Source organism: Actinokineospora sp. NPDC051303 (assembly GCF_055586285.1).
The window spans coordinates 1-54,063 of record NZ_JBVJIN010000018.1 but is presented as its reverse complement, the minus strand read 5'-3'; the positions used below and the strand labels follow the sequence as shown (position 1 = coordinate 54,063).

At 70.7% G+C, this 54,063-nt stretch carries 58 protein-coding genes and 1 tRNA gene (1 of these 59 only partly in view); 40 read left to right on the top strand and 19 right to left on the bottom strand.

The window, feature by feature from the left end; translation table 11 throughout:
* The 3 genes in view from mrf to rpmF are tightly spaced (each overlapping or abutting the next) and all read left to right on the top strand, a layout consistent with a single transcriptional unit that may run on beyond the window.
* Window positions 1-1,065: the 3' portion of a ribosome hibernation factor-recruiting GTPase MRF gene (mrf, locus tag ACZ6SD_RS16120; protein ID WP_465317715.1), read on the top strand. It extends 174 nt beyond the left edge of the window; only the last 1,065 of its 1,239 coding nucleotides appear in the window; its start codon lies beyond the left edge, outside the window; it ends in the stop codon at window positions 1,063-1,065.
* Complete coding sequence (locus tag ACZ6SD_RS16115) at window positions 1,062-1,322, top strand: type B 50S ribosomal protein L31 (protein ID WP_465317714.1); 261 nt, start codon at window positions 1,062-1,064, stop codon at window positions 1,320-1,322. Before mrf ends, ACZ6SD_RS16115 begins: the two co-directional genes overlap by 4 nt.
* Window positions 1,322-1,483 carry a 50S ribosomal protein L32 gene (rpmF, locus tag ACZ6SD_RS16110; RefSeq protein ID WP_091452998.1) on the top strand — a complete coding sequence of 54 codons (162 nt, stop codon included), beginning with the start codon at window positions 1,322-1,324 and terminating at the stop codon, window positions 1,481-1,483. The genes ACZ6SD_RS16115 and rpmF overlap by 1 nt, the downstream gene beginning before the upstream one ends.
* An 18-nt stretch (window positions 1,484-1,501) precedes the next feature.
* Here rpmF and ACZ6SD_RS16105 read toward each other — a convergent pair whose 3' ends face one another.
* Window positions 1,502-2,149: a histidine phosphatase family protein gene (locus ACZ6SD_RS16105; RefSeq protein WP_465317713.1), complete on the bottom strand. Its 648-nt coding sequence runs from the start codon at window positions 2,147-2,149 to the stop codon at window positions 1,502-1,504.
* Between the two features lie 116 nt (window positions 2,150-2,265).
* On the opposite strand from ACZ6SD_RS16105, the gene ACZ6SD_RS16100 reads away from it, so the two are divergent.
* The 7 genes from ACZ6SD_RS16100 to ACZ6SD_RS16070 all read left to right on the top strand — a co-directional run bounded on the left by ACZ6SD_RS16100 (window position 2,266) and on the right by ACZ6SD_RS16070 (window position 9,885).
* Window positions 2,266-3,108: a 3-hydroxyacyl-CoA dehydrogenase family protein gene (locus ACZ6SD_RS16100; protein ID WP_465317712.1), complete on the top strand. Its 843-nt coding sequence runs from the start codon at window positions 2,266-2,268 to the stop codon at window positions 3,106-3,108.
* A complete protein-coding gene (locus tag ACZ6SD_RS16095; protein WP_465317711.1) occupies window positions 3,102-4,244 on the top strand; it encodes a GNAT family N-acetyltransferase in 1,143 nt (380 codons plus the stop codon). The genes ACZ6SD_RS16100 and ACZ6SD_RS16095 overlap by 7 nt, the downstream gene beginning before the upstream one ends.
* 83 nt (window positions 4,245-4,327) lie before the next feature.
* Window positions 4,328-5,032, top strand: coding sequence for a response regulator transcription factor (locus tag ACZ6SD_RS16090; protein ID WP_465317710.1), 705 nt, complete (start codon window positions 4,328-4,330; stop codon window positions 5,030-5,032).
* On the top strand, window positions 5,032-6,438 hold the full coding sequence (locus ACZ6SD_RS16085; RefSeq protein ID WP_465317709.1) for a sensor histidine kinase: 1,407 nt from the start codon (window positions 5,032-5,034) through the stop codon (window positions 6,436-6,438). Before ACZ6SD_RS16090 ends, ACZ6SD_RS16085 begins: the two co-directional genes overlap by 1 nt.
* A gap of 47 nt (window positions 6,439-6,485) precedes the next feature.
* Entirely contained in the window at window positions 6,486-7,316 is an 831-nt protein-coding gene (locus ACZ6SD_RS16080; RefSeq protein WP_465317708.1) for a DeoR/GlpR family DNA-binding transcription regulator, read from the top strand.
* On the top strand, window positions 7,313-8,401 hold the full coding sequence (galT, locus tag ACZ6SD_RS16075; protein ID WP_465317707.1) for a galactose-1-phosphate uridylyltransferase: 1,089 nt from the start codon (window positions 7,313-7,315) through the stop codon (window positions 8,399-8,401). Before ACZ6SD_RS16080 ends, galT begins: the two co-directional genes overlap by 4 nt.
* 68 nt (window positions 8,402-8,469) lie before the next feature.
* A complete protein-coding gene (locus ACZ6SD_RS16070) occupies window positions 8,470-9,885 on the top strand; it encodes a S1C family serine protease (protein WP_465317706.1) in 1,416 nt (471 codons plus the stop codon).
* A gap of 700 nt (window positions 9,886-10,585) precedes the next feature.
* On the opposite strand, the gene ACZ6SD_RS16065 is transcribed toward ACZ6SD_RS16070, so the two are convergent.
* The 5 genes from ACZ6SD_RS16065 to ACZ6SD_RS16045 are packed head-to-tail and all read right to left on the bottom strand — an operon-like array spanning window position 10,586 to window position 14,004.
* The gene (locus ACZ6SD_RS16065) at window positions 10,586-10,999 is read right to left on the bottom strand and encodes a hypothetical protein (RefSeq protein ID WP_465317705.1); all 414 of its coding nucleotides are present in this window, start codon (window positions 10,997-10,999) and stop codon (window positions 10,586-10,588) included.
* A complete protein-coding gene (locus ACZ6SD_RS16060) occupies window positions 10,996-12,069 on the bottom strand; it encodes a molybdopterin-dependent oxidoreductase (protein WP_465317704.1) in 1,074 nt (357 codons plus the stop codon). Before ACZ6SD_RS16060 ends, ACZ6SD_RS16065 begins: the two co-directional genes overlap by 4 nt.
* Window positions 12,066-12,689, bottom strand: coding sequence for a class I SAM-dependent methyltransferase (locus tag ACZ6SD_RS16055; protein WP_465317703.1), 624 nt, complete (start codon window positions 12,687-12,689; stop codon window positions 12,066-12,068). Before ACZ6SD_RS16055 ends, ACZ6SD_RS16060 begins: the two co-directional genes overlap by 4 nt.
* Entirely contained in the window at window positions 12,686-13,354 is a 669-nt protein-coding gene (locus ACZ6SD_RS16050) for a TIGR04282 family arsenosugar biosynthesis glycosyltransferase (RefSeq protein ID WP_465317702.1), read from the bottom strand. Before ACZ6SD_RS16050 ends, ACZ6SD_RS16055 begins: the two co-directional genes overlap by 4 nt.
* Window positions 13,351-14,004 (bottom strand): glycosyltransferase family 2 protein, encoded by a 654-nt coding sequence (locus ACZ6SD_RS16045; RefSeq protein WP_465317701.1) that lies wholly within the window; start codon window positions 14,002-14,004, stop codon window positions 13,351-13,353. The genes ACZ6SD_RS16050 and ACZ6SD_RS16045 overlap by 4 nt, the downstream gene beginning before the upstream one ends.
* Window positions 14,005-14,164: 160 nt before the next feature.
* Here ACZ6SD_RS16045 and ACZ6SD_RS16040 point away from each other — a divergent pair, with 160 nt between their 5' ends.
* The 4 genes from ACZ6SD_RS16040 to ACZ6SD_RS16025 all read left to right on the top strand — a co-directional run bounded on the left by ACZ6SD_RS16040 (window position 14,165) and on the right by ACZ6SD_RS16025 (window position 17,655).
* Window positions 14,165-14,476, top strand: coding sequence for a hypothetical protein (locus ACZ6SD_RS16040; protein WP_465317700.1), 312 nt, complete (start codon window positions 14,165-14,167; stop codon window positions 14,474-14,476).
* Between the two features lie 70 nt (window positions 14,477-14,546).
* Window positions 14,547-15,902: a hypothetical protein gene (locus ACZ6SD_RS16035; protein WP_465317699.1), complete on the top strand. Its 1,356-nt coding sequence runs from the start codon at window positions 14,547-14,549 to the stop codon at window positions 15,900-15,902.
* Window positions 15,903-15,913: 11 nt separating this feature from the next.
* Complete coding sequence (locus tag ACZ6SD_RS16030; RefSeq protein WP_465317698.1) at window positions 15,914-16,615, top strand: response regulator transcription factor; 702 nt, start codon at window positions 15,914-15,916, stop codon at window positions 16,613-16,615.
* A complete protein-coding gene (locus tag ACZ6SD_RS16025; RefSeq protein WP_465317697.1) occupies window positions 16,615-17,655 on the top strand; it encodes a sensor histidine kinase in 1,041 nt (346 codons plus the stop codon). Before ACZ6SD_RS16030 ends, ACZ6SD_RS16025 begins: the two co-directional genes overlap by 1 nt.
* A 564-nt stretch (window positions 17,656-18,219) precedes the next feature.
* Here ACZ6SD_RS16025 and ACZ6SD_RS16020 read toward each other — a convergent pair.
* Window positions 18,220-19,284: an NAD-dependent epimerase/dehydratase family protein gene (locus ACZ6SD_RS16020; RefSeq protein WP_465317696.1), complete on the bottom strand. Its 1,065-nt coding sequence runs from the start codon at window positions 19,282-19,284 to the stop codon at window positions 18,220-18,222.
* Window positions 19,285-19,445: 161 nt separating this feature from the next.
* On the opposite strand from ACZ6SD_RS16020, the gene ACZ6SD_RS16015 reads away from it, so the two are divergent.
* The gene (locus ACZ6SD_RS16015; RefSeq protein WP_091453044.1) at window positions 19,446-19,946 is read left to right on the top strand and encodes a MogA/MoaB family molybdenum cofactor biosynthesis protein; all 501 of its coding nucleotides are present in this window, start codon (window positions 19,446-19,448) and stop codon (window positions 19,944-19,946) included.
* An 8-nt stretch (window positions 19,947-19,954) separates the two neighbouring features.
* A complete protein-coding gene (locus ACZ6SD_RS16010) occupies window positions 19,955-20,269 on the top strand; it encodes a hypothetical protein (RefSeq protein ID WP_465317793.1) in 315 nt (104 codons plus the stop codon).
* A 284-nt stretch (window positions 20,270-20,553) separates the two neighbouring features.
* Here the strand turns inward: ACZ6SD_RS16010 and mscL are convergent, their stop codons facing one another.
* The 4 genes from mscL to ACZ6SD_RS15990 form a co-directional block, all read right to left on the bottom strand.
* Window positions 20,554-20,952: a large-conductance mechanosensitive channel protein MscL gene (gene mscL, locus ACZ6SD_RS16005; RefSeq protein ID WP_465317695.1), complete on the bottom strand. Its 399-nt coding sequence runs from the start codon at window positions 20,950-20,952 to the stop codon at window positions 20,554-20,556.
* A 53-nt stretch (window positions 20,953-21,005) separates the two neighbouring features.
* The gene (cpaB, locus tag ACZ6SD_RS16000) at window positions 21,006-21,629 is read right to left on the bottom strand and encodes a Flp pilus assembly protein CpaB (RefSeq protein ID WP_465317694.1); all 624 of its coding nucleotides are present in this window, start codon (window positions 21,627-21,629) and stop codon (window positions 21,006-21,008) included.
* Between the two features lie 108 nt (window positions 21,630-21,737).
* The gene (locus ACZ6SD_RS15995; protein WP_465317693.1) at window positions 21,738-22,091 is read right to left on the bottom strand and encodes an FmdB family zinc ribbon protein; all 354 of its coding nucleotides are present in this window, start codon (window positions 22,089-22,091) and stop codon (window positions 21,738-21,740) included.
* A 114-nt stretch (window positions 22,092-22,205) separates the two neighbouring features.
* Window positions 22,206-22,820: a 5-formyltetrahydrofolate cyclo-ligase gene (locus ACZ6SD_RS15990; RefSeq protein ID WP_465317692.1), complete on the bottom strand. Its 615-nt coding sequence runs from the start codon at window positions 22,818-22,820 to the stop codon at window positions 22,206-22,208.
* A 24-nt stretch (window positions 22,821-22,844) separates the two neighbouring features.
* Here ACZ6SD_RS15990 and ACZ6SD_RS15985 point away from each other — a divergent pair, with 24 nt between their 5' ends.
* The 10 genes from ACZ6SD_RS15985 to vanX all read left to right on the top strand — a co-directional run bounded on the left by ACZ6SD_RS15985 (window position 22,845) and on the right by vanX (window position 31,603).
* Entirely contained in the window at window positions 22,845-23,735 is an 891-nt protein-coding gene (locus ACZ6SD_RS15985) for a UTP--glucose-1-phosphate uridylyltransferase (protein WP_465317691.1), read from the top strand.
* A 19-nt stretch (window positions 23,736-23,754) separates the two neighbouring features.
* Window positions 23,755-24,978, top strand: a complete 1,224-nt coding sequence (gene glp / locus ACZ6SD_RS15980) for a molybdotransferase-like divisome protein Glp (RefSeq protein ID WP_465317690.1) — start codon at window positions 23,755-23,757, stop codon at window positions 24,976-24,978.
* Window positions 24,971-25,624, top strand: coding sequence for a GNAT family N-acetyltransferase (locus tag ACZ6SD_RS15975; RefSeq protein WP_465317689.1), 654 nt, complete (start codon window positions 24,971-24,973; stop codon window positions 25,622-25,624). Before glp ends, ACZ6SD_RS15975 begins: the two co-directional genes overlap by 8 nt.
* Before the next feature lie 176 nt (window positions 25,625-25,800).
* Window positions 25,801-26,568: a divisome protein SepX/GlpR gene (sepX, locus tag ACZ6SD_RS15970; protein WP_465317688.1), complete on the top strand. Its 768-nt coding sequence runs from the start codon at window positions 25,801-25,803 to the stop codon at window positions 26,566-26,568.
* Window positions 26,569-26,628: 60 nt separating this feature from the next.
* Window positions 26,629-26,701: transfer RNA gene (locus ACZ6SD_RS15965), tRNA-Ala, on the top strand.
* 340 nt (window positions 26,702-27,041) lie between these two features.
* The gene (locus ACZ6SD_RS15960; protein ID WP_465317687.1) at window positions 27,042-27,809 is read left to right on the top strand and encodes a hypothetical protein; all 768 of its coding nucleotides are present in this window, start codon (window positions 27,042-27,044) and stop codon (window positions 27,807-27,809) included.
* A 103-nt stretch (window positions 27,810-27,912) separates the two neighbouring features.
* Window positions 27,913-28,701: a hypothetical protein gene (locus ACZ6SD_RS15955; protein WP_465317686.1), complete on the top strand. Its 789-nt coding sequence runs from the start codon at window positions 27,913-27,915 to the stop codon at window positions 28,699-28,701.
* Between the two features lie 229 nt (window positions 28,702-28,930).
* On the top strand, window positions 28,931-29,968 hold the full coding sequence (locus tag ACZ6SD_RS15950; RefSeq protein WP_465317685.1) for a D-isomer specific 2-hydroxyacid dehydrogenase family protein: 1,038 nt from the start codon (window positions 28,931-28,933) through the stop codon (window positions 29,966-29,968).
* Entirely contained in the window at window positions 29,961-30,998 is a 1,038-nt protein-coding gene (gene vanA, locus ACZ6SD_RS15945) for a D-alanine--(R)-lactate ligase (RefSeq protein WP_465317784.1), read from the top strand. The genes ACZ6SD_RS15950 and vanA overlap by 8 nt, the downstream gene beginning before the upstream one ends.
* Window positions 30,995-31,603, top strand: coding sequence for a D-Ala-D-Ala dipeptidase VanX (gene vanX, locus ACZ6SD_RS15940; RefSeq protein ID WP_465317684.1), 609 nt, complete (start codon window positions 30,995-30,997; stop codon window positions 31,601-31,603). Before vanA ends, vanX begins: the two co-directional genes overlap by 4 nt.
* 11 nt (window positions 31,604-31,614) lie before the next feature.
* Here the strand turns inward: vanX and ACZ6SD_RS15935 are convergent, their stop codons facing one another.
* Together ACZ6SD_RS15935 and ACZ6SD_RS15930 are read right to left on the bottom strand one after the other, a co-directional pair.
* A complete protein-coding gene (locus ACZ6SD_RS15935; RefSeq protein WP_465317683.1) occupies window positions 31,615-32,721 on the bottom strand; it encodes a sensor histidine kinase in 1,107 nt (368 codons plus the stop codon).
* Window positions 32,714-33,409 carry a response regulator transcription factor gene (locus tag ACZ6SD_RS15930; protein ID WP_465317682.1) on the bottom strand — a complete coding sequence of 232 codons (696 nt, stop codon included), beginning with the start codon at window positions 33,407-33,409 and terminating at the stop codon, window positions 32,714-32,716. The genes ACZ6SD_RS15935 and ACZ6SD_RS15930 overlap by 8 nt, the downstream gene beginning before the upstream one ends.
* A 196-nt stretch (window positions 33,410-33,605) precedes the next feature.
* On the opposite strand from ACZ6SD_RS15930, the gene ACZ6SD_RS15925 reads away from it, so the two are divergent.
* The 7 genes from ACZ6SD_RS15925 (at window position 33,606) to ACZ6SD_RS15895 (ending at window position 41,272) form a co-directional block, all read left to right on the top strand.
* On the top strand, window positions 33,606-34,028 hold the full coding sequence (locus ACZ6SD_RS15925; RefSeq protein WP_465317681.1) for a M15 family metallopeptidase: 423 nt from the start codon (window positions 33,606-33,608) through the stop codon (window positions 34,026-34,028).
* 167 nt (window positions 34,029-34,195) lie between these two features.
* Window positions 34,196-35,824, top strand: a complete 1,629-nt coding sequence (locus ACZ6SD_RS15920) for a carboxylesterase/lipase family protein (RefSeq protein WP_465317680.1) — start codon at window positions 34,196-34,198, stop codon at window positions 35,822-35,824.
* Between the two features lie 162 nt (window positions 35,825-35,986).
* Window positions 35,987-36,892 carry a M48 family metalloprotease gene (locus ACZ6SD_RS15915; RefSeq protein ID WP_465317679.1) on the top strand — a complete coding sequence of 302 codons (906 nt, stop codon included), beginning with the start codon at window positions 35,987-35,989 and terminating at the stop codon, window positions 36,890-36,892.
* A gap of 76 nt (window positions 36,893-36,968) precedes the next feature.
* Window positions 36,969-38,138 (top strand): glycosyltransferase 87 family protein, encoded by a 1,170-nt coding sequence (locus ACZ6SD_RS15910; protein WP_465317678.1) that lies wholly within the window; start codon window positions 36,969-36,971, stop codon window positions 38,136-38,138.
* 5 nt (window positions 38,139-38,143) lie between these two features.
* The gene (locus ACZ6SD_RS15905; protein WP_465317677.1) at window positions 38,144-39,526 is read left to right on the top strand and encodes a dihydrolipoyl dehydrogenase family protein; all 1,383 of its coding nucleotides are present in this window, start codon (window positions 38,144-38,146) and stop codon (window positions 39,524-39,526) included.
* Between the two features lie 123 nt (window positions 39,527-39,649).
* Complete coding sequence (locus tag ACZ6SD_RS15900) at window positions 39,650-40,363, top strand: hypothetical protein (RefSeq protein ID WP_465317676.1); 714 nt, start codon at window positions 39,650-39,652, stop codon at window positions 40,361-40,363.
* Window positions 40,364-40,432: 69 nt separating this feature from the next.
* Window positions 40,433-41,272 (top strand): putative RNA methyltransferase, encoded by an 840-nt coding sequence (locus ACZ6SD_RS15895; protein WP_465317675.1) that lies wholly within the window; start codon window positions 40,433-40,435, stop codon window positions 41,270-41,272.
* A 60-nt stretch (window positions 41,273-41,332) separates the two neighbouring features.
* On the opposite strand, the gene ACZ6SD_RS15890 is transcribed toward ACZ6SD_RS15895, so the two are convergent.
* Window positions 41,333-41,890 carry a TIGR03086 family metal-binding protein gene (locus tag ACZ6SD_RS15890; RefSeq protein ID WP_465317674.1) on the bottom strand — a complete coding sequence of 186 codons (558 nt, stop codon included), beginning with the start codon at window positions 41,888-41,890 and terminating at the stop codon, window positions 41,333-41,335.
* Between the two features lie 78 nt (window positions 41,891-41,968).
* On the opposite strand from ACZ6SD_RS15890, the gene ACZ6SD_RS15885 reads away from it, so the two are divergent.
* Together ACZ6SD_RS15885 and trxA are read left to right on the top strand one after the other, a co-directional pair.
* Entirely contained in the window at window positions 41,969-42,634 is a 666-nt protein-coding gene (locus ACZ6SD_RS15885; protein ID WP_465317673.1) for a TetR/AcrR family transcriptional regulator, read from the top strand.
* Window positions 42,635-42,643: 9 nt separating this feature from the next.
* Window positions 42,644-43,018 carry a thioredoxin gene (gene trxA, locus ACZ6SD_RS15880; protein WP_465317672.1) on the top strand — a complete coding sequence of 125 codons (375 nt, stop codon included), beginning with the start codon at window positions 42,644-42,646 and terminating at the stop codon, window positions 43,016-43,018.
* 54 nt (window positions 43,019-43,072) lie between these two features.
* On the opposite strand, the gene ACZ6SD_RS15875 is transcribed toward trxA, so the two are convergent.
* Both ACZ6SD_RS15875 and ACZ6SD_RS15870 read right to left on the bottom strand, forming a co-directional pair.
* Entirely contained in the window at window positions 43,073-43,285 is a 213-nt protein-coding gene (locus tag ACZ6SD_RS15875) for a KTSC domain-containing protein (RefSeq protein ID WP_465317671.1), read from the bottom strand.
* A 24-nt stretch (window positions 43,286-43,309) separates the two neighbouring features.
* The gene (locus ACZ6SD_RS15870) at window positions 43,310-45,196 is read right to left on the bottom strand and encodes a propionyl-CoA synthetase (RefSeq protein WP_465317670.1); all 1,887 of its coding nucleotides are present in this window, start codon (window positions 45,194-45,196) and stop codon (window positions 43,310-43,312) included.
* Window positions 45,197-45,512: 316 nt separating this feature from the next.
* Between ACZ6SD_RS15870 and ACZ6SD_RS15865 the strand changes: the two genes are divergently transcribed.
* A complete protein-coding gene (locus ACZ6SD_RS15865; RefSeq protein WP_465317783.1) occupies window positions 45,513-47,249 on the top strand; it encodes a serine/threonine-protein kinase in 1,737 nt (578 codons plus the stop codon).
* A gap of 347 nt (window positions 47,250-47,596) precedes the next feature.
* On the opposite strand, the gene ACZ6SD_RS15860 is transcribed toward ACZ6SD_RS15865, so the two are convergent.
* A complete protein-coding gene (locus tag ACZ6SD_RS15860) occupies window positions 47,597-48,268 on the bottom strand; it encodes an NAD(P)-dependent oxidoreductase (RefSeq protein ID WP_465317669.1) in 672 nt (223 codons plus the stop codon).
* A 141-nt stretch (window positions 48,269-48,409) separates the two neighbouring features.
* Here ACZ6SD_RS15860 and sigI point away from each other — a divergent pair, with 141 nt between their 5' ends.
* Both sigI and ACZ6SD_RS15850 read left to right on the top strand, forming a co-directional pair.
* A complete protein-coding gene (sigI, locus tag ACZ6SD_RS15855) occupies window positions 48,410-49,306 on the top strand; it encodes an RNA polymerase sigma factor SigI (RefSeq protein WP_465317668.1) in 897 nt (298 codons plus the stop codon).
* A gap of 331 nt (window positions 49,307-49,637) precedes the next feature.
* Entirely contained in the window at window positions 49,638-50,072 is a 435-nt protein-coding gene (locus tag ACZ6SD_RS15850) for an anthrone oxygenase family protein (protein WP_465317666.1), read from the top strand.
* A gap of 112 nt (window positions 50,073-50,184) precedes the next feature.
* Here the strand turns inward: ACZ6SD_RS15850 and ACZ6SD_RS15845 are convergent, their stop codons facing one another.
* Complete coding sequence (locus tag ACZ6SD_RS15845) at window positions 50,185-50,385, bottom strand: hypothetical protein (RefSeq protein ID WP_465317665.1); 201 nt, start codon at window positions 50,383-50,385, stop codon at window positions 50,185-50,187.
* Between the two features lie 129 nt (window positions 50,386-50,514).
* Entirely contained in the window at window positions 50,515-50,958 is a 444-nt protein-coding gene (locus ACZ6SD_RS15840; RefSeq protein WP_465317664.1) for an SRPBCC family protein, read from the bottom strand.
* Between the two features lie 312 nt (window positions 50,959-51,270).
* Here ACZ6SD_RS15840 and ACZ6SD_RS15835 point away from each other — a divergent pair, with 312 nt between their 5' ends.
* Window positions 51,271-52,875, top strand: a complete 1,605-nt coding sequence (locus ACZ6SD_RS15835) for a glycoside hydrolase family 13 protein (RefSeq protein ID WP_465317662.1) — start codon at window positions 51,271-51,273, stop codon at window positions 52,873-52,875.
* A 1-nt stretch (window position 52,876) separates the two neighbouring features.
* Window positions 52,877-53,914 carry a LacI family DNA-binding transcriptional regulator gene (locus tag ACZ6SD_RS15830; RefSeq protein ID WP_465317661.1) on the top strand — a complete coding sequence of 346 codons (1,038 nt, stop codon included), beginning with the start codon at window positions 52,877-52,879 and terminating at the stop codon, window positions 53,912-53,914.
* Window positions 53,915-54,063: the final 149 nt, after the last annotated feature.

Below are 54,063 nucleotides of genomic sequence, written 5' to 3'. Positions count from 1 at the left end.
ACCGTCGTGCTTGACCTCGCCCACGGCTGCGTCTCCTGCACGCTGCGCGAAGACCTGCTGCCGCTGGTGCGCAAGCTGATCGCCACCCCGACCATCGACCGCGTCGTGCTGCACCTCGACCCCATGGTCGAGCCGGAGCCGGTCTGCTGGGCGCTGCACCACGTGCTGGTCGGCGAGCACACCATCACCGACCTCGCCGACATCGAGGCCGTCGTCACCGTGGTCGACGAGCCCACCTGGCTCGATGAGGCCACCGGTGACGTCCCGCTCGCCGAGAGCGTCCCCGGCGTGCCGTCCGAGGACGACCGGACTCTGGCCCAGGTCGCGGTCGGGCAGGTGGAGTTCGCCGACGCTGTGGTGCTCGACGGCCGCGCCGACGCCTGGCTCAGCGCCCGCACCGCCGCCGTGCTCGACCGCCTCACCCCCGGCGCGCCCCGCACTTACCTCGACACTCTTAAACAGCCCGACCTCGACCTGAACGCGCTGCTTACCGCGGTCCCGGAAAACGCCCGACCCGGCGAGGTCACCGACGCGCACGGCCCCCTCTTGCGCGGCCAGCCCCCGCTCGACGCGGACTGCGGCGTCACCCTCACTGTGTTCCGCGACCGCCGCCCGTTCCACCCCGAGCGCCTGCACGCCGCCATCGACGTGCTGCTCGACGGGGTCGTGCGCAGCCGCGGCCGGGTGTGGGTGGCCAGCCAGCCGGACGTGGCGCTGTGGCTGGAGTCCTCTGGCGGCGGCCTGCGCGTCGGCCACGCGGGCGTCTGGCTGGCCGCGGTGGACGACGAGTCCTGGGACCGGGCCGACGCCGACCGGCGCGCCAAGGCCGCCTTCGACTGGGACCCGCGCTTCGGCGACCGCGTGCAGGAACTCGTCGTCATCGCCCACCGGGCCGACCCGCAGGACATCGTCGCCGCGCTGCGCTCGGCCCTGCTCACCGACGCCGAGATGGCCGACGAGGACGCCTGGCCGCACTACCCCGACCCGTTCGGCGCCTGGCACGCCGACCCCTGCGCCGAAACCGCCGACCTCGGCGTTCCGACCACGCGAAAGGAAGAGTCATGAAGCCCGGAATCCACCCCGACTACCACCCGGTGGTCTTCCAAGACCAGTCCACCGGTAAGTCGTTCCTCACCCGCTCTACCGCCACCTCGGCAAACACGATCGAGTGGGAGGACGGCAACACCTACCCGCTGATCGTCGTGGACGTCACCGCCGACTCGCACCCGTTCTGGACCGGCAACCAGCGGGTCATGGACACCGCGGGCCGCGTCGAGAAGTTCAACCGCCGCTACGGCAACCGCGTGCGGGGTGGTCGCTGATGGCCGTCCCGAAGCGCAAGACCTCGCGCAGCAACACCCGCCACCGCCGGTCCCAGTGGAAGGCCGCCGTGCCCGACCTCGTCCCGGTCACCGCGCTCGACGGCCGCAAGCTGATGGTTCCCCGGCGGCTGGTCGAGGCTTACCGGCGCGGTCTCCTTTAAGAGGGGATCTGGACCTCGCTAAATAGGGACCTGGGTGGCGCCGTCCGGCGACTCCCGCCACTGGGAAAACGGGCGGTCCAGCGTCCAGCGTCCGCCCGCGTAGGTGAGCACGCGGTGGTCGCAGTGCGGCGGGTTCGACAGCGACTCGAACAGCTCGATGCTCCAGCCGAACATCCGCCTGCACAACAGCCGCATCGTGAGCCCGTGCGACACCACCAGCGCGGTGTCCGGGTGGCCGGGATCGTTCTCGACGCGCTGCTCCAGCTCGGTGAGGAAACTGGCCACCCGGTCGTCCACGTCCGCGCCGGACTCGCCGTGCGCGAGCCGGTAGAAGAAGTGGCCGAACTCGTGCCGCTTCCGCTTCTGCACCTGCTGCTCCACCGGATCTTGCAGGTTCCCCCAGTCCTGTTCGCGTAGCCGGGGCTCTTGCACTTGCCGCTCGACGGTTAGACCGAGCAGACCGAAGGTCCGGATAGCGCGGACATACGGGCTGATGTAAGCCGCGACCGGCTCGCCGCCCAGCAGGCCACGCAGGCGCGCGCCTTCCGCGCGCGCCTGCTCCTCCCCGCGCTCGGTCAGCGGCAACGCGTGGTCGGGGATGCGGCAGTAGGCCAGCTCGTCGACGTTGCCGAGGCTTTCCGCGTGCCGCAGGAGGATGATCCGCACGCCCCCATCGTGCCCGGCCGGGCGCGGGCGGATCGGCGCCAGTGAGTCATCCCGCATTGCCGGGCCGTGCGTCGCCGCCGAAGCTGTCGGGGGCGAGACGACAACGGAGGCGAAGCGTGAGTGGAGTTCCCGGCACGGTCGCGGTGATCGGCGGCGGCACGATGGGCGCGGGCATCGCGCACGTTTTCCTGGCCGCCGGTAGCCAGGTCGTGCTGGCCGAGGCGGACGCGGAGCGGGCTGAAGCCGGGGCTAAGGCCGTCGCGGCGTCGCTGCGCAAGGCGCAGGAGCGCGGCAAGCTCGCCGACGCCGCCGCGCTCGCGGCCCGGCTCGGCACCGTCGACAAGCTCGGGGACCTGCCCGCCGACACCGCCCTGGTCATCGAGGCCGTGCCGGAGCAGCTCGACCTCAAGCGGGCCGTCCTCGCCGAGGCCGCCGACGCCTGCCCGGACGCGGTGCTGGCGTCGAACACCTCGTCGCTGTCGATCGGCGCGCTCGCCGCCGCGCTTCCCGGCGAGCGGGTGATCGGGATGCACTTCTTCAACCCGGTCCCGGTCCAGACGCTGGTCGAACTGGTGCACCACGCGGGCCTGTCCGCCCAGGTCGTCGCCCAGGTGCGCGGCTGGGCGGAGGCGCTGGGCAAGACCGTGATCGAGGTCCGCGACTCGCCCGGGTTCGCCACCTCCCGGCTCGGCGTCGCGGTCGGCCTGGAGGCCATCCGGATGGTCGAGGAGGGCGTCGCGTCGCCTGAGGACATCGACACCGGGATGCGCCTGGGCTACGGCTGGCCGATGGGACCGCTGCGGCTGACCGACCTGGTGGGCCTCGACGTCCGGCTGTCCATCGCCGACCACCTCGCCGCCGAACTCGGCCCTCGCTTCACCCCGCCCCAGCTGCTGCGCGACAAGGTCGCCCGGGGCGAGCTGGGGCGCAAGAGCGGCCAAGGCTTCTTCACGTGGTGACTGTCCGCGCTTACCGCGATGAAGACAGGGAAGACATAGACCGGCTACGCCGCCTGGTGTTCGGTAGTTCTACCCGTGGCCTGTCAGGCGGCTGGCGCGGCTTGGTGGGCGAACTGGATCGCGAAACCGCCGGGTTCTTGCGCGTCTGGGATTACCGGCAGTTCTTCGGCGGCGTCGCCGTCCCTACCGGCGGCGTGGCAAGCGTGGCGGTTCACCCGCATGCGCGCGGCCGGGGCGTCGCGGGCGCCCTGCTGTCCGAGTCGCTGCGCGTGATGCGCGAAGCCGGGCAGGTCATCGCGGCGCTCTACCCGTACGTGCTGCCCCTCTACCGCCGCCACGGCTGGGAGCACGCGGGCACGGTCGAGTGGGCCACAGTGCCGCTGGTCAACCTGGCCGCGACCCCGCGCGCCCCGCTCCCGGTCCGCCCCGCGACGCCCGCTGACCTCCCCGACCTGCACGCTTGCTACCTGCGCACGGCGGCCTCCGTTGACGGGATGCTCGACCGCGCGGAGCCGGGCTCCGACCACGCGACGGTCTTCGGCGCCGACCTGGTCACCGTCGTCCCCGGCCCGGACGGACTGCGCGGCTACCTCACCGCGAACCGGCCGGACGGCGACCGGCTGATCGTCAAAGACCTCGTCGCCGACGACGTCGACGCCGCCCACGTGCTCCTGCGCCAACTCGCGAGCTGGGCTGGCCAGCTCACCGCCGCCGAGGTCAGGGTCTTCGACGCGGCCCTGCTCGACCACATCGTCCCCGGCGCGCTGACCCGCGGCGCCGAGGTCCACCGGTTCATGCTGCGCGTCGTGGACCTGCCCGCCGCCGTCGCCGCCCGCGGCTGGCCCGCCGTGGCGCGCACGGAGCCGTTCACCGTCGACATCGACGTCACCGACCCCACGGCCCCCTGGAACTCCGGCCGCTGGCGCCTGGGCCACGACGGCTCGTCGGTGTTCTGCGAGCCCGGCGGCACGGGCGCGGTCCGGCTGCACGCCCGAGCGCTGGGCCCCTGGTTCGCTGGTTCCACTACCGCGCTCTCTCTGCGCCGGGCGGGCCTGCTCTCCGGTAGCCCTACCGCCGCCCTCTTGGACACGCTTACCGGAGCCCCTCACTCCGTCCGCCTGTCCAACACTTTCTGACCGGCGCCCGTGACTGGTCTGCCAGCGCAAACTCCCGGGGGCCTCTCAGGCGCATCTCAGCAGCGCAGTGAACACTGAGTGACATGCGCATCCTCGTAGTCGACGACGATCGGGCCGTGCGCGAGTCACTACGTCGGTCGCTGCAGTTCAACGGCTACCAGGTAGACCTCGCCAGCGACGGCCAGCAGGCCCTGGAGTCCGTGCTCGGCGCCGAGCAGACCAGCAGGCCCGACGCGATGGTGTTGGACGTCATGATGCCCCGGCTCGACGGGCTGGAGGTGTGCAGGCGGCTGCGCGGCGTGGGCGACGACCTGCCGATCCTGGTGCTCACCGCGCGCGACCTCGTCTCCGACCGGGTGGCCGGGCTCGACGCCGGGGCCGACGACTACCTGCCCAAGCCGTTCGCGCTGGAGGAGCTGCTGGCCCGGCTGCGCGCGCTGCTGCGGCGGGCGCAGCCCGAGCAGATGGGGACGCAGGCGGCGGCGCTGCTGCGGTTCGCCGACCTGGAGATGGACCCCGCCACCCGCGAGGTCCGCCGGGGCGAGCGGCCGATCAGCCTCACCCGCACCGAGTTCGCCCTGCTGGAGCTGCTGCTGTCGCACCCCAAGCAGGTCCTCACCCGCGGTCGCATCCTCGAAGAGGTCTGGGGCTACGACTTCCCGACCTCTGGCAACGCGCTGGAGGTCTACGTCGGCTACCTGCGTCGCAAGACCGAGAGCGACGGCGAGCCCCGGCTGATCCACACCGTCCGCGGCGTCGGCTACGTCCTGCGGGAGACCCCACCCTGATGTCGCTGAGTTTCGACCGGGGGGCGCCCGCGCCCGGGGTCCCCCAGCGGTTCTCCCTCCGCTCCCGCATCACCCTCTTGGCCGCGATGTGCGTAGGCGGCGCGGTCGCGCTCGTGTCCCTGGGCGCGTACATCACCGTCTACCGGGGGCTGTACCAGCAGGTGGACGACAACCTGGTCGAACGCGCCAACGCGCTGGTCAACAACACCCAGGTCATCGACGCCAGCCGCACGGAGATCCCGAGCTTCTTCCTCGAACTCTCCGACATCAAGTTCGACGTGATCAACCAGCGCGGCCAGTCGGCGTTCAACCGCCCGGTCGTGCGACCGCCGATCGGGGCCGACGAGCTGAAGGTGGCGGCCGGGGTCCGCCCCGAGTCGTTCCGCACCGACCAGGCCACCGACACCCGGGTCTTAGCCCGCAACTACCCCTTCTTATCCGATACCGCGCTCGTCTTGGCGCAGCCGCTGGAGTCGACCAAGAGCACGCTGGCCAAGCTCGCCGTGGTGCTGATCGTCATCGGCGGCTCGGGCATCATCGTCGCCGCCCTCGCGGGCACCGCCGTCGCCCGCGGCAGCCTCAGACCGGTGCAACGGCTCACCGCCGCCACCGAACGAGTAACCCGGACGGGTGATCTTCGGCCGATTCCGGTGGCAGGCGACGACGAGCTGTCCCGGCTCACGCACAGCTTCAACACCATGCTCGGCGCGGTGGCCGAGTCTCAAGAGCGACAACGCAGACTCGTGGCCGACGCGGGCCACGAGCTGCGCACGCCGCTGACCTCGCTGCGCACCAACCTGGAGCTGCTGCTCGCCTCCGAGGCCCCCGGCGCGCCCACCCTCTCCGCGCAGGACCGCGAAGAGATCCAAGACGACCTGCGCGCCCAACTGGACGAGCTGACCCAGCTCATCGGCGACCTGGTGGAGCTGGCCAGGGAAGACGCCGCGCCCGCCGTGCAGGAGCACGTCGAACTGGTCGAGGTGGTCGAGCAGGCGCTCGACCGCGCGCGGCGGCGGGCCACCGGCGTGCACTTCGACGTCACCCTCCAGCCGTGGCACCTGGTCGGCCACGCCGCGTCGCTGGAACGGGCCGTGCTCAACCTGCTCGACAACGCGGTGAAGTTCAGCCCGCCCGGCGGCACCGTGCGCGTCGAGCTGCAACCAGCGGGCGACGGATACGCGTTTCTCCAGGTCGCCGACGCCGGACCGGGCATCAGCGACGCCGACCTGCCGCACGTGTTCGACCGGTTCTACCGCTCGGAGGAAGCCCGCACGCTGCCCGGTTCCGGCCTCGGCCTGGCCATCGTCAAGCAGGCCGCCGAACGGCACGGCGGCTCGGTCTACGCCAGCCGGTCGGCCGACGGCGGGGCGCTGATGGCGATGCGACTGCCCGGACGCCCAGGCTGACCCACAACCGCAACAGAATCCCCCGTTCGAGTGCGTAGAATTGTGTTGTGCTCGCACGTCAACGGCAGGAAGTCATCCTGGCTGAAATCCGCCGCACCGGAGCGGTCCAAGTGCACGCTCTCGTCGCGCGGCTCGGCGTGTCGGACATGACCATCCGCCGCGACCTCGACGTGCTGGCCAAACGCGGCCTTTTGGAGAAGGTCTACGGCGGCGCCACCTCGGTCGTCGGCCGCAGCACCCACGAGCCCGGCTTCGAGGCCAAGTCCGTGCGCGCCCTGCCGCAGAAGGAAGCCGTCTCCGCGCGCGCGGCCAGCCTGATCCGCCCCGGCACCGCGATCGGCATCTCGGCGGGCACCACCACCTGGACCTTCGCCCGGTTCCTTGAGGACGTGCCGGAACTGACCGTGGTCACCAACTCGATCCGCGTCGCCGACGTCCTGCGCAGCGGCGGCAGAACCGACCGCACGGTGGTGCTGACCGGCGGCGTGCGCACGCCTTCCGACGCGCTGGTAGGCCCGGTCGCCGTGCAGACCCTGCGCTCACTGCACCTCGACATGGTGTTCCTCGGCGTGCACGGCATGGCGAACGGCGCCGGGTTCACCACGCCCAACATCAACGAGAGCGAGACCGACCGCGCCCTGGTCGAGGCGGGCCGCAGGCTCGTGGTGCTCGCCGACCACACCAAGTGGGGCGTCGTCGGCATCTCCACCATCGCCGCCCTGGACGAGGCCGACGTGCTGGTCACCGACGACGGCCTGCCCCCGGACGCCCGGGAAATCCTGGAGGCGCGGATCGATGACGTGATCATCGCCGACGTCGGCGCCGACTACTCCGAGTCCTATCCGGACGCCTATCCCGCCGCGGAGGGCGAGGCGTGAGGCGCACGGTAGGGACCCTCGCCGACGGCCGCGAGATTCTCTACTTCGACGACACGCCCGGCACGCCCGAGCGGACCGCGGCCGACCTCCGCGACCTGCCGCGCAACGAGACCGCCTCCCAAATCCGCCGAGACCCGCTTACCGGCGAATGGGTAGTGCTGGCCGCGCACCGACAAACCCGCACCTACAAGCCACCCGCCGACCTCTGCCCGCTGTGCCCGTCGACGCCGGACAGACCTACCGAGATCCCAGAGTCCGACTACGACGTGGTCGTCTTCGAGAACCGGTTCCCGTCGCTTTCCCAGCACGCGGTAGGCGAGGCCGAGCCCGGACTGACGCCGCGCGCGCCGGGAGTCGGCCGGTGCGAGGTCGTCTGCTTCACCGCCGACCACACCACCTCCTTCGGGGCGCTCAGCCCCGCCCGGGTGCGCACGGTCGTGGACGTGTGGGCCGACCGCACGGCCGCGTTGAGCGCGCTACCCGGCGTCGAGCAGGTCTTCCCGTTCGAGAACCGGGGCGACGAGATCGGCGTGACCCTGAGCCACCCGCACGGCCAGGTCTACGGCTATCCGTTCGTCACACCGTCCACGGAGCGGATGCTCAGCGCCGCCGCCGACTACCTGCGCGAGCACGGCAGGCCGGTGATGGGCGACGTGCTCGCCGAGGAACGTGCCCACGGCGGCCGCGTGGTCGCCGAGTCCGAGCACTGGACCGCGTTCGTGCCAGCCGCCGCCCGCTGGCCCGTCGAGGTGCGCCTGGTGCCGCACCGGCAGGTGCCCGATCTGCCCGCGCTGACCGCCGAGGAACGCGACGATTTCGCCACGCTCTACCTGCGGGTGCTCGGCCGCCTCGACGGCCTCCACGACCGTGAGCTGCCTTACATTTCGGCCTGGCACCAGGCGCCGGTGCGCGGCGGGCGCGATCTCACGTGGCTGCACCTCCAAGTCTTCTCCATACTCAGAACCGCGGACAAGCTGAAGTACCTGGCCGGTTCGGAGTCCGGAATGGCGGTGTGGATCAACGACGTCGTCCCGGAGGACCTGGCCGCGCGGCTGCGCGCGGCCCCTGCCCGCTACGGGCGCTAGCCGGAACTCTCGGGCTCCCCACAGGCCGGTCTCAGGTGCTTCTCAGTCGAGCAGCGCAGGGTGGTGGCATGACGGTGAACAGGCCCGACGACTCGAACGAGGTGAGCCCGTGGTCCGCGCAAGCGGCCCAGGCCGAGTCGGGTGCGCGGACGCCGGATGGGGAGCAGGGCCCCCTCCGGTCGGAGTCCGGCCCCCAGGCGAGCGGGGGGCAGGGCCCCGCGACCCCGGGGGCCGGAATATCCGGCCCTTCCTCCGGTGAGACGTGGTCACCCGGCGGTTGGCCCGCCGGTGACCAAGACTCTTCTTCCCAGCAGGTGCTTTACGGTTCCGCGGTAGGTGGGCACGCTGGTTACGTGAACCAGCCGGTCGGCCCGCCGTACCGCTCGCAGCCGCCCCTGGTGGCCGAGCGCAAGGGTTCGCGGAGCATGGTCGCGGGCGTGACCGTGCTCGCGCTGCTCGTCGGCGGCACGGCCGGTGCCGTGGGCGGCTACCTGGTGGCCGATTCCCGTTCCGACACCCCGACGGTCACCTCCCTGGACACGCCCCCCACGGCGAAGCAGACCGCGGCGGCGCCCGCGGGCTCGGTCGAGGCCGTCGCGCAGAAGGTCCTGCCGAGCGTCGTGCAGTTGCGGGTGGAGGGCCGGGCCGCGGCGGGCGAGGGCTCCGGTTTCGTCATCAGCGCGGACGGCCTGATCGTCACCAACAACCACGTGGTCGAGGCCGCCGCCCAGGGCGGCCAGATCACCGCGGTCTTCCAGGACGGCCGCACGGCCAGGGCGACCATCGTCGGCCGTGACCCCACATCCGACATCGCCGTCGTTCAGGCGACCGGGGTGAACGGTTTGGCGGTAGCCGAGATAGGCCGTTCGGACGATTTGCGCGTCGGACAGGGCGTTGTCGCGATCGGATCGCCTTACGAGCTTTCCGGAACGGTCACTTCGGGTATTGTGAGTTCCCTCCGCCGCCCCACCAGGGCCGGTGGTGAGAACGGCAGCCAGGCCACCGTCATGGACGCCATCCAGACCGACGCGGCGATCAACCCGGGCAACTCCGGTGGCCCCCTGGTCAATATGCAAGGCCAGGTCATCGGCATCAACTCGGCCATCTACACCCCACGCAACAGCGCGGGCGGCGGTTCCGTCGGCATCGGCTTCGCCATTCCGGTCGACCAAGCCCGCCGCACCGCGGAAGAAATCGTCAAAACCGGAAAAGCGACCCAAACCGTCCTCGGCGTCTCCGTCAAGGACAACCCGGAAGGCGGCGCTTTCATCGCCGAAGTCGTCCCCGGCGGAGCAGGCGAAAAAGCGGGCCTCAAACCGGGCGAGGTGGTGACCAAAATGGACGACCGCCGCATAGACACCTCGGACGCCCTAGTGGCCGCCGTCCGCTCCAAGGCCCCCGGCGACAAAGTCACCCTCGTCATCGGCAACGGTGCCCGCACAGCCGAAGCGACCCTAGGCGGCCAGCCCGTCGAGACCGAGTGACCCACAGACGCTCGGGTGCTCCGCACCCGAGACCAACCTCCGGTTCGCTGCCCCCGAACCGGACCGAGTTCCCCAGGGCGGGAGCTCACCCGTAGGAGCCGCATGCGGACGGCCACCCCTCGCCCGCCCGCCTGCGGCTCCTGCCGCGGGACCCCCGGCCTGCTTAAGGGCCGCCGGATCGCCAGCCGCTGGAGCCCCGGTTGCCTGCTCCGCCTGTTCGAGTCCGGTCCCTTGCTCGGTCCCTTAGGTCTGTCCCGCCTGTGTGAGCCCCGGTATTGAGCGCCGCCAGGAACCATCCTCGACGCGACCACCCCGCCCCGGCGCTCCGCGACCCGCATCCGTGCTCCCCGGCCCCGCATCGGCACTCTGTGACCCCGCATCCGTGCTGCCCGGTCCCGCCCGCTCTGCGGCTCCGCGCCCCCGTCGCTCCGCGACTTCGCATCCGTGCTTTGACGCCCCCATCGACGTTCTGCGGTCCCGCATCGGCCTCCCCGATCCCGCACCAGCGCTCCGCGACGTAGCAGCGTTCCCCGTTTTCGTCCACCACACCATCCACATCTGCCGCGTTTGTCCACAGATTTCGCCGCCCCCTTCCACCGCCGCCCACACCCGATAGACTGGAGCGGGGCGGCCCCCCGGGGAGGGTGGGGTTTGCTGTCGCGCGGGCGGGGTAGGGGAGCGTTGGGGTGGGGAGGGCTGGTCAGGGGGATCGTCGTTGTCTGAGGACGGCGGTCGTCACCGCGATCAGCCATACCACGGCCAGGGCGATTCCCAGGCCCAGCCAGTAGTTCCGGTCGTGCAGGCCGGGGTTGGTCGGCACGCCGAACGGCCGCCACAGCAGGGGGACGGCCAGCAGGACCAGCACGCCGCTCGCCGTCGCGCCCGCCGCGACCGGTGCCCGCCAGGCCCGCGGCAGCCGTCGGGCGATCACGAAGCCGACCGCGCCGACCACCGGTGCGACGACCGCGTCATGCGCCACCGGGCCGCCGATGAAGAACGCCAGTGCCTGCCCCGTGTCCCGCCAGGACGCCATCCCGAAGTCGGCGGCCAAGGCGGCGCCGTATGCCAGTGCCGCCAGCCCCGCCAGGCCGAGCAGGATTCGCACTGTCCTCATCGGACTTCCTCGATCGTCAGCCGGGTCACCCATTTCGTCTGCAGCACACCGGGGCGGCTCGGGGCGATGATCCGGCACGGGTAACCGTGGTCGGGGGACAGGACTTCGCCGTTGAGGCGCAGCGCCAGCAGGGTGGCGGGGTCCTCGGTGTGTCGTCCGGGCAGGGTGCTCTCCCGGTACAGCCCGTCGCGCTCCAGCGACGTCACCCGTACCGACGCGCCCGGGGCGGAACCGGCCGCGCGCAGCAGGTCCGCCACCCGCACCCCGGTCCACGACGCCCACGCGCTCCACCCCTCGACGCAGGCGATCGGCAGGTGCTCGGTCGCCTGGGGGAACGCGGTCAGGTCGGCCAGGGTGAACGTGCGCGTTCCCGCTGCCGCCACCACTTCTAGCCGCCAGTCGGCTGGCACGACGATCGCCGCCGCCCGCGCCGTCCGGTTCACCGGGACGCCGCTCGACCGCCACGCGAGCACGGAAACCTCGCGCAGCAACGGAACCGTCGCCCCGGCCGTGGCGACCACCGCGACCCCGGCGCCCAGCCAGGTCGTCCGCAGGAACCGCCGCCGGTCGGCGTCGGTCTCGCGGCCGGGCCACGCGCGCCGGATCACCGGCAGCTTCACCGCGACGTGCACCAGGATCGACCCGATCGCGATCCACGCCACCGCGTAGTGCGCGATCGGGAAGTAGAACCCCCACAGGTAATTCTGCGCCACGTTGAACAGCCCGGTGACCAGCTCGAAGAACGCCGCCCCCGACAGCACCAGGATTGACCCGCGCTCCAAGGCGTGCAGGGGCGAGCGGACCAGTGGCCGGTCGAACAGCTTGGGATAGACCGACCACAGCTTGGCCAGCAGCAGCGGCACCGCGGCAATCCCGGAGACCACGTGCACGCCCTGCGTCGCCTGGTACAGCCACACCGGCGCGCTGGGCCACCCGAACCACGACGGCGGATGCTGGATGGCGTGGCTGAGCAGCCCGGTCAGAAAGCACAGCCCGAACGCGACGCCCAGCCACGCGCCGACCCGGGAGGTGACGCGTTCGTCATGGCTGGCGGCGGTGAACCGGCTCATGTCGCTGCCAGTTCGGTGAACCAGCGGCCCAGGTGCTCCTGGGTCCAGCGCACCGCGAACCCGGCTTGCGCCGCGGCCCAGGGCACCGAGTCCGCGCCCAGCCACGCCCAGTCGAACCACGGCCCGCTGCCGCTGTCCCGGCTCACCCTGGCCCGCCCAGCCCGCACGCCCCGGCCCGGCCGGTCGATCTCCACCAGCGCGCTTCCGTTGGGGGACAACAACTCCCGCGTCCGCCGCAGCAACGCGACCGGGTCGCCGCCGATGCCGACGTTGCCGTCGGCCAGCAGCACGTGCCGCCACCGCCCCTCGCCGGGTAGTGGGTCGTAGGCATCGCGCCGCAGCGCCACCGCGCCGCGCGACCGGGTCAGCGCGACCGCGACCGGTGAGATGTCCACGCCCAACGCGGCGATTCCGCGTTCGGTCAACGCGGCGGTGAGCCGTCCCGGCCCGCACCCGATGTCCAGCGTTGGCCCGGAACACGCGTCGAGCAGCACCTCGTCGCCCCGGTCCGGCGCGGCGCCCCACCGGTCGACCGGCAGCGAAATCCGTTGCCCGTCAGCCAGTTCGAGCCAGCAGCGCCGTCCCAGCAGTCCCGGCGCGAACACATCGGGCGCGGTCACCGCCGCGCCCCCGCCAGCCGCTGCCCGACCACCTGGGCGAACCGGGTCCCCGGCGCTTCCTCGGCCACTCGCAGCGCGTCCGCCATAGTGTCCACATCAGACAGTTTGACCAGTGGGGCAACGCAAAGGCCCAGATTCCGCAACGCGGCAAGGGTTCGGCTTCCCGTGTCCGGCCGCGACGTGGGGACACCGCGCAGCACCTCGGCCTGCCGGGGATCGCGCAGTCCCAGCGCCCACCAGCCGCCATCGAGCGCACGGCCCAGAACCGCGTCCCCGGCGCGCAGCAGGCCCAGCGACGCGCCCAGCAGCGCCGGGGTCACCTGCGGGGTGTCCATGCCGATCTGCAGCACCGCCCGCCCGGGAAACCGGTCCGCCACATCTTCGTGCGCGTTGGCCAACCGGTCAGGGAAACCGTTGCCGCGCTGGGGAAAGACCACGCACCGGGACAGCGCGGCGGCCAGCTCCCCGGCTCGCTCGGCTGCGGCCAGGTCCCCGGTCATCGCCACCACCGGCGTGACACCGGGCGTGGCGAGCACCGCGTCCAGCGTGTCCAGCAGCGCCGCCGCCGCGATGTCCGCGGCCTGCGCGGGCGTCGCGGGCGGGCTCAGCCGCGTCTTGGCCAGCCCGGCGACCGGAGCCTTCGCCACCACCAGCAGGCACGTCATCGCAGCACCCCCGCCATGTCCCGCACGGCCCGCAGCGTGCCGCGCACCGAGCCCGACACCTTCGACTTCGTCCCCGCGGCCCTCGGCCGGTAGGTGACCGGGAACTCGGCCACCGGCCACCGCGCCTCGGCCGCGCGAATCAGCAATTCCAGCGGATAGCCGAAAGCGCGGTCCTCGACGCCGAGCGCGTGCAGGTCGGCCCGGCGCACGGCGCGCGCTGGCGCGATATCCGACACCGGCAGCCCGCGGCGGCGCAGCAGAGCGGCCAGCACCGCGTTTCCCGCCCGCGCGTGCCACGGCCACGCGTCGTGGGAAACCGGAATGCGTTTGCCAACTGCAAGTTTCACCTCCGAAAGGGCCGCCACGAGCGTCGGAAGCTCACCGGGATCGAGTGAGCCGTCCGCGTCCAGAAAACACACGACCTCCGCGGTCGCGGTCGTCAATCCGGTGTGCACCGCGGCGCCATAACCCATGCGCGGCTCGTGAACCACCTTCGCCCCGTGCGCCGCCGCCACTTCCGGCGACCCGTCCGTCGAACCGTTGTCCACCACGATCGCCCGATATCCCGGCGGAAGCGCCGCCAGGACGCCCGGCAGGGCCGCCGCCTCATCGAGGCACGGCAGCACGACGTCTACTTCCCGGTCATCCATGCGGTTCACGCTAGATTCGCGCCGGATGCTCGGGAACCGTTGTAGCGCTTACCAAACAATGACATCCACCCAGGTATTACGGAGTCCTTAGGGCATCCCTTCTCCAGCTGTGGGGACCCCTCCCGGAAGGTAAAGTCCACCGGTCCCGGAGAATGTCGCAATGGCTTCGCCCCAGCGACGGTTGCGAGCGTTTCTCCGCGGGCCCGGCCGCCTGCCGTTCGGGCTGGCCGCCACCCTCGGCTGCCTGGGAATCGCGGTGCTGTACGCGACCGTGTTCGCCGTCCCGGCCCCCGCGCGGGTCACCGCGGCGCACGCCTTCGTGGTGCGCTGGGCGCAGCCCGCCGTGTGGGTCGCGCTGGCCGCGGTGTGCCTGCAATACGCGCTGCGCGCCGACCGGGTCGTGCTCAACCGGACCGCGACGCTCGCCGTCGCGGTCTACCTCGCTTTCCTGCTCGCCATCAGTTTCGCCTGATCTCTTACGGACTCCTGACGGAACGCCGCGGGCGGCTCCGCGCGCGTCCGCCCCGCGTTAGGTTCCGGCCATGCCCGTCCTGTCGCCCCGCCGGTCCCGCCTGGTCCGCGCCGACCTCGTCGCAGCGGCGGGCGCGCTCGCGCTCGTCGCCCTGGCCTTCGCGGTCGGCGCCGTGTTCGACATCCGCCTCTACGGCGACAAGCACTTCCCGGGCGCGCCCGACACCTTCGGCGAATGGCCGATTCTCGCCGAATGGCTGCCGCACATCGGAATCGGCACACCGTTGGCGATCCTGGTCGCGATTACCGCCGTCACCTGGGGGCCCGCGCTCGCCGCCCGCCTGCCCTGGCGCGCCGCGCTCGGCTCCGCCTACCTGCTGGCGGTGGCGTGGACGTTCTCCCTCGCCCTGGTCGACGGGTGGCAGCGTGGCGTCGCGGGCCAGCTGACCTCGCGGGACGAATATCTCGCCGCCGTCCCCGGCATCACCGACATCCCCGCGATGCTCGACGGGTTCGCCAGCCGCATCCTCGACTTCCAGCCCGACTCGTGGATCACCCACGTCGCGGGCCACCCGCCGGGCGCGACCCTGGTGTTCGTCTGGCTCGACCGGATCGGCCTCGGCGGCGGCGCGTGGGCCGCGGTGCTGTGCGTGCTCGTCGGCGGCCTGGTGGCCGTGGCCGTCCCCGTGACGCTCTCCGCGCTCGGCGACCACCAGCGGGCGCGCTCGGCGCTGCCGTTCGTCGCGCTGTTCCCCGGCGCGGTCTGGCTGGGCGTGTCCGCCGACGCGCTGTTCGCCGGGGTGACCGCGGGCGGGATCGCGCTGCTCGCCGTGGGCGTCGCCCGCCGCCACCCGGGCTGGTGGGTCGCGGCGGGCGCGGTGCTCGGGTTCGGGATCTTCCTGTCGTACGGGCTGCTGCTCATGGGCTCGATCGCGATGGCCGTGGTGCTGGTCGCGGGCGACTGGCGGGTGCTCGCGTGGGCCGTGCCGGGCGCGCTGGCCGTGGTCGCGGTGTTCGCGCTCGCCGGGTTCTGGTGGCTCGACGGCTACCACCTCGTCGTGGACCGCTACTACCAGGGCATCGCGGCCGAGCGCCCGTACTGGTACTGGGTGTGGGCCGACCTGGCGGCGTTCGCGCTGGCTGTCGGCCCGGCCGCGGTGGCGGGCCTGCGCCGCGCCGCCCCCGCGATGCTCACCTTGCGCGCCACCGACCCCACCGTCGCGATCGTGCGCGGCGCCGCCCTGGCGGTGCTCGCCGCGACCGTGTCCGGGCTGTCGAAGTCGGAGGTGGAGCGCATCTGGCTGCCGTTCGCGGTGTGGCTGATCGCCGCGGCCGCCCTGCTGCCCGCCCGGTCGCACCGCTGGTGGCTCGCCGCGCAAGCCGCCACCGCGCTCGTGGTGAACCATGTGTTCCTGACGAACTGGTGAAAGGCGGGACGATGACAGCGGCCGAACCGACCGGGCGGGTGCTCGTGGTCGACGACGACCTGACCGTGTCCGACGTCGTCCGCCGCTACCTCGAACGCGCCGGGCACCAGGTGGCGCTGGCCGCCACCGGCGAGGACGCGCTGCGGTGGATCGGCGAGAACGAGCCCGACCTGGTGGTGCTCGACCTCATGCTGCCCGGCATCGACGGCCTGGAGGTGTGCAGGCGGCTGCGCGAGCGCGGCGCGGTGCCGGTGGTGATGCTGACCGCGCTCGGCGAAGAGGAGAACCGGATCGCCGGGCTGCAACTGGGCGCGGACGACTACGTGACCAAGCCGTTCAGCCCGCGCGAACTGGTCCTGCGGGTCAACTCCGTGCTGCGGCGCGCGAAAGCCCCCGCGCCGCCATCGGCCCGCCAGGTCGCAGACGGCGACCTGCGGCTGGACGCGTCCGCCCGCAAAGCCACTCTCGGCGGCGCGGAGCTGTCGCTGACCGGGCGCGAGTTCGACCTGCTGGAGTTCCTGATGACCCACCCCGGCGAGGCGTTCACCCGCGCGCAGCTGCTGGAACGGGTGTGGGGCTGGGACTTCGGCGATCAGTCCACAGTGACCGTCCACGTGCGACGGTTGCGGGAGAAGATCGAGCGGGTGCCCGCGAAACCCGCCCGCATCTGCACGGTGTGGGGCGTCGGCTACCGCTACGACCGGAGCGCGTGATGGTCGAACCCGACGAGACACTGAGCCAGATGCTGGCGCACGCGCTGCACATCCTGCCCTACGCGCTGGCCCTGGTGCTGCCGGTCGTGCTGCTCGGCGCGCTGCTCCTGCGACTGCTGCGCAACGGGTCGCTGTCCACGACGATGACGGTGCTGGTGCTGGTCCCGGTCGCCGCGCTGATCACCGGCGTCGTCGGCGTCAGCGGCTTCATGTTCACCACGATGCTCACCACGACCCTGCTGGTGTGCCTGCTTGTCACCCTGGTCACCGTCCCCGTCGCGGTGTTCCTCGGCCGCCGCATCGCCGCCCGCAGCGTCTGGGAACGCGAGGCCCGCGACCGCGAACGCGCCGCGGAGGCGTCCCGCCGCGAACTCGTCGCCTGGATCAGCCACGACCTGCGCACCCCGCTCGCGGGCATCCAGGCCATGGCCGAGGCCCTCGCCGACGGCGTCGTCGCCACCCCGTCCGAGGTCTCCGGCTACGCCAACCGCATCGGCGGCGAGACCCGCCGCCTGTCCACCATGGTCGACGACCTGTTCGAGCTGTCCCGGATCACCGCGGGCGCCCTGCGGCTCACCCTGTCGGCGGTGCCGCTGCAAGACGTGGTCAGCGACGCCCTCGCCGCCCAGGTCCCGATGGCCGAACGCAAACGCGTCCGCGTCCGCACCAGCGCCCAACAGTGGCCCATCGTCCTGGGCAGCGACCCGGAACTGGCCCGCGTCGTATGCAACCTGGTGTCCAACGCCATCCGCCACACCCCACCGGACGGCACCGTCGCCGTCCAAGTCGGCGTCGAGGGCGCGCACGCCCTGCTCGCCGTCGAGGACGCCTGCGGCGGCATCCCCGAATCCGAACTGGCCCGCGTCTTCGACGTCGCCTTCCGCGGCAGCGCCGCCCGCACCCCCGGCGCCCACACCGGCGGCGGCCTGGGCCTGGCCATCGCCAAGGGCTTGGTCGAGGCCCACCACGGCGCCATCGCCGCCCGCAACCACGGCCCCGGCTGCCGCTTCGAAGTCCGCCTGCCCCTGGCGGCAGGCTGACCGGCGGCCACGCCCGTACCGAGGGAGACAGGCGTGGTCACCGGTTCTCCCACACCGCCCCTGGCCGGGTTCCTGCTTGCCACTCACCGGCATCGCATCGCCGAGACGACGAAACCGACCGACAGGCATCCCGCCGTTGGGCGAGTGCCCCGAACGGGTTGCTTACCCCCGAGTTATCCACAGGCAGCCGTCACCCTCTTCCCACCCCTGACCTGCGCCGATAGACTGGAGCAGGGCCCGGCCCCCAGGGCGGGTGGGGTTTGTTTGGCGGGGGCGGGGTGATCTTGCCGCGGCGGGGCCGCCTGCTTGGTCTGGCGATGTCAGGTGAAGGTGGCACCGCCACTTGGCGTGGCAGTGGTCAGCGGTATTGACGGTCAGCGGTTCCCTGGGATGGCGTTTGCCGGAGCCGGAGCCGGAGCCGGAGCCGGAGCCGGAGCCGGAGCCGGAGCCGGAGCCGGAGGAGCCGGAGCCGGAGCGGTCAGGGTCGCGTGTGCCGCCATGTTCCCGGGACGGCTGTGGTGGCGGTGGAGGTCGCCGGGGGCAGGCAGTGGTGGTGGGGACTGCTCACACGGTTGTGACCGGGGCGCGGAGGTGGGTGGTCGCGAAGTCGGTCACGCCCGCGTCGAAGGGGACTTGGGCGTGGAAGTCGAGCAGGGCGCGGGCCGCGGCGGGGTCGGCGACGATGTGGCGGACGTCGGTGGGGCGGGCGCCGCCCACGATCACCGGGGCCGGGCCGCCGCGGGCGGTGGACAGGGCGCGGGCGAGGTCGCCGACGGTGTGGGGAGTGCCCGAGCAGATGTTGACCGGGGTGGTCTCGCCGGGGGCGCCGGGTTTCTCGCAGGCCAGGGCGTTGGCCAGGGCCACGTCGGTCGAGTGGACGAAGTCGCGGCGCTGGCCGCCGTCTTCCAGGACAGTCGGCGCCTCGCCGCGTTCCAGCGCCGAGCGGAACAGCGACGCCACACCCGCGTAAGGGGTGTCGCGGGGCATCCTCGGGCCGTAGATGTTGTGGTAGCGCAGCGCCCACACGTGGCCGTCGGTCTGCCGCGCCCACGCCGACGCCAGGTACTCCTGGGCGGCCTTGGTCGCCGCGTAGGTGCTGCGCGGGTCGATGGGCGCGTCCTCGGGCACCAGCGCGGACTCCAGCGCCGCCCCGCACACCGGGCACGGCGGCTCGTACCGGCCCTCCGCGAGATCCGCCTCCCGCCTGCGACCCGGCCGCACCACCCCATGGTCGGCGCACAGGTAACGGCCCTCGCCGTAGACGACCATCGAGGACGCCAGCACCAGTCGCCCAACACCGGCCCGGTGCATCGCGGCGAGCACCACGGCCGTGCCGTAGTCGTTGTGCGCGGCGTACTCCGGCGCGTCGGACGGGTCCAGCCCGTGCCCGACCACCGCGGCCTGGTGGCACACCACGTCCACCCCGCGCAGCAAGCGCCCCACCAGGTCGCCGTCGCGGATGTCGCCGAGCACGAACTCGTGCGCCCGCACCCACTCGGGCGGCTCGTCGCCGCCGTGCGCCTTGGGCAGCAGGTTGTCCACCACCACGACGTCGTGCCCGCGCTCGGCCATCAGGTCCGCCACGTGCGACCCGACGAACCCGGCCCCACCGGTGATCAGTACTCGCATGCCCCCGACGCTATGGCCGCCGCGACCCCACTGCCCCGCACCCGCCCAGTCCGTCACAATTCCGTCAGGTTTGCCGCCAGGTTCCGCCCACCCGCGCGCACCACGCGGACACGCCTCACCTCCATCGGATCCGCCCGCCCCAAACGACTACGGTTGACCCCATGGAACGCAGCGCGCAGCGGCTCGGCCGGGCTCTCATCGTGATCGTGGATGACCGGGTGGCGCACGGGGAGCACGACGACAACGTGGGACCGCTGGTCACCGAACTGCTCGAAGAAGCAGGCTTCATCGTTGACGGAGTCGTCTCCGTCGAAGGTGAGACGGTCGCCATCCGCAACGCCCTCAACACCGCCGTCATCGGCGGCGCCGACCTCGTGGTCACCGTGGGCGGCACCGGAGTCTCCCCCCGCGACGTCACCCCCGACGCCACCCAGGGCGTGCTCGACCGCCCGATCCCCGGCATCGCCGAGGCCCTGCGCTCGTCCGGCCTTGCGGCGGGCGCGGTCGACGCGGGCGTCTCCCGCGGCCTGGTCGGCGTCTCCGGCAGCACCCTCGTCGTCAACCTGGCGGGCTCCCGCAGCGCGGTCCGCGACGGCATGGCCACCCTGTCGTCCCTGGTTCCCTACGTGATCGGCGAACTGTCGGGCCTCGACGGCAACTGACCCAGCCCATGCCCACCCGAGACGACGACCCCACCCCGCCGAGCGGCGGCCCGCCGCAGGCGGAGCCACCCACCCCCGAAGACCGCCCCAGCCCAGGCGGCGGCTCCGCTTCGGGGGGCGGGCGGGGGGCTGCCCGCCTCACCGCAGGGGGATGCGAGAGCACGCCCGCGCCTCCCGGCGGGGGCAAGCCTCGACGGCCCCCGAGCCTTGACGAGATCTTCGGCGACGTTCTCCCGGACACCACCGCGGACGAACGCGACCCCACCCCGCTGGCCTCCGACGACTGGTACGAGCGCAACCGCCCGCCCCACCACGGGGGCTGACAGCCCACTGGCCTGCGATGCCCGCACCGTCCCCAATGGACGAACCGGAACGGCGGCCGCCAGAACATAGGCGAATCGGACTAACCGGGCTTCAGAGGGCGGCAGCCTGAATCTGTGATGCCGCGTGATCCGCGGGTTCTTCTTGTGAAATCCTTTCTCCTTTCGGTGGTGAACCTGCTGAGTGCTGATTCACCGGAATGGGTTCCGCAGGGCGAACAAGCAGGGGGCGGATTCCCTGCTCCAAGTGGGGAGCACCGGGACAGGGAATCCGATCCCTATCGAGGTCAGCTGCTCTGCCGCTGGCGGAGCAGGTCGCGGATCTCGGTGAGGAGTTCGACGTCGGTGGGCTCGGCGGGGCCCGCCTCCTCGCCGCGCTTGCGGCGTTCCTGGATGTGCTTCACGGGCAAGACGATGACGAAGTAGACGATCGCGGCGACGATCAGGAAGTTGATCCCCGCGTTGATCACCGCGCCGAAGTCGAGGAACGTCGACGACTTGTCGCCGATGATGCGGAAACCGAGGCCGTCGGCCGCGTTCGAGCCACCCGCCGAATTGATCAGCGGTTTGATCAGCCCGTCGGTGAACGAGGTGACGACCGCGGTGAACGCGGCTCCAATGACCACGGCCACCGCCAGATCGATGACGTTTCCGCGCATCAGGAAGTCTTTGAAGCCCTTGAGCACGTGCGCACTCCATTTCTCGGTAGGACGGCAGGGGACCGTCCGAGCTAAACCGGCTATCGGAGAGTAACCGTCACCGGTTGTCCCAGTGAGACTGACGCCACCTGAGTCGCGGAATCCCTCATGAGGGCGATGAGCACCAGGCTGCCGCGCCGGTCGCCCCCCTCCTCCGGGCGCACGGTCACGACCGCGGCGTCTCTCGCCAGCACGACGGCGCGGCCGTCGTCCGGGTTCGCGGTGACCACGTCGACCCGCGACCCGGGCCGCAGTAAACCGGCCACGCCCGGGTCGGCGAGCCGCACGGGAACCGCGGCGGCGTCGGGGCCGAGGGTGCCCGCGGTGTTCTCCGCGCCGACGAGACGCACGCGGGTGATCGGCTCGCCCGCATCGATGGCGCCCGCGAGCACGCGGCCCGAGGCGTCCGCCGGATCAGTGAGGGCGGACGCGGGACGCACGTCCGGTGGAGCGCGGATGACCCGCACATCGGTCGCGGCGAGCACCGCCCCCGGCGTGAGCGCGCGGGCGGCGACGAGCAGCGGGACCGCATCGTCCGCGGGTGCCGGTCGAATCGCGAGCAACCCGGCCAGCAATGCCAGGACCACGGCGACGGCGCGGCGCAGAGTCAGGGCGCGGGGCAGCGCGGCGAGGACGCGCAGGCGGGACAGGTCGTGGTGGCGCATCGGGTTCCCCCAGGTCGAATCGGTGATGATTCGACGTTAGGCGGAAATCGAGACCTTGGGGAACCCGGTGCGCTCAGCCTGTGGATAACTTCGGAGCCTGTGGATAACTCAGGACGCCTTGGCCGTCGCTCCGCCACTATTGGCGGTGGACGAGGAACCCGACGACGAAGACGACGACGTGGAAGACGTGGAAGGAGCCGACGATGACTCGCTCTTGCTGGAGGACTCGGTCTTGGCGGACGACGAGTCGGCGGTGCTCGACACCGTGGACCCGCTCTTGCCACCCGACCGGCTGTCCGTGCGGTAGAAGCCGCTGCCCTTGAACACCACACCCACCGAGCCGTAGAGCTTGCGCAGCCGACCGGTGCACTCCGGGCACTCGGACAGCGCGGAGTCGGTGAACGCTTGCACCGCCTCGAAGCGGTGCTCGCAGGCCGTACAGGCGTATTGGTACGTGGGCACGGAGGGCTCCCTTTCAGAACCTGGCACTCGGTCGGCCTGAGTGCTAACTAATTCTGCGTCAACGCGGGCGCGCAGCGCAAACATTCCCGCCAGAGGTCACACCCGTGTGGAGGATCAATGCAGTCGCAACAACCCACGGCCGGGCGTCAGCACGCCGGTCACCGCGACGTCGTGCGGCTCGGCAGGCAGCACGTCGAACAGCTCCGGGTCGCGCACGACCGCCACCAGCGGCGTGTCCGGCGCGGCGATCGACAGCGACCGGTCGTAGTAGCCCGCGCCCCGGCCCAGCCGCGTGCCAGACCGGTCCACCGCCAGCGCGGGCACCAGCACCACATCCGCGATCCGCAGCGCCGTCTCGCCGAGCCGCTCGCCGATCGGCTGCCGCAGCCCGAACGGGCCCGGCCGCAGGTGCTCGCGGCCGTCGTACCAGGCCCAGTCGAGCGGGCCGGGGCCGCGGCCGGTGACGATCGGCAGCAGGATGCGCACGCCGTGGTCGGCCACCTCGTCGAGCATCTGGACCGAGCCGGGCTCGGACCCGATGGGCACGTACGCGCACAGGGTCTGGCCGCGGCGCACCACGCGCCCGTTCGTCAGCAGCGCTGTGAGCTGCATCGCCTCGGCGAACCGGACGCTCGCGGGCACCCGGCGCCGCTCGGCGAGCAGCGCCCGGCGCCACTGGTCCTTGGTCCACGCGCGCGTAGCTTCGAGATCACTCCCAGGCCCGGCCACATGACGAGGTTAGGCTCCATGTCCATGAGCGCGTCGACCGCATTCACCACCGCCATCGTGCCCGCCGCGGGTCTGGGCACCCGATTCCTGCCGACCACGAAAGCCGTGCCGAAGGAACTCCTGCCGGTGGTGGACACACCGGGGATCGAGTACGTCGCCGCCGAGGCGGCGCAGGCAGGCGCGTCGCGCCTGGTCATCGTCACCTCCCCAGGGAAGGACGCGGTAGCCGAGTACTTCCGGCCGCAGCCGGAACTGGAGAAGACCCTCGAAGCGCGCGGCAAGACCAAGCTGCTCGACAAGGTCCGGCGCGCGCCGGGCCTGCTGGCGGTGGAGACCGCGATCCAGGAGCAGGCGCTGGGGCTCGGGCACGCGGTCGGCTGCGCCGAGCCGAATCTGCGCCCGGAGGACGAGGCCGTCGCCGTCCTGCTGCCCGACGACCTGGTGCTGCCCAACGGGGTGCTGAGCCGGATGGCCGAGGTCCGCGCCGCGTTCGGCGGCAGCGTGCTGTGCGCGTTCGACATCCCGCGCGAGCAGATCTCGGCCTACGGCGTGTTCGACGTCGAGGACACCGGCGACGACGACGTCAAGAAGGTCAACGGCATGGTGGAGAAGCCACCGGCCGACGAGGCCCCCTCGACCTTCGCCGCCGCGGGCCGGTACCTGCTCGACCGGGCGGTCTTCGACGCGCTCAAGCGGATCACCCCCGGGGCGGGCGGCGAGTTGCAGCTCACCGACGCCATCGCCCTGCTGATCGCCGAAGGGCACCCCGTGCACGTCGTGGTGCACCGAGGCGATCGGCATGACCTGGGCAATCCTGGTGGTTTCCTGCGTGCCGCCGTGGACTTTGCGCTCGACCATCCGGAGTATGGGCCGGGCCTGCGCGCGTGGCTGCGGGACCGTATCGACGGCGAGTAGACGAACAAAAGGTAACCGGATGAGGTCAGTCGACGAGCAACTCGCCAGAGCGCTGGCGGCCGCGGTCCGCCCCGCTCCCGTGCGGGTCGCCATCTCCGAGGCGCAGGGCCTGCTCTGCGCCGAGGAGGTCGTGGCCGAGCGCGCGCTGCCCGGGTTCGACCAGGCCGCGGTCGACGGGTACGCGGTGCGCAGCGTCGACACCCAGGCCGCGGGCGTGGAGCCGGTGGTGCTGCCGGTGGTCGGGGAGATCGCGGCCGGGTCCCGCCAGCCGCGCAGGCTCCAGCCGGGGCAGGCGGTGCGCATCGCGACCGGCGCGCCGCTGCCCACGCTCGCCGACGCGGTGCTGCCGGTCGCCTACACCGACGGCCACCACGCGCGGGTCGCGGTGCACCAGCCGGTGCCCTCCGCCGCGTACGTGCGGCGGACCGGCGAGGACGTGCAGACCGGCGACGTCGCGGTGCGGCGGGGCTCGGTCATCGGGTCGGCGCAGGTGGGGCTGCTCGCGGCGGTGGGGCGGTCCAAGGTGCTGGTCTACCCGAGGCCGCGGGTGTCGATCATCTCGCTCGGCGACGAACTCGTGGACATCGACCGCACGCCGGGGCAAGGGCAGGTCTACGACGTCAACTCCTACGCCCTGGCCGCCGCGGCCAGGGACGCGGGCGCGGAAGTCAGCCGGGTCGGCATCGTCTCCAGCGATGTCAAGCGCTTGCGCGAGGTCGTGGAGGGCAGGCTCGTGCTGTCGGAGATCGTGGTGATCGCGGGCGGCGTCGGCGGCGAGCTGTCCGAGGAGGTCAAGTCCGCGATCACCGAACTGGGCGACATCGACCTGACCCGGGTCGCCATGCACCCCGGCTCGGCGCAGGGCTTCGGCAGGCTCGGGCCGGACGCCGTGCCGACCTTCCTGCTGCCCGGCAACCCGATGAGCGCGCTGGTGGTGTTCGAGGTCATGGTGCGGCCGCTGATCCGCGCGGTGCAGGGCAAACGCAACCCGCACCGCCGGGTCGTCACCGCGCGGCTGCTGTCGCCGATCACCTCGACCAAGGGCCGCCGCGGGTTCCTGCGCGGGCAGCTGCTGCGCGACGAGACCAACGGCGAGTACCTGGTGCAGCCGCTGGGCCTGTCCGGCTCGCACCTGCTCGCCTCGCTGGCGGAGGCCAACTGCCTGGTGCTGGTCGACGAGGAGACCACCGACGTCGCCGTCGGCGAAGAGGTGCGGGTCACCTTCCTCGCCCAACGTGGCTAGCGCGCGGTTCCCGGGCAGGCACCCGGGCTGGCCAGCCCGGCTCGGGCCGCTGCGGGTGCCCGCGGGCGAGGTCGCCCTGCGCAAGCCGCGCTTCTTCGACGGCGGGGCGTGGAGCCGGACCCGGCTGCGGGACCAGGCCCACCTGGAGAACTGGGAGCCGTCCGCGCCCGGCACCTGGGCCGAGCGCAACGCCTCGGTCGCCTGGCCGAGCCAGTGGTCGACGCTGCGCGCGCTGGGCAGGCGCGGGCTGTCGCTGCCGTTCGTGATCACCGTGGACGGGCAGTTCGCCGGGCAGATCACGGTGGGAAATGTGATTCGCGGCTCGCTGTGCTCGGCGTGGGTCGGCTACTGGGTCGCGGGCGACGTGGTGGGCGGCGGGGTCGCCACGGCGGCCGTCGCCATGGTGGTCGACCACTGCTTCGCCACCGCGGGCCTGCACCGGATCGAGGCCACCGTGCGGCCGGAGAACACCGCCAGCCTCCGAGTGCTCGCCAAGCTCGGATTCCGCCAGGAAGGCGTGTTCCGCCGCTACCTGGACGTGGCTGGCGACTGGCGTGACCACCTCTGCCTCGCAGTGACCACAGAGGACACCGGAACCGGCCTGGTGCCGCTGCTGCTCGCCCAGGGGAAAGCGGCCCTTCCGTGAAATTCTCGCCGATCTTCCGGTAAAGAGTTTGCCCTCCCCCTTACGGGGAACGGTCCACAAGCGAACTACCCGAATGGGGGAGCGCAGTCGGCGCGCCTCCGCCATGCGTGTGACTGTTGTGACTAACGTGGCGAACGCAGCACGCGGGTGGAGACGACAGGGGGAGGTGCCGGGACATGCCTAGCTCGTTGATCGTGGTCGCGCTCGTCGTCGCATGGCTCGTCGTCCTCGTCCCGATGGTCGTGCGCAAGCGCCAGGAAATCGCCAGGACGGCGGACTCCGCCCTGGCCGCACGGGTCGTGCGCAGCGGAAGCTCGCTCGACCTGGACGACGAGGACACCGACCTCCGCGAGGAGGTCGAGGACCCCCGGGAGGACTTCGCCATGCGCGACGCCGACGGCGTGGCCGCCGAGCTGGCCGACCACCCCGACGACGACCACGGCGACGACCTCGCCGCCATCTCCGGCGAACCCCGCCGGTACCGCCCGGGCCGAGGCGGATTCGACCCGGACGCCGCCGCCCGCGCCGCCCGCGCCAAGTACTCGTTCCGCCAGCGCGTCGTGCTGCTGATGATCATCGGCGCGCTGGTCACCGCGGTCCTGGCCGGTGTGGCCATGCCCACCCTGTGGTGGGCGCACGGCGCCATCGACATCGGCCTCGTCGGCTACCTGACCTACCTCCGCAGGCAGGTCCGGATCGAGGAAGAGATCAGGCAGCGCAGACTCGCCCGCCTCAACTCGGTCCGCCGCTCCCACGCCCGCCCGGCCGACGACACCTACGAAGACGACGACGAGCCGCCGCAGCGCGAACACCCCGTCGTCACCGTCACCCCCCGCGTCGTCCACCCGGGAGCCGTCGTGGTCGACATAGACGACGAAGACCCCTGGTTCGACGAACTCGGCGAGCCCGGCACACCGGCTTACCGCCGAGCGGTGGGGGAGTGAACCACCCCCCGGATTTCGGGGTCGTGCGAGCGTGCTGATATGCTCTGCGAGCACGACTTCGGGGCTGTAGCGCAGTTGGTAGCGCGTCTCGTTCGCATCGAGAAGGTCAGGGGTTCGATTCCCCTCAGCTCCACCCTAAAGGGCTTGCTAGAACATCGGCCTCAAGCCCATGCCTCCTAGTAGGTCGTCAATCACGTGAGATGAAGCAGGGCCACCCTCATTGGGGGTGGCCCTGCTTCCATTGTGGAGATTCTCGCTAAGCGGAGTGCGGCGGAGCGCGCATACTCAGGCGCGAAGGGCTTGTGTGATTCCACGCGGCTCTCTGTGTGACGGGTAATGAGGCGCCGATGGGAGACGATCTAGGGTGAGTGAGTAGCGAGAGTCCCCCGTCGTCGCGGTCGGTGAGAGGCGACGAGGAGCGTAGGCCGTCGCACCAGGGCACGTGGGCTGCGCTCGCCGGTTCGCTTGTCGCGTTGGCCGCCGATGTTGTCGGTATCGGCGGGCTGTGGGCGAACAGCCCCACGGCGGTGGTGCTCATCGCCGCGTTCATCGCCATCGTGTCGGGTGGTGTGCTCTTCGCTCGGGGGTGGGGCAAGACTCAGGGGGTCGCCTCCCTGCTGGCGTTGCTCAGTCTGACGGTAGGCGTGGTGCTGGTGGCCGTGGCTGTGTGGCTCCTGTCCGCACCGAGCAGGGTTGACGGCACGGCGGTGCCGACCAGCCCGACGGAAACCACGGTCACCGGTGCGTCAACCAGTCCGCCTGAGCGCCAGACCAGCTCGGCCGCTCCGACCTCGGATACCGGCGCTCCCGCGACGACCACGGTGACTACTGCGACCACGGCGACCACCGCGACCAGGCCCGCCGAGCGAGCGGCGCCGCCTGAGGTGCGGCTGGTGCGGCGGTCCGGGACGGACGTGGACACCGGCAGCCCCAAGGCCGTCAACGCGGAAGGGGCGACGGGTGCGGTCGATCTTTATCTCGACTACAACAACCTGCTGACCGCGAACGGCGCGGACTTCTATCGGGACAACGGTCCGGAGAACGAAGCGCAAGCCAGGTGCGCGGACGCGATCGAAGCCCAAGTGGGCGGTGAATCAGCGCTCTTGGCCGCCAGCGCGGGGTACCAGTACTGCTTCCGCACCTCCGAAGGCGCCGTGGGCTGGTTCCGTGTCAAAGCCGCCGACCTGGCCTCGTTCGATGCCGCCTACCTCACTCTCGCTGTGCGCGTGTGGAAGAACTGACCAAGAGAGTGCCCGGTAAGTCCTCTTTACACATCGAAGCCGAGAAGCCGCTTCGTGATCCAAGCGGTAGCCAACTGGTTTCCCCGTGCCTTAGCCTGAACAGGTGTCCGAACCGTCGAGACAGTCCTCGAATCCCCCAGCGATCGACAAAAACACAGTAGACCTATGGCAGGTAGCCGGGGGCATCGCCGGTGTTGCCAGTGTTGTGATCACCGTGGTCGGCAGCGCCTTTCCCGCGTCCGTTATCGCCGGATGCGTCCTGGTTCTGATCGGGGCCGTGCTTTTGTACCGGTGGGGTCGAGGCCGACAACAGCCGCACACCTTGAAAGGGTTTCTGCTCCCCGTCTGCGTCACCGTCTTGGGCGCTGCTCTGGTCGGTGCTGGCGTGCCGTCGATTCTCGGGAAAGAAAAATCTGCCGACGCCGCGGGTGGTGCGTCGGGCAGTTCGTCGTCGTCGGTTTCGCGGTCGACAACTCCTGCGACCGCGACGACTGGGACGTCAACCTCGCTGCCTGCGGGAGTCGGCGCCCCGGCCACACGGCACGAAGATCACGTCATCCTTTCCAGGGGGTACTCAATCGATCTGGATTCGACTGCCGCGAACTGGAATGTGCGAAGCGGTCGAGCGGACGGGAGTGAAATCGCTGTCTATGATTCGGTTGACACTTCCGGTGACATATCTCCGGTTGCGAGGGAAGCCAGCCACGCCGCCTGCGAGTCCGCGACCGAGTTTTATAGCAGCATCCTGGGTCAAGGCATGATGGAGGAAGGGGATACTTTTTGCATCAAAACAGACGGAGGGAGGTGGGCGAAAGTGACTGTCGCGGCAACAAGGGCCGACAAGTCCGGCGCGGAGTTGGACATAGTCGTGTGGGAGAAGACCCGTCCCTGAACACTGAAGATCCAGACCGCGAACCACCGCCGCCACCGTCTAGAGACCTGATCAAGCAAGGTCCTCCCTGGTCCTTCGGGCTTGCGGGTCGCACAGGGTTGTAGTGGTGGGTGTGGTGGCCCTCTTGCTCCTGGTGGAGCGGGAGGGTTTTTTGTATGGGGGTGCATATCGTCGGTGTATTGAAAAATGGATACGTGGTGGCAACGTGGTGGTGGGTTGACTGGGGGGCATGACCTACAGCGAACTGGGGCGGGTGGGGGAGCGCCGCGAGGTAGCGCCGGTGGCTGGGGACTGCTCGGCTGGTCCGCCTGTTGGGGTCACGGTTTACGGGTGTGGGTGGGACGAGGCCGCGTTGGTTCGGGACGTGGGGCCTCGGGTGGGGGTGGTGGCCAGAGTCACTGAGGCGGCGGTTTCTGAGGCCAATGTGGAGTTGGCCGTGGGGAATCGGTGCGTCAGTGTTGGGCATAAGAGCCGTGTTACCGACGCTACTCTTCTTGCGCTTAGTCGGGTGGGGGTGGCGTACGTGTCCACCAGGAGTATCGGGTTCAACCATATCGACGTGGAGTACGCGGCCAGTGTTGGCATAGTTGTCGGCAATGTCGCTTATTCGCCGGATAGTGTGGCGGATTATACGGTGATGTTGATGCTGATGGCGGTGCGGGATGTGAAGTCCGTTCTTCGGCGGGTGGATGCTCAGGACTACCGGGTCGGTGGTGTGCGTGGGCGGGAGTTACGTGATCTGACCGTCGGGGTGGTGGGGACGGGGCGTATTGGGGCGGCGGTTCTTGAACGGTTGGGGGGCTTTGGGTGTCGGACGTTGGCCTACGATATTCAGCCTCGGGATGGGGCCGAATATGTTTCGCTTGATGAGTTGGTCGAGCGGAGCGATATTGTGACGCTGCATGCGCCGCTCACCGCGGAGACTCACCATCTTTTGGATCGCGGGCGTATTGGGCGGATGAAGCGCGGGGCCTTTGTCGTCAATACTGGGCGGGGTGCGCTTGTGGATACCGACGCGCTTATCTCTGGGTTGGAAAGCGGTAGGTTGGGTGGGGCGGCGTTGGATGTCCTCGAAGGGGAGGAAGGGGTGTTCTACGCCGACTGCCGGGGTGGGGTCCTTGACGGTTCGGTGGCGCGCCTTCAGCGGTTGCCTAATGTGATCGTCACGCCGCATATCGCTTATTACACGGACCACAGTCTGCGGGACATGGTCGAGAACAGTCTGGTCAACTGCGTGAACTTTGAAAGCGGGAAGCGTCATGGATAGGCTGAAGGTCGGTATCGTGTTCGGGGGCTGCTCCGAGGAGCACCCGGTTTCCGTCAAGTCGGCGCGAGAGGTCGCGAAGAATCTCGACACCGCGAAGTATGAGCCGTACTGGATCGGGATCACGACTGCTGGGGCCTGGAAACTGTGCGACGGGCCGGACGGGGACTGGGAAAACAGCGGTCGTTCGGTCGTGCTGGCGCCGGACCGAGGCGTCGGCGGCTTGGTCGTGCTGGCGGACGGCAAATACGAGACCATCGGGTTGGACCTGGTGTTGCCCGTTCTCCACGGCAAGTTCGGCGAGGACGGCGCGATGCAGGGATTGGCGGAGCTCGCGGGGATTCCCTACGCGGGCTGCGACGTCCAAAGTTCCGCCCTGTGCATGGACAAGTCCCTTGCCTACCTGGTGGTGAACAGCGCGGGGATCGCCACGCCGAACTTCTGGGTCGTCTCGGCGGCGGAGGACATCGATCCCGGTCGGCTGGACTATCCGGTCTTTGTGAAACCGGCTCGGTCGGGGTCGTCTTTCGGGGTGACCAAGGTGTCCCGGGAAGAAGACCTGCCGAGTGCGGTGGCGGAGGCGCGGCGGTATGACTCGAAGGTGTTGATCGAGGAAGCCGTTGTGGGCAGTGAAGTGGGGTGTGCGGTGCTGGGCAACGATCCGGATCTGATGGTGGGCGAGCCGGATCAGATTCGGCTGTCGCACGGGTTCTTCAAGATCCATCAGGAGGAGAATCCGGAGAGTGGTTCGGAGAACTCCACGATAGTCGTGCCCGCCGACATCCCGGCGGCGACGCGCTTGCTGGTTCAGGAGACGGCGAAGGCCATCTATCGGGCGCTGGGGTGCGCGGGCCTGGCGCGGGTCGACATGTTCTTGAAGGACGACGGGACGGTGATGCTCAACGAGGTCAACACGTTTCCGGGCATGACCTCCTACAGCCGCTATCCGCGCATGATGGCCGCGGCGGGGCTGTCGTTGTCCGAGGTGATCGACCGGATCGTGGCGGCGGCGTTGTCGGAGAAAACTCGATGAACGATGGTTTCGTCTTCGTCGACGAGATGGTGCCGGGGATACGCTGGGACGCCAAGTACGCCACCTGGGACAACTTCACCGGCAAGCCGGTGGACGGGTATGTGGCGAATCGGATCGTCGGCACCCGGGACCTGTGCGCGGCCCTGGAGAACGCCCGGGAAAAAGCGGCGGCGCTCGGCTTCGGCTTGCTGCTGTGGGATGGCTATCGGCCGCAGCGTGCGGTGGACTCCTTCTTCCGGTGGTCGCGGCAGCCGGAGGACGGCCGGACGAAGCAGCGGCACTATCCGAACATCAATAGGGCCGAGATGTTCACCCGGGGATACGTGGCCGCCAAGTCGGGGCACAGCCGGGGCAGCACGGTCGACTTGACGCTCTACGACTTGACCAGCGGCGAACGCGCTCCCATGGGCGGCGACCATGATCTGATGGACGCGGTCTCACACCACGGGGCGCGGGAGATCACGCGAGTCGAAGCGCGCAACCGGGCTTACCTTCGCTCCATCATGGCCGACTGCGGGTTCAGATCGTACGAACGCGAATGGTGGCACTACACGCTGAAAAACGAGCCCTATCCGGACACCTATTTTGATTTCCCCATCATCTAGACGGTGAGTTGTCAGCCGGGGGCGGCGGGCAGGCGGACCATGACGCGGAGGCCGCCCGCCGGGCGGGGGGCGAGGGTGAGGGTTCCGTCATGGGCTTCGATGATGCTTTTGACGATCGCCAGGCCGAGTCCGACCCCGGCGTGGTCGGCGCGGATGCGTTCGCTGCCACGCTGAAACGGCTCAGCCAGGGTGGACACCAATTGCGGGGTGAGAGTCTCGCCGGTGTTCTCGACGGTGAGCACGACGTCCTTGGGGTGCAGTCTGGTGGTGACCCACACGATGCCCTTTTCGGGAAGATTGTGGACGATCGCGTTGTGCACGAGATTCGTGGTCATCTGCAGCAGCAGCGCGGGTGAGCCGATGGCGGGCGCGATGTCGCCGGAGGTCTCGATGGTGATGCCGCGTTTCTCCGCCAGCGGGAGCAGGGTTTCCGTGGCCTCTTCCGCCGTCAGGGACAGGTCGACGTGCTCCCGGTTGAATGAGCGCTGGTTCGCGCGGCTGAGCAGGAGCAGCGCCTCGATGAGATCGATCGCGCGGATGTTGACGAAGTGAAGGCGGTCGACCAGCTCGCCTGCGTCGCGGTCCTGATCGTTGCGGGCCACCTCCAGCAGGGTCTGCGTGATCGCCAGTGGCGTGCGCAGTTCGTGGGCGGCGTTGGCGGCGAACCTTCGCTGCTCGGCGTCGTGGGCTTCGAGCCGCGCGAGCATGGTGTCGAAGGCGTCGGCGAGTTCGCGGAACTCGTCCTGGTGGCCTTCCAGCTGAATCCGGTGGGAAAGCGAGCCGTTCGCGGCCAGGCGGGTGGCGTTCGTGATGCGCGTCAGCGGCGCCAGCATGCTGCCCGCCAGGGCCCAGCCGCCCAGGAGGCCGAACATCAGCAGGAAAACCAGCATCGCGGCCGCCTTCGGGGCGAAGGCGCGCAGCAGGTCGGAGCGGTCGGGCACGAACATCTGATCGAACGACGGCCGCGTGCCCGGCGGCGGGTTGGCGATCACCTCGGGCACGTAGCGCAGCAGGAACACCCACACGACCGCGAGCAGCAGGGCGCCCGCGACCATCAGGAAACCGGCGTAGCTGAGGGTCAGTTTGAGGCGGACGCTCACCCCCGGCTGTCTATCCACGACCCGCCCCCTCGCTGTCGGCGCTGGCCGAGTTGTCGATGCGGTAGCCGACGCCTGCCACCGTGGCGATGACCCAGGGTTCGCCAAGGCGTTTGCGCAGAGCCGACACCGTGATCCGCACGGCGTTGGTGAACGGGTCGGCGTTCTCGTCCCAGGCCCGCGCCAGGAGTTCCTCAGCGCTGACGACACCGCCCTCCGCCGCGACGAGGACTTCGAGCACGGCGAACTGTTTCCGGGTGAGCGCGATGTAGCGGCCGTCGCGGTAGACCTCGCGGCGGAACGGGTCCACCCGCAGACCCGCGATCTCCCGCACCGGCGGCCTGCTGTGGGCGCGCCTGCGGTCGAGCGCCCTGAGCCGCAGCACCAGCTCCCGTAGCTCGAAGGGCTTGGTGAGGTAGTCGTCAGCGCCGAGTTGGAACCCGGTGGCCTTGTCGTCCAAGCGGTCGGCCGCGGTGAGCATGAGAATCGGCATTCCGCTGCCGGACTCGACAATGCTTCGGGCGATCTCGTCGCCGGACGGGCCGGGGATATCGCGGTCGAGGACGGCGATGTCGTAGGCGTTGACGCTCAACAGTTCCAGCGCGGTGTCGCCGTCACCGGCGATGTCCGCCGCGATCGCCTCCAGGCGCAGGCCATCGCGGATGGCTTCGGCCATGTAGGGCTCGTCCTCGACAATCAGCACACGCATGCTCGCCGATGCTACGACCACGCCCATATCGCCCGCATATCGAAAACCGGGTACGCGCTGGCAACACCCGGTCGCCTTGACTGGCGGCATGTCCCACAGCGAGCGAACAGCGGCCCGTCCCGCCCCCATTCCCGCGACGTCATCATCGGTTGTCCGGCCCGTTCTGGGCAAGGCGCATGGCGCTGTCCCCGAGCCGGTGAGCGTATTCGACGACGAGACTCCCGCAGTGGCCAACCTCGATCCCGGTCTGCTCGCCGCCCTGCGTAGAGCCGCCACCGCCGCGGCGGACGACGGGGTCGAGATCTTCGTCAATGGCGGCTGGCGTTCCCCGCGTTACCAGGAACACCTGCTCCGGCAAGCGGTCGCGAAACACGGCTCGGAAAAGGAAGCCGCCCGATGGGTGACCACGCCCGACAAGTCCGCCCACGTGTCCGGGAACGCGGTGGACATTTGGCCTCCCGACGCCAGAAAGTGGCTGTCCGAGCACGGCGCCGAATACGGGCTGTGCCAGATTTACCGAAACGAGCCCTGGCACTACGAACTGCGGCCAGAGGCCATCGTGGACGGCTGCCCGCCGATGTACGCCGACCCGTCGCAAGACCCGCGGATGTGGCGGTGACCAGGATCACGTGGTCGGTGGTTGAGGGCTTGGCCTGAACCGGAAAGGCAGGTACGTGGGCTAATACGCATTTCGGCCGATGGCGAACGTGTCGGGCGTGCACCAAGGTTCGCGGTGGGCGCGATGGTCCGTCGCGAGCTGTTGTCGGGGAATGTGAAGGGAACGTCGTGGCGCGAACAAGGATGTTGAGCGGCAGGCTGGCCGCGTTGGGCGTCGGGCTGGCCGCGGTCGCGGGGCTTGCCGTCGTGATGCCGAACGCGGTGGCGGCGTCCCAAGAGGACGACGGGGTGGTCAGCACCGACGCGGGCGTGATCCGCGGTGTCGTCGGGGAGAGCGGCCGCGCGTTCCTCGGCGTGCCGTTCGCGCAGGCTCCGGTGGGTGAGCTGCGGTGGCAGGCGCCGCGTCCGGTGGCGTCCTGGACCGGCGTGCGCGACGCCGTCAGCCCGGGGCCGCTCTGCGCGCAGAACCCCGCTCCCGCTGGCGGCACGCCGACCGGCTCCACCGCGGAAGACTGCCTGTACCTCAACGTGTACGCCCCGGCAGGCGCGCGCTCGGGCGCCGACCTGCCGGTGATGGTGTGGCTGCACGGCGGAGGTTTCGTCATCGGTGGCGGTTCGCTCTACGGCCCGCAAAACCTGGCCAACACGACCAACAGCGTCGTGGTGACCACCAACTACCGGCTGGGCGCGCTCGGCTTCCTCGCGCTCCCGGGCCTGACGGCAGCGGACCCGGCGCTCAACTTCGGCATCCAGGACCAGCAGGCCGCGCTGCGCTGGACCCGCCGCAACATCGAGAACTTCGGCGGCGACCGCGACCGGGTGACGCTGTTCGGCGAGTCGGCGGGCGCGGGGAGCGTCTGCGCCAACCTCACCTCGCCCGGGGCGGCGGGGCTGTTCCACCGCGCGGTCATGCAGAGCGGCGCCTGCGCCTTCGCCCGGCCTGGCAGCGAGCCGGAAGCCGACAAGTACGCCAGGAGCCAGAAGTTCGCGGCCCAGCTCGGCTGCCCCGACGGCCCGGAGCAGATCGCCTGCCTGCGGGGCAAGGAGGTCAAGGACCTCATCGGCCCGGCGGGCGGCGAGAACCCGCTGCTCAGCGGCGGCTGGAGCCCGGTCGTGGACGGAGCCGTGCTGCCGGGCGAGCCGGTCCGCAGGATGGAGGCGGGCCAGTTCCACCGGATGCCGATCATGCTCGGGACCAACCGCGACGAGGGGCGCCTGTTCACCTACCTGGCCTACGGCCCGCGCGGCATCACCGAGGACGAGTACCGCAAGCTCCTCGTCGGCATGACCGGCTCCGAGGCGGCGGCGAACACGATCGGGAACATCTACTCGACCAAGCGCTACGGCACGCCCGTCAACGCGCTGAGCGCCATCATCACCGACTCCGCGTTCGCCTACCACACCGACCGGGTGGCCAAGGCCGTCAGCGGGCGCACACCGACCTTCGCCTACGAGTTCACCGACGCGGACGCGCCACTGTCGCTAGCGGCCAAGGACCTGCGGATCGGGGCGTACCACGGCGGCGAGATCCAGTACCTGCTCACCATGCCCAGCACCGTTCTGATGAACGACGCGCAGCGGGCGCTGTCGGGCCAGATGATGCGCTACTGGGGCAACTTCGCCGCCACCGGCGACCCCAACCGCGGGGCCGCGGTCCCGCAGTGGCCCGCCTTCAACATCTTCAGCACCCCGTACCGCAATCTGAATCCCAGCGCCGCGCCCGCGACGTTCAGCTGGGGCTCCTACCAGCACACGCACAACCTCGCGTTCTGGAAGCTCGCCGCCGGACTCGGCTGAGCGCCGGACTCCTGGCGTCGGCCAGCGCCCACCCATTCGGTCCCGTCCGCCGAATGGGTGGGCGCTCCCCTGTCCGCCCAAGCAAGATCCGGTCGTGGACAGTGGCGGTGGGGGCGGGCAAGGTTGAGGGGCCTTGGCGTCGACGCACGTGTGGGAGTTGCGGTGGGGGAGACCTGGATTCCGCGGGGCGGGTCGGTTCGGCGGGGGCCGGACGCGCCCGCGGTGATGAGCGCGGTGTTCGCGTTGCCCGCCTTCCTCAGCAGCCTCGTCGTGGTGGCCGTGCTGGCGCGGGTCGTGTGGCCTTCGCCGCAGTGGGCGGCCTGGGTCGTCGCCGTCGCCTGGGTGGCGTCGGGGGCGCTGACCTTCGTGCCGTGGGTGGAGAAGGTGCTCGCCGGGGCCATGTTCAGCATGCGGGCGCCCACCGTGGGCGAGCGGCAGCGGCTGGAGCCGCTGTGGCGCTCGGTGTGCGCGGCGGCGGGGACCGACCCAAGGCGGTACACGCTGTGGGTCGAGCAGTCCCGCGACCTCAACGCCTTCGCCGCGGGTGGGCGGACGGTGGCGGTCACCCGGCGCGCGCTGGACCTGCCGGGGCGGTCGCTGGAGGCGATCCTCGCCCATGAGCTGGGGCACCACTTGTCCGGGCACGCGCGGGTGTCGCTGCTGGGCTGGTGGTACGAACTGCCCGCGCGCGGGTCGATCCAGGTGGTGCGCTTGGCCGTGCGGCTCGTCGGGTTCGTCGGCCGCGTGTTCCTGCGCTTCGGCAGCGCCGCCGCCGGGCTGGCCTCGGTGCTGGTCGCGCTGATCCTGCTGTTCGGGCTGGTGGTGCTGAACCCGTGGCTGGTGCTGATGCCGCTGCTCAGCCCGCTGCTGGCCTGGGCGAGCAGGCTCGGCGAGTACCGGGCCGACCGCACGGCCGCCACGCTGGGTTACGGGCCCGCGCTGATCGAGGTGCTGTCCGGCTGGCTCGCCGCCGACCCGCACGGCGCCCGGCGGCCCCTGCGGGCGCGGATGCTGGCCAGCCACCCCGCGCACGCCGACCGGATCCGGCGGCTGCGCGCGTTGGCCTGAACTCTCCGCACAGTTCCGCGATCGCCGGTGGTGTTGCGCCGATAGGGTGACGCGCATGGGGGGACACAGACGGCGCGTGCCTATCGTCGTGACCGGGCTGATGGTCGCGGTCGGGGGCTTGGCCGTGGTGTTCTGGCTGGCCGGGTGGGGACTCGGGGTCGACAGCTCGGTCTACCGGGCGGGCGCGCTCACCCTGCTGCACGGTGACTCCCTGTACGCGCCGCTGACCACCGGAGAGGTGTGGGCGCCGCCGCTGCCGTTCACCTACCCGCCGATCGCGGGGCTGGTGTTCGTGCCGCTGACCATGCTGCCCGCGCAACTCGCGTGGGGCGCGGTGGCGGCGCTGTCGGCCCTGGCGCTCGGGGTGGTCCTGCGGGCGAGCCTGCCCGGCGCGCTGCGGCAAGGCTGGCCGTTCGCGGCGCTGCTGCTCGCCGTGCTCGCGCTGGAGCCGGTGTGGCGGTCGCTGGGGCTGGGGCAGGTCAACCTGATCCTGATGGCGATGGTCGTCGCGGACGTCCTGCTGCTGCGCGGTGCCAAGGTCTCCGGGCTGCTGATCGGCCTGGCCGCCGCGGTGAAGCTGACGCCGCTGATCTTCGTGGCGCACCTGGTGGTCACCCGGCGGTGGGCGGACGCCGGGCGCGCGCTCGGGGCGTTCGCCGCGCTCAACCTGCTCGCCGCCGCGGCGCTGCCGGACGACACCGTGCGGTTCTGGACCGAGGCGCTGGTCGACGGCAACGACGCCACCACCAACTCGTGGATCGGCAACCAGTCCCTCAACGGCCTGCTCCAGCGGGCGACCGGGGAGAGCCGCGGCGCTTTCCTGCTTTTCGTTGTGGTTGCCTTGTTCGTCTTAGCCGTCGCCGCGCTGGTGGCGCACAGGCTTGACCGGCGCGGCGAGAGCATGGGCGCGCTGCTGGTCACCGCGTTTGCCGGGCTGCTGGTAAGTCCGGTGTCTTGGACGCACCACTGGGTGTGGGCAGTGCCGCTGGCCGGGTTCCTCTTACGTCTCGCCACTGTCTGGTCGTGGACAGCGCTGGGTGTGCTCGTCGTCGTGTTCACCGGGTGGCAATTCCGCCTGGTCCCCAGCGGCGCCAAGGTCGAGTTGCACTGGTCGCCCGGCCATGCGCTGCTCGGCAACGCCTACGTGCTGGCCGCGCTCGTGTTCACCCCGGTCATCGCGACCCTGGCCCTGCGCGGGCGGGGGCGCCGTGCTGAGGTGTTGGCAGGAACCGCTTCGAGGAGTTGATGGTCTTGGCTGAGGACGTGCGCACGGTCGACATCGCGGTGGTCGGGCTGGGACCGGGCGGGGAGGCGCTGGCGACCCGGCTGGCGGGCGCCGGGCTGTCCATCGCGGGCATCGAGTCCCGGCTCGTCGGCGGTGAGTGCCCGTACTACGCCTGCGTCCCGACGAAGATGATGATCCGCGCCGCCGACTCGCTCGCAGAGGCCCGCCGGGTGTCGGCGCTGGCGGGCTCGGCGGAGGTGCGCGCGGACTGGGCGCCGGTCGCCGCGCGCCTGCGGGACGAGGCCACCGACGACTGGGACGACCGGGTCGCCGTCGAGCGGCTGGTCGCCGCCGGGGTCGAGTTCGTCCGCGGCCGCGCGAAGATCACCGCACCGGGTGAGCTCGTCGTCACCAGCCCGGACGGGGACCGCGTGGTCCGGGCCCGGCGCGGCATCGTCGTCAACCCCGGCACCGATCCGGCGGTCCCGCCGATTCCCGGCCTGGCCGACGCCCCGGTCTGGACCAACCGCGACGCGGTGCGCGCCGAGGCCGTGCCCGAGTCGCTGATCGTCATCGGCGGCGGGCCGGTCGGCTGCGAGTTCGCCCAGGTCTTCGCCCGGTTCGGGGCGAAGGTGACGGTGTTGCAGTCCAACGAGCGCCTGCTGCCCCAGGACGAGCCTGAGTCGAGCGCGCTGCTCGCCGAGCGGTTCGCCGCGGAGCACATCCTGGTCAAGACCGGCGTCAAGATCACCGCCTGCGACTACGACGGGCAGCGGTTCACCCTGCACATCAAGGGCGCGGAGCCGGTGACCGCGGACCAGGTGCTGGTGGCGGCGGGCCGCAAGACCGACCTGGCCGCGCTGGGGGTCGGCGCGTTCGGGTTGGACGAGTCGGCGCGCGGGATCACGGTGGACGAGCGAATGCGCGCGGCCGACGGTTTGTGGGCCATCGGCGACATCACCGGCAAGGGCGCGTTCACCCATATGTCGATGTACCAGTCCGGTATCGCGGCCGCGGACATCCTCGGCGAAGACAGCCCGGCCGCCGACTATCGCGCCGTTCCCCGTGTGACTTTTACCGACCCGGAGGTCGGTTCGGTTGGTTTTACCGAAAACGCCGCGCGCGAGGCGGGACTGACCGTGCGCGTCGGCGTCGCGCGGATTCCGGAGTCCTCGCGCGGCTGGATTCACAAGGTGGGCAACGAGGGCCTGATCAAGCTGATCGAGGACGCCGACCGCGGCGTTCTCGTGGGCGCGACCTCGGTCGGGCCCACGGGCGGGGAAGTGCTCGGGGCGCTGGCGGTGGCGATCCACGGCGAGGTGCCGGTGGCCCGGTTGCGGCACATGATCTATGCGTATCCGACGTTCCACCGGGCGATCGGGGACGCCGTGAATGACCTTCACGAATGAGGGATTAGTAGCAATAGAGTCACGGTATGTCCCCATTTAGCTGAGCGGCTGGACGTGGTCACTCGACAGGGTGTAAATCCTTGTGCGCCCAATCGGGGGATCGTCACCAGTCCAGGAGTACACATGCGCACGTCCATGGCCGCGTTCGGGGTTGCCGTCAGCACGGCGGCGTTGTTCGCCTTCCTGCCGCTCAGCGCGTCGGCGACGCCAGGCGACCCCGTTTCCGACGACCCCCGCGCCACGGTGCACGCGGGCAACGTCGAGTCCGAAGGCGACCGGGACGACTGCCCGAAGCTGTGGGAAGGCAGCGTGCGGGTGAGCGTGACCGGCGAGGCCGACGCGACGAACACCTACCTCGACATCACCGACGTGCCCGACGACGTCGAACTCGCGGGCGTGATCGTCAAGGGCGCCAACGCCTACAACAAGTACGACGCCGACCAGCTGGGCGACGGGCTCGACCTGCGCTCGCCGCTGGCGGGCAACAGCGGCGGGCCCGCGACGATCAGCCACTGGTTCGCCTGCGGCGTCAAGGCCGACACCGAGACCACCACCTCGGAGCCGACCAGCTCGACCAGCCCCACCAGCACGACGTCCGCCCCCGAGGTCACCGTCCCGACCGAGTCCTCGGCGCCGACCAGCACCCCCTCGGCCTCGACGCCGGTCACGACCACCACCTCCGCTGTCGCGGCCGTGGGCGCGGGCGATGACGGCGAACTGGCCGACACCGGAGCCAACGTGGGCTGGCTGGTGTTCGCCGCGGCCGCCCTCGTCCTCGGCGGCGGCGCGGTCCTGCTGACCCCGAGGCTGCGCGCCGCCCTGCTGCGCCGCTCCTGAGCGCCCCCGGCGAGGCCCCGGACGATCCGATCGTCCGGGGCCTCGCCGTCGCTGTCGTAGGGTCCCCTCATGCTCGCCGACGTCGTGCCGTACCTGGTCTGCCCGCACTGCGCGGACGGCCTCGTGCTCGACGGCGGCGCCCTGCGCTGCGGCAACCGGCACAGCTTCGACATCGCCCGGCAGGGCTATGTGAGCCTCTTGCGCGGCGCGCCGACGTTCACCGGCGACACGCCCGCCATGGTCGAGGGCCGCGCCGCTTTCCTCGGCGCGGGCCACTACGCCCCCATCGTGCGCGCGCTGGTCGAGGCCGCCGCGCCCGCGCCCGGCTGCGTCGTGGACATTGGCGCCGGTGTCGGGCACTACCTCGCCGCCGTCCTCGACGCCTGGCCCGACCGGGTCGGGATCGCGCTCGACGCGGCCAAGCCCGCGCTGCGCCGGGCCGCCCGCGCGCACCCCCGGCTCGGCGCGGTCCTCTGCGACGCCTGGCAGCCGCTGCCGATCCGCACCGCCTCGGCCGGGCTGGCGGTGAACGTGTTCGCACCGCGCAACCCGGCCGAGGTGCGCCGCATCCTGCACCCCCAGGGCAGGATGCTCGTCGTCGCGCCGACCGCCCGGCATCTGGCCGAGCTGGTGGCCACGATGGGCCTGCTCACCGTCGAAGAGGGCAAACAGGACCGGGTGACCGCCAAGCTCGCTCCCCACTTCGCCCCGGACGGCCAGGTCACGGTCGAGTTCCCGATGGCGCTGCCGCACCGCGATGTCGCCGCCCTGGTCGGCATGGGCCCGAGCGCGTTCCACGCCGCAGCCGACGCCTTCGGCGAGCGCATCGCGGCGCTGCCCGAGCCGGTCACGGTCACCGGCTCGGTCACCGTGACCGCTTACCGGCGACTGGGCCCCGCCTCGATGTGACGGCCCGCCCCTGACGAAGGCGGGTGGCGTCCCACCCGCACCGGCCCGCCGAGACCGGGCCTACACAGTCGACCAGGCGGGCGACCGGCCGGTGAGCGCGAGCAGCCGCTCCTGCGGCGGGGCGTCGTCGGCCACCGGCAGGCGCGCGGAGAACGCCCCGCCCGGTCCCCAGACCGCCGGGGTGTCCGGCCAGGTCGAGATGAAGCCGAGCGCGGCCTCGACCAGGTCGTCGTCGAGCCGGACGTCGACGCCGACGGCCGTGCCGATGTCCCAGCCGTGCACCAGCGTGTCGTTGAAGTGGATCAGCAGCGCTATCCGGCCGTTGACCGTGCCTATCGGCATCTCGTACGCCGCGGCCAAGACCTCGTCGTTGTCGGCCAGGACGGCTACCGCGGCGGCGGTCTCCCGGAAGTCGGCCCGGAGGTCGCCGCTGAGGGCGGGCGCCTCGCCCCCGAGTTTCCGCAGGAAGTTGACGCGGTTGTCGACCATGTGCGCGACGACCTCCCGCACGGTCCACTCGGTGCATGGCGTCGGCGCGTCGAGCTGCTCGTCGGTGAGCGCGTCGATGATCCGGCCGGTCGACTCCACGGCCCGCCGGTCCAGCTCTCGGATGTCCACAGTGCCCTCCCCAGAATATGTACGAACGATCGGTCACATAGTTTCAGATGACCGACCGATCGTCTAGATTGTTTTCCCGTGGACGGCAGACTGGCGCGCGGCGCGGAGACCCGGCGCCTGACCCTGCGCCGGGCGGCCGAGATCTCCTCCGTCGAGGGCCTGGAAGGGCTGACCCTGGGCAGGCTCGCGAGCGAACTGCGGCTGAGCAAGAGCGGCATCTTCGCGCACTTCGGGTCCAAGGAAGACCTCCAGCTCGCCACTATCGGCTACGCGGAAGACGTGTTCGCCGACAGCGTCTTACGGCCCGCGCTCGCCGCGCGGAAAGGGCTGCCCCGCCTGCTGCGCGTGTGCGAACTGTGGATCGACTACTCCCGCTCCCGGGTCTTCCCCGGCGGCTGCTTCTTCGCCGCCGTCGCGGGCGAGTTCAAGGCCCGCTCCGGCCGCGTCCACGACGCCGTCGCCCGCTGCCACGACCTGTGGATCGATGTCCTCACCCGCCTGGTGACCGAGGCGGCCGACGCGGGCGACCTGCCCGAGGACACCGACGCCACCCAGGTCGTCTTCGAGATCCACGCCGTCGTCCGGGCCGCGAACAGCGACAGCGTGCTCACCGGCGACGACAGCGTCTACGACCGCGCGGCCACCGCGATCCGGAACATCCTGGGCCGCGAATCCAAGCGGACGGCGGGAATGTTCCCGGCGGGCGGTTCGTTGGACGAGGCGAAACGCAATGCCCCGGACTGAGGAGGCCACGTGGCGACGGTCGAGCTGACCACCGAGAACTTCGACGAGGTCGTGGGCGGTGGCGGAACCGTTCTGGTCGACTTCTGGGCGTCCTGGTGCGGCCCGTGCAGGCAGTTCGCGCCGGTCTACGACGCGGCGTCGGAGAAGCACACCGACATCACCTTCGCCAAGGTCGACACCGAGGACCAGCAGCAGCTGGCGCAGGCGTTCAACATCTCCTCCATCCCCACCGTGATGGCCGTCCGCGACGGCGTCGTCCTCTACGCCCAGCCCGGCGCCCTCCCGGCCCCCGCCCTCGAAGACCTGATCAGTCAGGTCCAAGCGGTGGACATGGACGAGGTCCGCGCCCAGGTCGCGGCGGCGCAGCAGCAGAACCAGGCCTGACCCGATCGGCCACCGGAAGACCCCGCGGGTTCCGCCCGCGGGGTCTTCGCCATGTCAGGTGACTCTGCGGGTGTCGTAGGCGTCCTTGATCTCCCCGTTCAGGTACGCGCCGGGGCTCTTGGCCGAGACGAACTGCCAGTAGACCTTCTTGGGGACGTCGAGGTACTGGTACACCCCGCCGTTGCGGAACTCGACCTCCAGAATCCTGCGGGTCGCGTCGTAGCCGACCGAGGCGACGGTGGACGACGAGACGGGCATGCGGTCCATCCGGTGCTCCTCAGGGCGGGCCGGTCAGGGGGCGCGGAGGATCGAGCGTAAGGCGTCGAGGACCGCGGGGTCCTCGATTGTCGAAGGAACGGGCTCGTCGCGGCCGTCGGCTATGCCGCGCATGGTCTTGCGGAGGATCTTGCCGCTGCGGGTCTTGGGCAGGGCGTCCACGACCGACACATCACGGAAGGCGGCGACCGGGCCGATCTCACCGCGGACGGCGGCGACCAACTCGGCCCGCAGGACGGACTCCTCGATGTCCGCGCCCGCCTTGAGGACGACCAGGCCACGCGGAAGCTGGCCCTTGAGCGGATCACGCACGCCGATCACCGCGCACTCGGCCACCGCGGGGTGGGCGGCCAGCACCGCCTCCATCGCGCCCGTCGACAGGCGGTGGCCCGCCACGTTGATCACGTCGTCGGTGCGGCCCATGACATAGACGTAACCGTCCTCATCTATATAGCCGCTGTCGCCGGTCAGGTAATGGCCTTCGTAGCGCGACAGGTAGGACTCTATGTAGCGCTCGTCGTCGCCCCAGAGCGTCGGCAGCGTGCCCGGCGGCAGGGGAAGGCGCAGGGTGATCGCGCCCTCGACCCCCGGTGGCACCGGCTCGCCCTTGGCGTCGAGGACGCGCACGTCGTAGCCGGGCAGCGGCACGCTCGGGGAACCCGGCTTGATCGGCAGCGGGTCCAGGCCGCGCGGGTTCGCGCAGACCGGCCAGCCCGTCTCGGTCTGCCACCAGTGGTCGACCACCGGCACGCCGAGCTTCGCGCTCGCCCAGTGGTAGGTCTCCGGGTCGAGCCGCTCGCCAGCGAGGAACAGGGCGCGCAGGCCGCTCATGTCGTACTTCGCCAGCTCGGCGGCTTCCGGGTCGGCGCGCTTGATCGCCCGGAACGCCGTGGGCGCGGTGAACAGGGCCGTCACCCCGTGCTCGGCGATGACCCGCCAGAACGCGCCCGCGTCCGGCGTGCCGACCGGCTTGCCCTCGTAGAGCACCGTCGTCGCCCCGGCGATTAGCGGCGCGTACACGATGTAGGAGTGGCCGACGACCCAGCCGACGTCGGAGGCGGCCCAGAACACCTCGCCCGGGTGGATGTCGTAGACGTTGGGCAGCGACCAGGCCATCGCCACCGCGTGGCCGCCGTTGTCGCGCACCACGCCCTTGGGCCTGCCGGTGGTCCCCGAGGTGTAGAGCACATACAGCGGGTCCGTCGCCGCGACCGGCACGCACGCGGCCGGGGCCGCGGTGGCCATCGCCACGTCCCAGTCGAGGTCGCCCTCGGCCAGCACGGCGGGCGCCTGCTCGCGCTGGAGCACCACGACCCGCTCCGGGCGGTGCGCCGCCAGCGCCACGGCCTCGGCGATGATCGGCCGGTACGCCACGATCCGGGTCGGCTCGATCCCGCACGACGCGGCCACGATCACCTTCGGCCGCGCGTCATCGATCCGGCTGGCCAGCTCACGCGCGGCGAAGCCGCCGAACACCACGGAGTGGACCGCGCCCAGCCGCGCGCAGGCGAGCATGGCCACCACCGTCTGCGGCACCATCGGCATGTAGATGATCACCCGGTCGCCCTTGCCGACCCCCAGCCCGGCCAGCACCCCCGCGAACCGGGCCACCAGATCAGTCAGTTCCGCGTAGGTGAAGCTCGCCTTGGCCCCGGTGACCGGCGAGTCGTAGACCAGCGCTGGCTGCCCGCCCCGGCCCGCGGCGACATGCCGGTCCAGCGCGTTGTGGCAGGTGTTCAGCTCCCCGTCGGGGAACCAGCGGTAGAGCGGGGCCGCCGACGCGTCCAGGGCGCGGGTGGGCGGCCGCGTCCAGTCGACCAGCCGCGCCGCCGCCAGCCAGAACCCCTCCCGGTCGGCCAGGCTGCGCTGGTGGGTCTCGGCGTAACCGCCCCTTCGTGCCATTTCCAGCCTCCCATCACGGTCGCTCGCCCCTCACCGATACCTTGCCACCGAACCGACGATCTCGGTCCGGCCGATGCGCTGGCCTGTGGACAACCTCCGCCGCCCATGTGACGTCCTGTGGATAAACGACCGGTTTTGGTCACAGCTCGACATAGTCTGGATCCAGGCGCGCCCGCGCCTGGTCTCATGGACGATCGGCTGGTTGAGAGAGGAGCTGGTGGACGCGGTGCTCGAACTCGCGGCTTCACTGCTGTCCTTCGCGCACAGTGTGTTCGGGCCAGACCTCTGCCCCGGTGACTGGGTGTGGGCGACGAGCATGGCCGGTGCGCTGGTCGCCCTGCTGCCCGTGCTGGGCACGCTGGTGATCGCGATCGTGCGCAAGGCCACCGGCAACACCTACAACGCCGTGACGCTGACGGTGTTCGGCGTCATCGGCGGCGTCACCGCGTTCCTGCTGCCGTGGCTGCTGTTCAACGGCGTCAACGGCGTCTACCGCAGCGTCTTCGCCGACGACGGCGCGGTCGCCCTGCCCGGGTCCGGGTCGTTCGGCGAGGAGCACTGCTGGGTGGGGCCGCAGAGCGACTACCTCGGCGGCAGGCCCAACGCCTACGAGGTGCTGTTTCACCCGTACGAGACCTTCCCGATGTACCTGCTGCGGCTGGCCATGCTGGTCGTGCTGCCCGCCATCTGCCTGCTGTTCGTGATCCTGCAGGCGCGCGCGGCGATGCGCCGGGGCCCGAAGTGGCCGAGCAGGCTCATCTGGATGCCGTTCGCCCTGATGGCCGTGCTGAGCCTGCCGGTCGAGGCGAACACCCTGACGCACCTGTGGCTCGGAGTCCTGCCGGTGAGCGTCCTGGGGCTGATCCCGGTGTACGTGATCGGGCCGCCGAGCTGGGCCACCATCGAGCGCCGCTACCAGAAGCCCGAGCCGTCCGGCCCGCCGCCGCCCGCGTACCCGCCCCCGCCGCCACCGCAGCCGGTGCCCCCGAAGCCCGTGCCCAAGTACGTGCCGCCGCCGCCCGTGCAGCAGCAGCCGCCCGTGCGCAAGCCGCCGCCGTACATCCCGCCGACGCTCGTCGGGGAGCCCGAGCCGGACCGCGCCGCGCTCGCCCGGCTCGCCGCCGACCCCGGCCCGCTGCCGTTCACCCCGCGCGGAGCCGCCCCGCCGCCCCCGCCGATCAAGTTCTCCGGCACCCGGTTCCGCAAGGTCCGCACCCTGGGCCACGGCGGGTTCGGCACGGTGTGGCTCGCCGTCGACACCCAGCTCGACCGCACGGTGGCGGTGAAGATGGCGCACGCCCCCGACGCCGAGACCGAGGAGCGGATGCTGCGCGAGGCCCGCGCCCTGGCCGCGGTGCACCACCCGAACTGCGTCCGGGTGTACGACATCGTGTCCGAGCCGGATGGGCTCGGCCTGGTCATGGAGTACATCGAAGGCCAGCCGCTCGCCGACCGGGTCGCCACCGGCGGCCCGTTGGACGACGTCGCCGTGGCCCGGCTGTGGATCACCATGGCCGGGGCGCTGTCGGCCGCGCACGCCAAGGGCGTGCTGCACCGCGATGTGAAGCCGTCGAACATCATCATCGACCCGGACGGCAACGCTCACCTGATCGACTTCGGCATTGCCCGGTCCAAGGGGGACTCGACGCTGACCGCGACCGGAATGATGGTCGGGACTCCGGACTTTCTCGCTTCGGAGACCGCCGCTGGCGCCAACGCCACTCCGGCGTCGGATGCTTGGCAGTTGGCGGCGACGGTGAGCTATGCGCTTACTGGTAAGCCGCCGCGTGGCAACCGGGAGAACGCTATGGCCGCGTTGATGGCCGCGGCTAAGGGGGAGCCGTTGTCGGAGCTGCCGTTGCGTAGCGCGCATCGGCGGCTGCTGATGGCTTCGCTGGATGCTGATCCTGGGCGGCGGCCGACGTTGGCTGCGGTGGCGCGGCAGTTGAGTGATTGGCTGGCTCGGGAAGGGCACACGGAGACTGGGCCGGTTACGCAGATTGTGCGGCGCAAGGATATTGAGGATGTTGATCGGACTCGGCCTATGCGCTGAGGCTGCGTGGGCCTGCTTGGGTGCTGTCTGCTCGATGGGGTGGAGTGGTTTCTCTGGGGCCCCTACGAAGGAAGATCGCCGTGTGAAAGACGGGTGGGATGCCTTCGGCCTCACACGTGCGGAGCCAGCTTAGCAATCTTCCTTCTCCCCCAGAGAAACCACTCCACCCCATCGAGCACCTGGCAGGGTCCGTGCGGCCTGGCAGGAACGCGGGTTTACTGTCTCGCTCCCACGGATGCCTGGCAGCGTTAGATGCGGTTGGGCAGGACGGTGGGCCTGTTGTTCCTGCTTCACTCCGCGTGGTGTCTGGGGCAGGTTTCGGGGGCGGGGCTTGTTGTGGCTTGTGGCTAGTAGGCGATTCCTACCGCCTGTCCGATGGTTTCGGGGCGGGTGATGGCGTCGAGCATGTAGTGGGCTACGTCGGCTCGGGAGATTGTGTCGCCTCGGTGGAGGTTGTGGTTGTAGGCGGTGCGGTAGGTGCCGGTGGTGGGGCCGTCGGTTAGGCGGGGCGGGCGGACTACTGTCCACTGTAGACCGCTTTCCAGGAGTAGGTCTTCCATCAGGGCCAGGTCGTGGTAGCGCTTGCGGAGTATGGCTTTGATGACCGGGGTCAGCACGTGGCGGGTGAGGAAGCCTTCCGCTGGGTCGTGTTTGGGGGCGTTGGGGCGGGCTGGGGACGGGATGGTGGAGAGTGGGGCCGCGCTGACTACCAGGATGCGGTGGACGTTTGTCGCTGCCATTGCTTGGGTGATGGCTCGGGTGCCGGCGGTGGCGATTCCGGCGTCGGTCTTGGAGTTGACGCGTTGGCCTAGGCCGGAGAGGACGGCGTCGGCTCCGGTGATGGCGGCTTCGAGTTGGGTGGGGTCGGGGGCGGACAGGTCTACTTTGACCGTGCGGACGTCGGTGGAGAGGTTGTCGGGGTTGCGGACGGCGGCGGTGACGTCGTGGCCGTCGGCGATGGCCTGCTCCAGGAGGTGCCTGCCGATGCCTCCGGTGGCGGCGAAGATGGTCAGCTTCACTGTGGTCTCCAAGGTTGTCGGTGGAAGCCCCTGCTAAGAACAGGACGATCTCGGGGGGCGGAAAGTGACAAGGGGCGGTCACGTTTCCGGGGGCTGTCCCGTCCTTGATGTGTGGGGGACGTGCTGAAGGGGGGCTCGGGTATGGCTGGAGAGGCGGTCGGCGACCGGATCGTGGTGGCGTGGCGGGCGCACCAGTCTTACCTGGTTGATCTGGCGTTTCGGATGCTCGGGGACGTGGGGGCGGCTGAGGACGTCGTGCAGGAGGCGTTCGCTCGGTTGGCGAAGGCCGGGGACGGGGAGGTGCGCGACGACCGGGGGTGGTTGACGGTGGTGACCAGCCGGTTGTGTCTGGACCAGATTCGGTCGGCGCAGGCGCGGCGGGAGCGGGTCGAGGATGTGGGGGTGGTGGACTCGGCGACGCCGGTGGCGCACCTGCCGGTGGTGGATCCGGCGGACCGGGTCACGTTGGACGACGAGGTGCGGTCTGCGTTGTTCGTGGTGTTGCAGCGGCTCAGCCCGGCCGAGCGGGTGGCGTTCGTGCTGCACGACGTCTTTCAGACGCCGTTCGACGCGGTGGCGCGGACCCTGGGGAAGACGACGGCCACGTGCAGGCAGCTGGCGCTGCGGGCGCGGCGGAAGATCGCCGACGCGCCGGTTCAGGTCAACGAGGTGGGGCAGGCGGAGCACCGGACGGTGACCGAGACGTTCATCGCCGCGTGCGCCAACGGCGATGTGGACGCCCTCTTGGGCGTGCTGCACCCGAAGGTGTGGGGCGCGGCCGACTTCGGGGCGGGGCGGCGCCGGACCAACCACGGCCGCGACCTCGTCGCCAAGACCTTGCTGCGGCACTACCACCGGCGGCGGGCGGTGCTGGTGTCGCATCCGGTGGCGGGTCGCCCAGCGGTGCTGGCCTACGTCGACCGCAAGCTGTTCGCGGTCATGCGGCTGACCGTGGCGAACGGCCTGATCACCCAGATCGAGGTCAACGCCGACCCCGAAACGCTTACCGACCTCGCCCGCCGGGACCGGGTGCGCTGACCGCGCCCGCCCGCCGAGACCGTCGGCGGAGCAGGAGCAGGAGCAGAGCCGATCCGACGCCCGCCGATAGCGCCGCGCAGGTCAAGCAGATTCACCTCGGGCACCGCGACGACCCGGCAGGCCCCTTCCCCACATTCGCACGCCGCCACCGTAGGCGGCCGGACCTGCGTGGACGAGGGCCGCGTAGGCCGCCCGCCGGACGGATCCGGCACAGCCGCCAGGGCCTGACAGGTCCACCGGAACACCGTTGCCAACGTGGTGGCCAAGTGCACCTGGATCCTGTCTCGGAGTGCCCGCGCAGGCACTTCGGGACAGGCCCTAGCGTGTGCGCATGGACGTTCTGACGATGGCGGCGGCGGTCGCGAGCGGGATGATGGCGGGGGTCTTCTTCGCGTTCTCGGTGTTCGTGATGCGCGCGCTGGCCGCCCTGCCGCCCGCGCAGGGCGTCGCGGCGATGCGGTCGATCAACCGGGTGATCATCACGCCGCTGTTCCTGCTGCTGTTCCTGGGCGCCGGGGCGGCGGGAGTGGTCCTCGCGGTCGCCGGGCCGCTCCCCCGGGTTGTCGGGGGCGCGCTCTACGTGGTCGGCGTCCTGCTGGTGACCTTCGCGCGTAACGTGCCGTGGAACAACGAGCTCGACGCGCTGGCGCCGGAGTCCTCGGCCGCGGCCGAGTACTGGCCCGGCTATGTGCGGCGGTGGACAGCATGGAACCACGTGCGGACGCTCGCGGCCACCGCGGCCTCGGTCGCGTTCGTCATCGCGTGAACGTCAGGGATCGAGGGCCGTCATGGGGATATCCGGCTCGCCGAAACACGGCACTCGACCATCCGGGACGGACGGTGCGTTGGCGGTTTGCCGACCCGCCGCCGAGCTGGGATCAGTCCTGATCGGGACGCGGCGACGGCAGGGCGCGGGACGCCCGGGAGCGCCTGCAGAGTTCCTCGACCAAGGTGTCATTGGCGTCGTGGTCATTCGCGTCGGCATTGGCCAGAAAGAACCGCATAAGCGCCTCGGCGGCGTCCGCCCGATCGACGATCACGGGATCGACCACCGGCTTTAAGGACCCGTTCTCGCGCATTTCCCACCCCCGGGCTTCGCCTGTCGCCGAGCGGCCCGGTCGCTGGGCCGCCCTTCCATAATGCCGCGTGATCACCACTGGGTAATCACGATCGGGTGAACATGATCGCACGCCTTCGTGACTCAAGGTTCACATCGGGCCATCTCCGCGAGAGAGATCACCCAAACGGTCGAGGGATTCGCGATTCCGCGCTACCAGTAGTGCAACTTGCACTTTGGAAGGGAGAAATCGGCCTGCACCATGCTCTATCCATTCGGACATTTGAATCTTGGTGTTACTTGAATCGATCGAATCGAGTTCCAACCGGACCCGGGCCGCGCCGAGCGGCCAGGCTTTGGCATCGAGTTCGAGCAACTCCCCCGGCCGCGCCGCGCGCACGACGGTGACGTCCTCGATGGTGAGCGGCCACGGCGCCACGCTGTGGTGGATGCGGGTCCCCGGAGCGGGCCACCCGACGTCCACGTCGCGGATGTGGGCGGCGCCGACGACCCAGCTCGCGTAGCTCCACCCGTTGGCCAGAACGGCCCACACCCGCGCCCGCGGCGCGTCGATCACCTTCGTCACCGTGGCCATGGCCTCTCCCGTTCGCTCAGCGGATGGCCGAGCAATACCCGCGAAAGCCACTGCCCAACCGACGTGGAGACGTTGCGGCGACTTGCGGAAAGATGACCGAAAATTGCCGAATACGCAGCCGACGCCGCGACCGCCCCGACGTCAGCGCGTGATCGCGTCCCCGACTCCCCGCCCGCCACGGCCAGGCGAAGCCCCAGGCCGGGAATCTTGGCTGCAAGACCTTTCGGCAAGGTGTCACCGCTGCTAGCGTCGGGCGACACGGCAGGCGGCCGGACATCGACACGGCAGCGACAGCACACCCCAGGGAGCGCCATGACGCAGAACGGCCGCGGCGGCTGGTGGCAGGACGCCGTCATCTACCAGGTTTACGTGCGCAGCTTCGCCGACGCCGACGGGGACGGGATCGGCGACCTGCCGGGCATCCGCGCCCGTCTCCCGCACCTGGCCGACCTCGGCGTGGACGCCCTGTGGATCACCCCGTTCTACCCGTCGCCGATGGCCGACGGCGGCTACGACGTGGCCGACTACCGGGACATCGATCCGCTCTTCGGCACCCTCGACGACGCCCGCGCGCTGCTGGCGGACGCGCATCGCCTGGGGCTCAAGGTGATCGTGGACATCGTCCCGAACCACTCCTCGTCCGCGCACCGCTGGTTCGGCGAGGCGCTGGCCGCCGGGCCCGGCTCGCCCGAGCGCAACCGCTACATCTTCCGCCCCGGCCGCGGCGCGGCAGGCGAGTTGCCGCCAAACGACTGGGAATCGGTCTTCGGCGGCGGCGCGTGGACCCGGCTGCCCGACGGCGACTGGTACCTGCACCTGTTCGACAGCACCCAGCCCGACTTCAACTGGGAGAACCCGGAGGTGCGCGAGGAGTTCGACAGCGTGCTGCGGTTCTGGCTGGACCTGGGCGTCGACGGATTCCGAGTGGACGTCGCGCACGGAATGGTCAAACAGGACGGCCTGCCCGACGTCGGCGCGAGCGGGCAGCACGCGCTGCTCGACACCCGGCCGCTGCCCTACTTCGACCAGGACGGCGTGCACGAGATCTACCGCGAGTGGCGCAAAATCCTCGACACCTACGAGCCGCCGCGCATCGCCGTCGCCGAGGCGTGGACCGCCAGCGCCGAGCGCACCGCGCGCTACCTGCGCCCCGACGAGCTGCACCAGGCGTTCAACTTCCACTACCTGACCACCGAATGGGACCCGGTCGCGCTGCGGGAGGTCATCGCCGACTCGCTGGCCGCGATGGAGCCGGTGACCGCGCCCGCGACCTGGGTGCTGTCCAACCACGACGTCCAGCGGCACGTGACCCGCTACGGCGACGGGGAAACCGGGCGGCGCCGGGCGCGCGCGGCGATCCTGTTGATGCTGGCGCTGCCCGGCTCGGTCTACCTGTACCAGGGCGAGGAACTGGGCCTTGCCGAAGTGCTCGACCTGCCGGAAGAGGTGTTGCAGGACCCGATCTGGGAGCGGTCGCTGCACACCGAACGCGGCCGCGACGGCTGCCGGGTGCCGATTCCGTGGTCGACTCAGGGAAGCGCGCTCGGCTTCGGGCCAGACGGGTCGACGCCGTGGCTGCCCCAGCCCGCGGACTGGGCCGCGCTCTCGGTCGAAGCGCAGACCGGCGACCCCGAGTCCATGTTGGAGCTGTACCGGTCGGCGCTGCGACACCGCCGCGCGCACCCAGCGCTCGGCGCGGGTCGCGCGGTGCACTGGCACGACGACGAGCCCACGCTGCTGCGGTTCGACCGACTCGACCCAGCCACCGGACGCGGCTTCTCCTGCGCGCTAAACTTCGCCGCCGCGCCCGCGCGGCTTTCCGTGCCCGACAAGGTGCTGCTCGCCTCGGGTCCCTTGGCCGCGGACGGCGCCGACCTGCTGCTGCCGACGGACACCGCGGTGTGGTGGGAGGAGTGACATGGCGCAAACCCCGGCGCCGGGCGCGACGGCCCGGCTCAGTGACATCGCCACCCAGGCCGGGGTAAGCGAGGCGACCGTCAGCCGAGTCCTCAACGGGAAAGCGGGCGTGTCCACCACGACCCGACAGACCGTCTTGGCGGCACTGGATTTGCTCGGGTACGAGCGGCCCGCCCGATTGCAGGCGCGCAGCGCCGGGCTGATCGGGCTGATCACGCCGGAATTGAGCAACCCGATCTTTCCTGCCTTCGCGCAGGTGATCGAGCAGGTTCTCACCCGCGACGGGTACACGCCGGTGCTGTGCACGCAGAGTCCTGGTGGGTCCACAGAGGACGAATTGACCAACACGCTGGTTGATCGCGGTGTCAACGGGATCATCTATGTGTCGGGGATGCACGCGGACTCGACGGCGGACATGGATCGGTACGTCAAGTTGGCCGGGCGTGGGGTGCCGTTTGTGATGATCAACGGTTATACCGAGCGGGTGTCGGCGCCGTTCGTGTCGACCGATGATCGGTCGGCAATGCGGTTGGCGGTGCAGCATCTGGTGGAGCTGGGGCACGAGCGCATCGGGTTGGCTGTCGGGCCGCGGCGGTATGTGCCGGTGGTGCGCAAGATTGAGGGCTTCGTGCAACACATGCGGACTGTGCTCCCCTTCTCAGCCGAAGAGGCCGAACAACTGGTGCGGCATTCGCTGTTCACCGTCGAAGGCGGCCAAGCGGCGGCGAACGCGTTGATTGACAAGGGCTGCACGGCGATCATCTGTGGGAATGATCTGATGGCGTTCGGGGCGATTCGGGCGGCGCGGCATCGGGGGCTGGCGGTTCCACGGGATGTGTCGGTGGTTGGCTTCGATGACTCTCCGCTGATCGTTTTTGCTGACCCGCCGTTGACTACGTTGCGGCAGCCGGTTGAGGCTATGGGGCAGGCTGCGGTGAACGCGCTGCTGGAAGAGGTTACTGGGAATCCGGCGCCGCATGCGGAGTATGTCTTTATGCCGGAGCTTGTTGTTCGGGGGTCTACGGCTTCTGCTCGGTAGCTGGGTGGTGGGGTTGTTCGATGGGGTGGGGTGGTCCCGGGCTTCGTGGGGTCCGCTCGATGGGGTGGAGTGGTTTCTTCGGGGCCCCTACGAAGGAAGATCGCCGTGTGAAAGACGGGTGGGATGCCTTCGGCCTCACACGCGCGGAG

Coding starts and splice junctions, on each gene's coding strand:
- ACZ6SD_RS16115 (WP_465317714.1), top strand. CDS start 1,062: ATGAAGCCCGGAATCCACCCCGACTACCACCCGGTGGTCTTCCAAGAC.
- rpmF (WP_091452998.1), top strand. CDS start 1,322: ATGGCCGTCCCGAAGCGCAAGACCTCGCGCAGCAACACCCGCCACCGC.
- ACZ6SD_RS16090 (WP_465317710.1), top strand. CDS start 4,328: ATGCGCATCCTCGTAGTCGACGACGATCGGGCCGTGCGCGAGTCACTA.
- ACZ6SD_RS16085 (WP_465317709.1), top strand. CDS start 5,032: ATGTCGCTGAGTTTCGACCGGGGGGCGCCCGCGCCCGGGGTCCCCCAG.
- ACZ6SD_RS16070 (WP_465317706.1), top strand. CDS start 8,470: ATGACGGTGAACAGGCCCGACGACTCGAACGAGGTGAGCCCGTGGTCC.
- ACZ6SD_RS16065 (WP_465317705.1), bottom strand. CDS start 10,999: ATGAGGACAGTGCGAATCCTGCTCGGCCTGGCGGGGCTGGCGGCACTG.
- ACZ6SD_RS16060 (WP_465317704.1), bottom strand. CDS start 12,069: ATGAGCCGGTTCACCGCCGCCAGCCATGACGAACGCGTCACCTCCCGG.
- ACZ6SD_RS16050 (WP_465317702.1), bottom strand. CDS start 13,354: ATGACGTGCCTGCTGGTGGTGGCGAAGGCTCCGGTCGCCGGGCTGGCC.
- ACZ6SD_RS16045 (WP_465317701.1), bottom strand. CDS start 14,004: ATGGATGACCGGGAAGTAGACGTCGTGCTGCCGTGCCTCGATGAGGCG.
- ACZ6SD_RS16040 (WP_465317700.1), top strand. CDS start 14,165: ATGGCTTCGCCCCAGCGACGGTTGCGAGCGTTTCTCCGCGGGCCCGGC.
- ACZ6SD_RS16035 (WP_465317699.1), top strand. CDS start 14,547: ATGCCCGTCCTGTCGCCCCGCCGGTCCCGCCTGGTCCGCGCCGACCTC.
- ACZ6SD_RS16030 (WP_465317698.1), top strand. CDS start 15,914: ATGACAGCGGCCGAACCGACCGGGCGGGTGCTCGTGGTCGACGACGAC.
- ACZ6SD_RS16025 (WP_465317697.1), top strand. CDS start 16,615: ATGGTCGAACCCGACGAGACACTGAGCCAGATGCTGGCGCACGCGCTG.
- ACZ6SD_RS16020 (WP_465317696.1), bottom strand. CDS start 19,284: ATGCGAGTACTGATCACCGGTGGGGCCGGGTTCGTCGGGTCGCACGTG.
- ACZ6SD_RS16015 (WP_091453044.1), top strand. CDS start 19,446: ATGGAACGCAGCGCGCAGCGGCTCGGCCGGGCTCTCATCGTGATCGTG.
- ACZ6SD_RS16010 (WP_465317793.1), top strand. CDS start 19,955: ATGCCCACCCGAGACGACGACCCCACCCCGCCGAGCGGCGGCCCGCCG.
- cpaB (WP_465317694.1), bottom strand. CDS start 21,629: ATGCGCCACCACGACCTGTCCCGCCTGCGCGTCCTCGCCGCGCTGCCC.
- ACZ6SD_RS15985 (WP_465317691.1), top strand. CDS start 22,845: ATGAGCGCGTCGACCGCATTCACCACCGCCATCGTGCCCGCCGCGGGT.
- glp (WP_465317690.1), top strand. CDS start 23,755: ATGAGGTCAGTCGACGAGCAACTCGCCAGAGCGCTGGCGGCCGCGGTC.
- sepX (WP_465317688.1), top strand. CDS start 25,801: ATGCCTAGCTCGTTGATCGTGGTCGCGCTCGTCGTCGCATGGCTCGTC.
- ACZ6SD_RS15950 (WP_465317685.1), top strand. CDS start 28,931: ATGACCTACAGCGAACTGGGGCGGGTGGGGGAGCGCCGCGAGGTAGCG.
- vanA (WP_465317784.1), top strand. CDS start 29,961: ATGGATAGGCTGAAGGTCGGTATCGTGTTCGGGGGCTGCTCCGAGGAG.
- vanX (WP_465317684.1), top strand. CDS start 30,995: ATGAACGATGGTTTCGTCTTCGTCGACGAGATGGTGCCGGGGATACGC.
- ACZ6SD_RS15930 (WP_465317682.1), bottom strand. CDS start 33,409: ATGCGTGTGCTGATTGTCGAGGACGAGCCCTACATGGCCGAAGCCATC.
- ACZ6SD_RS15900 (WP_465317676.1), top strand. CDS start 39,650: ATGCGCACGTCCATGGCCGCGTTCGGGGTTGCCGTCAGCACGGCGGCG.
- ACZ6SD_RS15895 (WP_465317675.1), top strand. CDS start 40,433: ATGCTCGCCGACGTCGTGCCGTACCTGGTCTGCCCGCACTGCGCGGAC.
- ACZ6SD_RS15875 (WP_465317671.1), bottom strand. CDS start 43,285: ATGGACCGCATGCCCGTCTCGTCGTCCACCGTCGCCTCGGTCGGCTAC.
- ACZ6SD_RS15870 (WP_465317670.1), bottom strand. CDS start 45,196: ATGGCACGAAGGGGCGGTTACGCCGAGACCCACCAGCGCAGCCTGGCC.
- ACZ6SD_RS15865 (WP_465317783.1), top strand. CDS start 45,513: ATGGCCGGTGCGCTGGTCGCCCTGCTGCCCGTGCTGGGCACGCTGGTG.
- sigI (WP_465317668.1), top strand. CDS start 48,410: ATGGCTGGAGAGGCGGTCGGCGACCGGATCGTGGTGGCGTGGCGGGCG.
- ACZ6SD_RS15850 (WP_465317666.1), top strand. CDS start 49,638: ATGGACGTTCTGACGATGGCGGCGGCGGTCGCGAGCGGGATGATGGCG.
- ACZ6SD_RS15845 (WP_465317665.1), bottom strand. CDS start 50,385: ATGCGCGAGAACGGGTCCTTAAAGCCGGTGGTCGATCCCGTGATCGTC.
- ACZ6SD_RS15840 (WP_465317664.1), bottom strand. CDS start 50,958: ATGGCCACGGTGACGAAGGTGATCGACGCGCCGCGGGCGCGGGTGTGG.
- ACZ6SD_RS15835 (WP_465317662.1), top strand. CDS start 51,271: ATGACGCAGAACGGCCGCGGCGGCTGGTGGCAGGACGCCGTCATCTAC.
- ACZ6SD_RS15830 (WP_465317661.1), top strand. CDS start 52,877: ATGGCGCAAACCCCGGCGCCGGGCGCGACGGCCCGGCTCAGTGACATC.